The organism is Palleniella intestinalis (assembly GCF_013166595.1).
GTDB classification, from domain to species: Bacteria; Bacteroidota; Bacteroidia; order Bacteroidales; family Bacteroidaceae; genus Prevotella; species Prevotella intestinalis.
Map to the genome: position 1 here is coordinate 346,029 of NZ_JABKKG010000001.1, position 57,671 is coordinate 403,699.

At 44.6% G+C, this 57,671-nt stretch carries 47 protein-coding genes, 2 tRNA genes and 1 pseudogene (2 of these 50 cut by a window edge); 19 read left to right on the top strand and 31 right to left on the bottom strand.

Going from position 1 to position 57,671, the window contains the following annotated elements:
* From HPS57_RS01485 to HPS57_RS01515, 7 genes are all read left to right on the top strand, one after another.
* On the top strand, nt 1-89 hold the end of the coding sequence (locus HPS57_RS01485) for an RHS repeat domain-containing protein (RefSeq protein ID WP_172179479.1). It extends 5,320 nt beyond the left edge of the window; only the last 89 of its 5,409 coding nucleotides appear in the window; its start codon lies off the left edge, out of view; the stop codon is at nt 87-89.
* Nucleotides 86-673, top strand: a complete 588-nt coding sequence (locus tag HPS57_RS01490; RefSeq protein ID WP_172179481.1) for a hypothetical protein — start codon at nt 86-88, stop codon at nt 671-673. Before HPS57_RS01485 ends, HPS57_RS01490 begins: the two co-directional genes overlap by 4 nt.
* A 192-nt stretch (nt 674-865) precedes the next feature.
* Nucleotides 866-1,783 carry an RHS repeat-associated core domain-containing protein gene (locus HPS57_RS14285; protein ID WP_253946425.1) on the top strand — a complete coding sequence of 306 codons (918 nt, stop codon included), beginning with the start codon at nt 866-868 and terminating at the stop codon, nt 1,781-1,783.
* A 96-nt stretch (nt 1,784-1,879) separates the two neighbouring features.
* Entirely contained in the window at nt 1,880-2,419 is a 540-nt protein-coding gene (locus HPS57_RS01500; RefSeq protein ID WP_172179483.1) for a hypothetical protein, read from the top strand.
* A gap of 5 nt (nt 2,420-2,424) precedes the next feature.
* Entirely contained in the window at nt 2,425-3,747 is a 1,323-nt protein-coding gene (locus HPS57_RS01505; protein ID WP_172179485.1) for an RHS repeat-associated core domain-containing protein, read from the top strand.
* Between the two features lie 3 nt (nt 3,748-3,750).
* Entirely contained in the window at nt 3,751-4,383 is a 633-nt protein-coding gene (locus HPS57_RS01510) for a hypothetical protein (RefSeq protein ID WP_172179487.1), read from the top strand.
* 640 nt (nt 4,384-5,023) lie between these two features.
* Nucleotides 5,024-7,114, top strand: coding sequence for a TonB-dependent receptor (locus HPS57_RS01515; RefSeq protein ID WP_172179489.1), 2,091 nt, complete (start codon nt 5,024-5,026; stop codon nt 7,112-7,114).
* 351 nt (nt 7,115-7,465) lie between these two features.
* On the opposite strand, the gene HPS57_RS01520 is transcribed toward HPS57_RS01515, so the two are convergent.
* The 7 genes from HPS57_RS01520 to ileS all read right to left on the bottom strand — a co-directional run bounded on the left by HPS57_RS01520 (nt 7,466) and on the right by ileS (nt 16,230).
* Complete coding sequence (locus tag HPS57_RS01520) at nt 7,466-8,359, bottom strand: N-acetylmuramoyl-L-alanine amidase-like domain-containing protein (RefSeq protein ID WP_172179490.1); 894 nt, start codon at nt 8,357-8,359, stop codon at nt 7,466-7,468.
* Complete coding sequence (locus tag HPS57_RS01525; protein WP_172179492.1) at nt 8,356-9,480, bottom strand: DUF4421 domain-containing protein; 1,125 nt, start codon at nt 9,478-9,480, stop codon at nt 8,356-8,358. The genes HPS57_RS01520 and HPS57_RS01525 overlap by 4 nt, the downstream gene beginning before the upstream one ends.
* Nucleotides 9,481-9,549: 69 nt before the next feature.
* On the bottom strand, nt 9,550-10,530 hold the full coding sequence (locus HPS57_RS01530) for a Gfo/Idh/MocA family protein (protein WP_172179494.1): 981 nt from the start codon (nt 10,528-10,530) through the stop codon (nt 9,550-9,552).
* A gap of 4 nt (nt 10,531-10,534) precedes the next feature.
* Entirely contained in the window at nt 10,535-11,164 is a 630-nt protein-coding gene (locus HPS57_RS01535) for a TetR/AcrR family transcriptional regulator (protein ID WP_172179496.1), read from the bottom strand.
* Entirely contained in the window at nt 11,115-12,005 is an 891-nt protein-coding gene (locus HPS57_RS01540; RefSeq protein ID WP_172179498.1) for a DUF4296 domain-containing protein, read from the bottom strand. The genes HPS57_RS01535 and HPS57_RS01540 overlap by 50 nt, the downstream gene beginning before the upstream one ends.
* 53 nt (nt 12,006-12,058) lie before the next feature.
* The gene (locus HPS57_RS01545; RefSeq protein ID WP_172179500.1) at nt 12,059-12,715 is read right to left on the bottom strand and encodes a lipoprotein signal peptidase; all 657 of its coding nucleotides are present in this window, start codon (nt 12,713-12,715) and stop codon (nt 12,059-12,061) included.
* A gap of 53 nt (nt 12,716-12,768) precedes the next feature.
* Entirely contained in the window at nt 12,769-16,230 is a 3,462-nt protein-coding gene (gene ileS, locus HPS57_RS01550) for an isoleucine--tRNA ligase (protein ID WP_172179502.1), read from the bottom strand.
* A gap of 249 nt (nt 16,231-16,479) precedes the next feature.
* Between ileS and HPS57_RS01555 the strand changes: the two genes are divergently transcribed.
* On the top strand, nt 16,480-17,685 hold the full coding sequence (locus HPS57_RS01555; RefSeq protein WP_172179504.1) for a pyridoxal phosphate-dependent aminotransferase: 1,206 nt from the start codon (nt 16,480-16,482) through the stop codon (nt 17,683-17,685).
* Nucleotides 17,682-18,944, top strand: a complete 1,263-nt coding sequence (locus tag HPS57_RS01560; RefSeq protein WP_172179858.1) for an ABC transporter permease — start codon at nt 17,682-17,684, stop codon at nt 18,942-18,944. Before HPS57_RS01555 ends, HPS57_RS01560 begins: the two co-directional genes overlap by 4 nt.
* Nucleotides 18,945-19,127: 183 nt before the next feature.
* Here HPS57_RS01560 and HPS57_RS14290 read toward each other — a convergent pair whose 3' ends face one another.
* From HPS57_RS14290 to HPS57_RS01610, 11 genes and pseudogenes are all read right to left on the bottom strand, one after another.
* Nucleotides 19,128-19,442, bottom strand: a complete 315-nt coding sequence (locus tag HPS57_RS14290) for a hypothetical protein (protein ID WP_253946426.1) — start codon at nt 19,440-19,442, stop codon at nt 19,128-19,130.
* Between the two features lie 49 nt (nt 19,443-19,491).
* Entirely contained in the window at nt 19,492-19,629 is a 138-nt protein-coding gene (locus HPS57_RS14295) for a hypothetical protein (protein WP_253946427.1), read from the bottom strand.
* 266 nt (nt 19,630-19,895) lie between these two features.
* Nucleotides 19,896-20,258, bottom strand: coding sequence for a hypothetical protein (locus HPS57_RS01570; protein WP_172179506.1), 363 nt, complete (start codon nt 20,256-20,258; stop codon nt 19,896-19,898).
* A 3-nt stretch (nt 20,259-20,261) separates the two neighbouring features.
* Complete coding sequence (locus HPS57_RS01575) at nt 20,262-21,476, bottom strand: hypothetical protein (RefSeq protein WP_172179508.1); 1,215 nt, start codon at nt 21,474-21,476, stop codon at nt 20,262-20,264.
* 85 nt (nt 21,477-21,561) lie between these two features.
* Nucleotides 21,562-22,218, bottom strand: coding sequence for a hypothetical protein (locus HPS57_RS01580; RefSeq protein WP_172179510.1), 657 nt, complete (start codon nt 22,216-22,218; stop codon nt 21,562-21,564).
* 631 nt (nt 22,219-22,849) lie between these two features.
* Nucleotides 22,850-23,801 (bottom strand): annotated as a pseudogene (locus tag HPS57_RS01585) (IS30 family transposase).
* A 388-nt stretch (nt 23,802-24,189) separates the two neighbouring features.
* A complete protein-coding gene (locus tag HPS57_RS01590; RefSeq protein ID WP_172179512.1) occupies nt 24,190-26,079 on the bottom strand; it encodes a hypothetical protein in 1,890 nt (629 codons plus the stop codon).
* A gap of 677 nt (nt 26,080-26,756) precedes the next feature.
* Nucleotides 26,757-29,927 (bottom strand): beta-galactosidase, LacZ type, encoded by a 3,171-nt coding sequence (gene lacZ / locus HPS57_RS01595; RefSeq protein WP_172179514.1) that lies wholly within the window; start codon nt 29,925-29,927, stop codon nt 26,757-26,759.
* Nucleotides 29,928-30,265: 338 nt separating this feature from the next.
* Nucleotides 30,266-31,207 (bottom strand): polysaccharide deacetylase family protein, encoded by a 942-nt coding sequence (locus tag HPS57_RS01600; RefSeq protein WP_172179516.1) that lies wholly within the window; start codon nt 31,205-31,207, stop codon nt 30,266-30,268.
* Between the two features lie 93 nt (nt 31,208-31,300).
* Nucleotides 31,301-32,134 carry a sialate O-acetylesterase gene (locus HPS57_RS01605; RefSeq protein ID WP_369811421.1) on the bottom strand — a complete coding sequence of 278 codons (834 nt, stop codon included), beginning with the start codon at nt 32,132-32,134 and terminating at the stop codon, nt 31,301-31,303.
* 573 nt (nt 32,135-32,707) lie between these two features.
* A complete protein-coding gene (locus tag HPS57_RS01610) occupies nt 32,708-33,460 on the bottom strand; it encodes a helix-turn-helix transcriptional regulator (RefSeq protein ID WP_172179520.1) in 753 nt (250 codons plus the stop codon).
* Between the two features lie 180 nt (nt 33,461-33,640).
* On the opposite strand from HPS57_RS01610, the gene HPS57_RS01615 reads away from it, so the two are divergent.
* Nucleotides 33,641-34,297: a DUF1349 domain-containing protein gene (locus HPS57_RS01615; RefSeq protein ID WP_172179522.1), complete on the top strand. Its 657-nt coding sequence runs from the start codon at nt 33,641-33,643 to the stop codon at nt 34,295-34,297.
* 162 nt (nt 34,298-34,459) lie between these two features.
* Nucleotides 34,460-34,810: a hypothetical protein gene (locus HPS57_RS01620; RefSeq protein WP_172179524.1), complete on the top strand. Its 351-nt coding sequence runs from the start codon at nt 34,460-34,462 to the stop codon at nt 34,808-34,810.
* Between the two features lie 324 nt (nt 34,811-35,134).
* Here HPS57_RS01620 and HPS57_RS01625 read toward each other — a convergent pair whose 3' ends face one another.
* Together HPS57_RS01625 and uxaC are read right to left on the bottom strand one after the other, a co-directional pair.
* On the bottom strand, nt 35,135-37,021 hold the full coding sequence (locus HPS57_RS01625) for an ATP-dependent DNA helicase (protein WP_172179526.1): 1,887 nt from the start codon (nt 37,019-37,021) through the stop codon (nt 35,135-35,137).
* 267 nt (nt 37,022-37,288) lie between these two features.
* Nucleotides 37,289-38,704, bottom strand: a complete 1,416-nt coding sequence (gene uxaC / locus HPS57_RS01630; RefSeq protein WP_172179528.1) for a glucuronate isomerase — start codon at nt 38,702-38,704, stop codon at nt 37,289-37,291.
* Nucleotides 38,705-39,146: 442 nt separating this feature from the next.
* Between uxaC and HPS57_RS01635 the strand changes: the two genes are divergently transcribed.
* Entirely contained in the window at nt 39,147-40,514 is a 1,368-nt protein-coding gene (locus HPS57_RS01635) for a TrpB-like pyridoxal phosphate-dependent enzyme (RefSeq protein ID WP_172179860.1), read from the top strand.
* A 235-nt stretch (nt 40,515-40,749) separates the two neighbouring features.
* Here the strand turns inward: HPS57_RS01635 and HPS57_RS01640 are convergent, their stop codons facing one another.
* Complete coding sequence (locus tag HPS57_RS01640; RefSeq protein ID WP_172179530.1) at nt 40,750-40,968, bottom strand: hypothetical protein; 219 nt, start codon at nt 40,966-40,968, stop codon at nt 40,750-40,752.
* A gap of 244 nt (nt 40,969-41,212) precedes the next feature.
* Here HPS57_RS01640 and HPS57_RS01645 point away from each other — a divergent pair, with 244 nt between their 5' ends.
* The 3 genes from HPS57_RS01645 to HPS57_RS01655 are packed head-to-tail and all read left to right on the top strand — an operon-like array spanning nt 41,213 to nt 44,449.
* Nucleotides 41,213-42,022 carry an SGNH/GDSL hydrolase family protein gene (locus HPS57_RS01645; RefSeq protein ID WP_172179532.1) on the top strand — a complete coding sequence of 270 codons (810 nt, stop codon included), beginning with the start codon at nt 41,213-41,215 and terminating at the stop codon, nt 42,020-42,022.
* Between the two features lie 3 nt (nt 42,023-42,025).
* Entirely contained in the window at nt 42,026-43,450 is a 1,425-nt protein-coding gene (locus HPS57_RS01650) for an alpha-d-galacturonidase (protein WP_172179534.1), read from the top strand.
* A gap of 60 nt (nt 43,451-43,510) precedes the next feature.
* Nucleotides 43,511-44,449: an NAD(P)H-dependent flavin oxidoreductase gene (locus HPS57_RS01655; protein WP_172179536.1), complete on the top strand. Its 939-nt coding sequence runs from the start codon at nt 43,511-43,513 to the stop codon at nt 44,447-44,449.
* A gap of 137 nt (nt 44,450-44,586) precedes the next feature.
* Here the strand turns inward: HPS57_RS01655 and HPS57_RS01660 are convergent, their stop codons facing one another.
* From HPS57_RS01660 to HPS57_RS01700, 9 genes are all read right to left on the bottom strand, one after another.
* Nucleotides 44,587-45,543 (bottom strand): SPFH domain-containing protein, encoded by a 957-nt coding sequence (locus HPS57_RS01660; protein ID WP_172179538.1) that lies wholly within the window; start codon nt 45,541-45,543, stop codon nt 44,587-44,589.
* A 141-nt stretch (nt 45,544-45,684) separates the two neighbouring features.
* Nucleotides 45,685-47,868 (bottom strand): S9 family peptidase, encoded by a 2,184-nt coding sequence (locus HPS57_RS01665; protein WP_172179540.1) that lies wholly within the window; start codon nt 47,866-47,868, stop codon nt 45,685-45,687.
* Complete coding sequence (locus HPS57_RS01670; RefSeq protein WP_253946429.1) at nt 47,865-48,644, bottom strand: gliding motility protein GldB-related protein; 780 nt, start codon at nt 48,642-48,644, stop codon at nt 47,865-47,867. The genes HPS57_RS01665 and HPS57_RS01670 overlap by 4 nt, the downstream gene beginning before the upstream one ends.
* Before the next feature lie 93 nt (nt 48,645-48,737).
* Complete coding sequence (locus HPS57_RS01675) at nt 48,738-49,691, bottom strand: LuxR C-terminal-related transcriptional regulator (protein WP_172179542.1); 954 nt, start codon at nt 49,689-49,691, stop codon at nt 48,738-48,740.
* Nucleotides 49,692-49,743: 52 nt separating this feature from the next.
* The gene (locus HPS57_RS01680) at nt 49,744-50,274 is read right to left on the bottom strand and encodes a CinA family protein (RefSeq protein WP_172179544.1); all 531 of its coding nucleotides are present in this window, start codon (nt 50,272-50,274) and stop codon (nt 49,744-49,746) included.
* 159 nt (nt 50,275-50,433) lie between these two features.
* Nucleotides 50,434-51,465, bottom strand: coding sequence for a tRNA (adenosine(37)-N6)-threonylcarbamoyltransferase complex transferase subunit TsaD (gene tsaD / locus HPS57_RS01685; RefSeq protein ID WP_172179546.1), 1,032 nt, complete (start codon nt 51,463-51,465; stop codon nt 50,434-50,436).
* A gap of 29 nt (nt 51,466-51,494) precedes the next feature.
* Nucleotides 51,495-52,358, bottom strand: a complete 864-nt coding sequence (map, locus tag HPS57_RS01690; RefSeq protein WP_172179548.1) for a type I methionyl aminopeptidase — start codon at nt 52,356-52,358, stop codon at nt 51,495-51,497.
* Nucleotides 52,359-52,431: 73 nt separating this feature from the next.
* Nucleotides 52,432-52,506, bottom strand: a tRNA-Pro gene (locus HPS57_RS01695).
* 27 nt (nt 52,507-52,533) lie between these two features.
* Nucleotides 52,534-52,608: transfer RNA gene (locus tag HPS57_RS01700), tRNA-Pro, on the bottom strand.
* Between the two features lie 257 nt (nt 52,609-52,865).
* On the opposite strand from HPS57_RS01700, the gene HPS57_RS01705 reads away from it, so the two are divergent.
* Nucleotides 52,866-53,585 (top strand): DUF4893 domain-containing protein, encoded by a 720-nt coding sequence (locus HPS57_RS01705; protein ID WP_172179550.1) that lies wholly within the window; start codon nt 52,866-52,868, stop codon nt 53,583-53,585.
* Between the two features lie 219 nt (nt 53,586-53,804).
* Here HPS57_RS01705 and spt read toward each other — a convergent pair whose 3' ends face one another.
* On the bottom strand, nt 53,805-54,992 hold the full coding sequence (gene spt / locus HPS57_RS01710) for a serine palmitoyltransferase (RefSeq protein WP_172179552.1): 1,188 nt from the start codon (nt 54,990-54,992) through the stop codon (nt 53,805-53,807).
* 212 nt (nt 54,993-55,204) lie between these two features.
* Here spt and HPS57_RS01715 point away from each other — a divergent pair, with 212 nt between their 5' ends.
* From HPS57_RS01715 to dinB, 3 genes are all read left to right on the top strand, one after another.
* Nucleotides 55,205-56,281 (top strand): diacylglycerol/lipid kinase family protein, encoded by a 1,077-nt coding sequence (locus HPS57_RS01715; protein ID WP_172179554.1) that lies wholly within the window; start codon nt 55,205-55,207, stop codon nt 56,279-56,281.
* A 58-nt stretch (nt 56,282-56,339) separates the two neighbouring features.
* Nucleotides 56,340-56,981, top strand: a complete 642-nt coding sequence (locus HPS57_RS01720) for an HAD family hydrolase (RefSeq protein WP_172179556.1) — start codon at nt 56,340-56,342, stop codon at nt 56,979-56,981.
* Between the two features lie 78 nt (nt 56,982-57,059).
* On the top strand, nt 57,060-57,671 hold the 5' portion of the coding sequence (gene dinB, locus HPS57_RS01725; RefSeq protein WP_172179558.1) for a DNA polymerase IV. It continues 465 nt past the right edge of the window; 612 of the gene's 1,077 nt are visible here — the first part of the coding sequence; the start codon lies at nt 57,060-57,062; its stop codon lies off the right edge, out of view.

Below are 57,671 nucleotides of genomic sequence, written 5' to 3' on the forward strand. Positions count from 1 at the left end.
ATGATGGCATGGAAACAAACGCATTACTCCGTGAAGAAATACTAAAAGTAAGGAAAGAAACAATTTTAAATTTATTTTTTAACAAATGAAACAACTATTATTACTATTATGTCTCGCAAACGCATTGACCTTATTTGCGAAACAAGATTCTGAGACACAAGTATACGAGCTGCATGTAGATAGTACAGCGTATTGGTTAGGTGATAAAAAAATAATTAATTTTATTGTCACAATAGAGAATACCAGTGGAACTGACGTTTGCTGCTTCTTAGAACCTGACACAACAACTAAAGATACTCTTAATGTTATAAAAGATTATTTTAGGTTGCGAAAAGAAGAATGGTCATTATATGGGTTAATGATGGACGGTAATGTTATTCACACACCTGTAATTTGTAGTCTCTTTATTAAATACCTGTCACCAAAACAACAATTTAGCTTCATCATAATTGGAGAAGAAAAGGAATATGAAAGAATGAAACGAAATCTGCAAATATTGATTGAGCAAATCAAAGTATTCAAAAACTCCACAATAGAGAAAGTTGCTCCAGGGGCTTCGAGTCGTGTCGTTATATACCAGTTTGACTTTCATAGCAATTCATTGGTTCTTCCAATTGATTTATGGGAAATCACTCTAAGGAAAAAAATAGCTGTAAAAAAGCACTATTCTTAAAAGAAACGACATAAGCACAACAGTGACACTCTCAGAAAATCAGATACTGACGAGTGACACCACGGAGTATCGTGAGAACCTTCATCTATGAGAACGGCAGACTTGACAAAGTGCTGTTCTCAGGAGGTTATGCCTACTGCAACAACAATAATTCGGACAAATTTGCGTTTCAGTACTATGTAAAAAAAACATTTGGGAAACAACCGTGCGGTAGTGAGCAAAAACGGAGCGATAGAGCAGACTACCAACTACTACCCTTTCGGAAACAGTTTTGCGGACGCAAGCACAAATCCTTCCTTACAACCATACAAGTACAACGGCAAGGAGCTTGACCGTATGCATGGATTGGATTGGTATGACTATGGGGCACGCAGCTATGACCCGGTGCTGTGCCAATGGACGAGTGTTGACCCATTGTGCGAGAACTACTATCATGTCAGTCCGTATGCTTATTGCTTGAATAATCCGGTGAGCAATATAGATCCTGACGGTAGGAAGATTGTACTTACAGGCAATCGTGCTCAGAACTTAGCTGTATTGACAGAACTGCAAAAACTTACAAACGACCAATTGGCTGTAAAACGTCATAGTGGTGTCGTTTTCATACGTAAGCATGGAAACTATTATAATAAAGATTTGCAACTCACAAAAGGTACAGAACTTATTTCTGAATTGGTGAATCATAGAAAAACAATGGAAATTGAAGCAGGTGAATTTAATAAGGAAGCAGATAAATACCCTTTGGATGCAGTTAATGGGAAAGGTACGAATGTAAAAGTTTCTTACAATTCCGAAAACCTACCGATTATACTAACACAAGATCGCAAGTCTGGAAAAAGCTTATATGAAAAAATTTTACCACACATTGCCTTAGGACACGAACTTATTCATGGCCTAAGGGCAATGAATGGAGTTGCGAGTAGCAATAATAAAAACGAGAAATACCAATATAGAGATACAGATGGTGAAGTTTATCAAACAACTGCATCAACAGAAGAATTAGAGACTGTAGGCATTACAGGCAACTATCGATATACAGAGAATATGTTGCGTGAAGAAGAAAAGCTAAATGAGAGGTTAAGATATGATAGTGAATTTTATTTTTATTAAATATAATAAGCAATGAGACGATTTTTGAAGATTGCATTCTGTATTTCTGTTGTCTTGTTATTTTGCAAGAAATGCATATACCGCAAAATTACACACATGACAGAAGACGATTTAGAGTGGGTGACAAACAGATATATTGGTGAAGTTGCACGTTTCACTACCGTGAAAGGCGATAGTGCCACTTGCATTATCAAGAAAATTGTGATACACAATTCATTAAATCCTATCAACTTTTCCCATGATAGTTGTGAAGAATACATAGCTTACGCCAACATTGATTATGTTGTTTATCAAGCTCAAGATTCATTAACAGGTAGTTTAACAATACAGAAAGTGAGTAATGGACAACCAGTGATGCTTTCTGCACGCCTGGGGTCACGATACGCATGTGAACAAAAAATTGATTTTGGGTCTTATCACACTATAATAGGCAGTATATCAGATTGTATCTGGTTTGGCAAACATAACACAAAACTGGAAAAGAATGATGATAAGTCTTCTGCAGTTCATTTTTTTTATTGGAGTAAAAAATATGGTCTTTTTGTATATGGTTTTAAGGATGAACCATCATATTTAAGGGATTGGGGTGTAAAAAGAAGTATCGAATGTAAAAATAACCGTATAGTCACTAATTAACGGGTATGAAATTTTTAGGAACAACAGATTTCAATAATAGCGCAGACTTTGACGAAGAGTATACCTACGATGCCTGTGGCTCACTGACAAGTGATGCAAACAAAGGGATTGCAAAGATAAGATACAATTATTGGGGAACTCCCAAACTGATACAGTTCACCAACGGCAATCAGACAGAATACATCTACGATGCCAACGGCACAAAGCTGCGGAGAATCCACAGAACTGCTGTGGACAACATCGTTGTGCCTATAAACACAACAGTGAAACTTTCAGAAGACCAGATACTGACAAGTGACACTACAGAGTATCTTGGCGACTTGATATTCGAGAACGGGAAATTAGACAAAATTCTGTTCTCCGGCGGTTATGTCTCCTGTAAAGGCAATAATTCGGACAAATTTGCGTTTCATTATTATATAAAGGACCATTTGGGAAACAACCGTGCAGTCGTAAGCGAGAATGGAACAATAGAGCAGATGACGAACTACTACCCTTTCGGAAACAGTTTTGCGGACGCAAGCACAAATCCTTCCTTACAACCATACAAGTACAACGGCAAGGAGCTTGACCGTATGCATGGATTGGATTGGTATGACTATGGGGCACGCAACTATGACCCGGTGCTGTGCCAATGGACGAGTGTTGACCCATTGTGCGAGAACTACTATCATGTCAGTCCGTATGCTTATTGCTTGAATAATCCGGTGAGCAATATAGATCCTGACGGTAGGAAGATTGTACTTACAGGCAATCGTGCTCAGAATTTAGCTGTATTGACAGAACTGCAAAAACTTACAAACGATCAGTTGGCCGTAAAACGCCATAGTGGTGTAGTTTTTATTCGTAAACATGGAAACTATTATAATAAAGATTTGCAACTCACAAAAGGTACAGAACTTATTTCTGAATTGGTGAATCATAGAAGAACAATGGAGATTGAAGCAGGTGAATTTAATAAGGAATCTGACAAATATCGTATGGATGCCATAAATGGAAAAGGTACGGATGTGACAGTTTTCTATAATTTTTCCAAACTCGCCCCTGTGCTAACACGTGATAGCCAGACTGGCAAAAGTGTTTATGAAAAAATTCCAAGTCACATAGCACTTGGACACGAATTAATTCATGCCCATAGATCAATGAATGGAGTTGCAAAAAATGATAAGCAGAGCTCAAAATACCAATATCAAGGTTCTGATGGACTAATCTATGAAGCAACTCAAGAAACAGAAGAGCTGGAGACAGTTGGTATAAAAGGTAGCTATAAATATACAGAAGATATCTTGCGCAAAGAGCAAGGATTGAATATCCGAATAGATTATTAAGTTATGAAACAGTATATTATATGGGTCTTATTTGTCATTTGGTGTTTTATAGCGTGTACACCAAAGAAATATCCTGCAAACGGAAATATATGCAGGTATCTATTAATTGATGTAGGCTATAAACATAAAAATTACCTGATTGAGGTAAATGACAGTGGTCTAATGAAAGTTTCAACTGGTGAATTGTGTGGCAAATTCTATGACGAAATTTTACATGAAGACAGCGTGATGAATGGACTGTTGTCTGAATATGATTTTTTTTCAGAAGTACATAGCACACATCAGAGACAGCTTACGACAAAAGAGCAGGAAATAATAAAAAATTGTATTGCAAAAACCAAAGATTTAAAGGAATGCAATGTCTTTATTGAAATGGGGTTTAAAGATGCTTTAGAAATCGTAGCTATTATAGGAGAAAGAAAATATGCTTATGTGGATGTTCCATATGATGAACTCACAATATTGCTTAATGCCCTTTTGGATTTATCACCTGTAGATATAAGAAAAGAAAATGAAGGACCATTCAAGTTTACAACTGTAGAAGAAGCACTTAAACGTGGAGTTTTCTTTCATGAGTCTTATCTTAATAATGTGGGAAAAAAAATATTGGTGGGAAAGGACAAAAGAATGGTTTGAGTAGCCAAGTCCGAGATATGGCGAATCAATGTAACAGTATTATGAGCGGTCACGCTTGAAAGTATGATGCCTTAGTTTTGAATTATGCAGTCAAGAAATTGCACTTCTATCTTGAATGTATAAAAGTATTCAAAAACTCCACAATAGAGAAAGTTGCTCCAGGGGCTTCGAGTCGTGTCGTTATATACCAGTTTGACTTTCATAGCAATTCATTGGTTATTCCAATTGATTTATGGGAAATTACTCTAAGAAAAAAAATAGCTGTAAAAAGGCACTATTCTTAAAGGAAACGACATAAACACAACAGTGACACTCTCAGAAAATCAGATACTGACGAGTGACACGACGGAGTATCGTTGAAACTTCATTTATGATAACAGCTGGTCAGACAACCGTGACATTTCGCATGGAGGAAGGCAACATGCCGTCTTACAAAAAGTAATTTCTACAGCACAAAAGAAAACTTTCCGTCCACAAAACGAAACAAAATCCTCAAAAAGTGTTGCTTCTTCGTTTTTTATTAGTACCTTTGTGCTATGTTGTGAAAGATTTTCTTCTGAAAGTCAGCGACACTAAGCAGTAATAAAAGAGACACTACATATTGAAAAGAGACAGCAAGTACTAAATAGCCCGTATTATTATGGAAAGAATCATCACATCGGTTATGTTGGCAGCAAGCATACTGCAACTTTCCGCACAGGAACAAACAGACACCATCAAAGTGCAGCATCTGAATGAAGTCGTTGTAGAGGCCCGGATGCAAAAGACATCCGCCATGTCGACTTCCTATATCCCGACAGGGAGGCAGAAGAACGCTGCACAGAACGCGATAGACCTGCTGCAACACATGGCAATACCACAAATCAGAATTAATCCTAAAGATGAAAGCGTCACGGACAACATGGGCGGAAATGTCGCCATATACATCAATTTTCTGGAGGCATCGAAAGAGGAAATGGAAGGGCTGCGGACGGCAGACGTAAGGCGCGTGGAATACCTTGAGTTCCCCACTGATCCGCGTTTCCGTGGAGCGGAAAGGGTGATAAACATTATCGTACAGGAGTATGCCTATGGCGGCTATACGAAGCTGACTGCGAACGAGAATTTCCTCATCGGCTTGTCAAGCCGTGCCAATTTCTTCTCAAAGTTCACATACAAGAAGATGACTTATGACCTGTATGCCGGATTAAACAACTGGGACAGCCACCATATGGGAAAGTCAACGGAAGGCACGTACCTGCTGGCTGGCAATGACGGTACGCCTTATTCCATAACCAGAAAGGAAACGCTGCAAGACGCACATTACAAGAAAAACCAATATCCTGTGACTTTCCGCGCCACATACAACAGCAAGAAAGTACAAATCCGCAATCTTCTCGCCTTCAGCCATCTCGATATGCCTGCAAACGATTATTCCGGCGAACTCAGCTATTCCCCGAACACTGTCAACGGATACGTGTTTGAGCAGAAGAACCCGAACAGGTCTAATTCCCTATCCTATTCAGGCACATATTTCTTTGCATTGCCAAAAAACTTTTCCATCGACATATCCCCTATATTCAATTACACTCACAGCAACGACTATACCGAATACATGGCGACCGCACAGCCTGACATATACCGCCATGCAAAGGAAAACGCATACTATTGGCGCATAAACGCTTATCTCCGCAAGAAGTTCGGAAAGAAGCACTCCATAATGGTCGGAGGCAATGGCGGGGATGTCATCAACCGTCTGACTTACACAGGCAATGATGGCTTCACCAACAGGTTCCACAATGCCTTCGCCGCAGGAATGCTTGGCTACAACTTTGCGTCAAAGAACACCTCGGTGAACATTGATGCAGGATTCTTGTGGGAAGGCAGCGACATCAACGGACAGAAACATAACGACATTTATCCGTTCACACATATCAGCGCAAGATATTCCCTGAACCCCAAAAACATGCTCTCGGCATATTTCCAATATGCCACAAACAGTCCCGGCATTTCTGAGAAATCCTCCGACATCCTGAAGGACAACGAACTGATGTACATCTCAGGCAACCCGCTATTGGAAAACAGCCGCCACACCACCGTCTACCTTAATTACACATGGCTGCCGTCCAACGCCTTCAGCATGAATGCCTATGGCAAGTTCTTCGGCATGTATGACAGGATGCTGCTGACATACGCACCATATCAGGACGGAAAAACATTGCTGCGCACGTATATCAATGACGGAGACTATCTGAACGGAGAAATTGGCATCGCGGCAAACTGCAAGTTTTTCAACGGAAAGCTCCAACTCTATGCCAACCCGAAACAGGCTTTCTACAAATCAACCGGAATGTACAGCCGCACATACCACCCTTTCCAAATCACTGCACAAGCAACCTTGTATCTCGGCAGCTTTTATTTCCGGGGATATTATGACAGCCCGCAGAAATCCATGTTCACTGCTTCTCCGCGCATCAACCATGGAACAAACTTCCATAGCGTCACCGCCGGTTGGGCAAACTCAAACTGGAACTTGCGCATCATGGCTGCGAATTTCTTTAACAAAGGCTGGGAAAGCGCTGTCAATGAGACTGTTTCTCCATATTATTCAGAACACCAGACCCTTATAGGCACTACTTGTCATCCGCGCATAAACCTCACCGCCACCTACACATTCGGTTATGGAAAACACATAAAGCGAGGCAATGAAGTCGGAGAACAATCCGGCGCTTCATCAGCTATATTAAAATGATGTATCAAACGCCATTTGCCGATTTACCATATAGAGACTCTCTATATACCATATTGAGCTTCTCTATATAATACCCCTTAGCGAGCTTGTCTGTCGGATGTGGCAGGGAATATTCTCCGAGTTAGTTTTTCAAAATGGTCTTGTCTTGGAACCCGCATACGCAATTCTCCGCACAGAGATAAAGGTCCCGCAGATTACGCGGATTTTCACGGATATTCTCAACTATTTGCGTCGTTCGGTAAAAGAAAAATCAAAGGTGGCACTTCACTGTGCAAAGTGTCACCTTTCATCAAGTCAAGTATTACCTTTTGCACAGCAAAGTGTAACCTTTTGTTTTGCCAGATAAAATCATCACTTGCCGTTCATTCTGCAAAGGCGGATGCCAAGCTGGGAAGGGTGCTTCTGCATGTAGGCATAAAGCGTCATTGGCTCTTCCACTACTTTCTTATGGATTTGTGAAGCATTGAGCATGTGCAGACCGTCCGCATGCCATACGGCAATGCCGATATGGGAGGTGTCAAGCCCTTTCTTGGAGGTTATTATGGCAATTATGTCGCCATCCTTTACATAACGGCGCAAGAGACTTATGCCGGATTTTCCCAAAGCAGCCTTAGGGATGTAGCGGTAGCGCTTGCCTGCCATTGTCTTTTCCATGCGCTTTATGCCGGGAAGCCATTCAGGATGTGCGGAGAGCATCTTATAGGAAGAGACATGTGTGGACATGTAGTTCACGGGAGTTTTTGCGAAATCCTGCCATGCGGTGAAGGGATGTTTCCCTGACTTTATGTCCGACGATGAGGGTTCTGTGCACGAGACAATGCCCTGACGCTCATTCTGTTCCATCCAATAGGTGAAATAATGCTTGCGTGCGGTGTATTCTACCCTGCCGTCGGCATAGCGTATCTCTCTCAAACGGCGGAAATAGTCGTCGAATGATGTCTCGCCGCGCCGGGTGCAGGCAGTAAGAGCCATGACTGTCTCAACATAAGTTGTACAGTCGAGTTCGCGGAGGTTCACGACAAGTTGTTCTTCCTTGCCTTTATCCAGCGTGCCACCTACATAGGGAATTCCTTTCAGCAGTCGCGCAAAATGAATGACAGTTTCCGACATTGGCTTTGTGCGCCATGATGCGGAAGCCTTTAGGAGTTTCTCAACGTATGCTTTGTCTGATGGTTTATATACTACCTGGGCAGATGCATTGTGAAGCATTGTCAGGAGAAACAAAAGCAATAATATTTTTCTCATAATTCAAAAAACTTTCCCGGTGTGCGATAGCGTTTCTTCTTTCCGAAGTTAACTCCGAAATAGACATTGATGTTCCCGAAGGTGTTGCGGAGTGAGAAATGGGCTTTCTCGTATGCGAAGGAATGGACTTGTCCCGAGACACCGGCAAACCAGCGCGTGTTGTTCCATACGATTCCTATGCGTCCGACACCGTCAAAACTCACATTGGAGAATTTGAAATCTTCAAAGAATTTCTCCAAACGCATCTGCTCTCCGCTTGACTTGTTGTAGGTAATTGCTGCCGTCAGCGATGCTCCGAGAGTCCAATTGCGTGCAAACACCCAATTATAGGAATAACCGCCATACAGGGAGTAGCAGCTATAGTCGATGTTCTCGAAGAACTCCAGTCCGTCCATCTTGTCCTTATAGTCCGGGACATATTCGGAAGCTCTCTCCACAATTCGGTTCCAATTCAGCGAAAGGGAGTACTTGGAATAGCCAATGCCTGCCAATGGTGAGCCTGCGGAACGCCGCTGGCAAGTGGACTGGTTGTAGGCTGCCGGATAGCTGTGCTTGCGGTGATTGAAAATGTAGTAGACATTATACCCCCAACGCTTTACATCAAAACCGTCAAACGGCTTGTCGACAAGAGGTGAGACATCAACAGTGCTGCCATCCGCCGCCCTGACATCTGTCATGAGAAAATCAGAAATCTTACGGTAGTAGAAATCCACACCAAAGAGGGCTGTGTAAAGACTGAGGTTGAAAGTCTTTGCATTATCGGCAATATGCAAGTTGTTGAACTGCAACGTATAGCCGAGGAAGATGAGGGAATAGCCGGCATAAGGGCCAATCTTTGTTGTTGTCTTAGGTGAGAATGTTACGGATGCGCCGTCCTTATGCTTGATTTCAAAATCCTCAAGATTGCTTGTTGACTGGAGCATTGCCTGAAACTTGTAATGCTGAGGCTCGATATAGTTTGTGTCAACAGTGTCAAACTCCTTGATGAACATTGAGATGCCCTTGCCTATCTTACGGAAAAACGAAGGTTTCTTCTCCTTCCCGACAACAGTGGAATCGTCCTGCGCAAAACCGGCTCCGCACAGAAATAACATTAATAATATGTGGACGATTCGTATCATTTATGCGAGTGTTTTCTCTTACTGTTGCTCCCCTATCGCACCTTAACGGGAGATGTCTGTTGCTTATGTTTATATTTTCTTCAGTATGCGGTCAAGCACCCAGTTGACCGGTGTCACGGAAAGACTTGTGCAATCGCATGTGTTAGTGCCTTGTAGCGTTTCCACGATAGTCTGAATCAGCGGTTGCTGCACATGCTCCGGATTAGGAATATCAAACTCCATGAGGCCTTCCGGCGTGCGCAGATGTATCGGAGCGAAGGTGAACACAGAGAAACAAAGCGTGCCCTTGCTTCCAAGTATCTCTATGCGGTCCTCATTATGGGATTCATGTCCGACGAAACACCATGAGCCGGAGCCGACAAGGCCGCTTTCAAACTGAAAACATGCACTGACACTGTCCTCAGCCTCATACAGTCCACCTCGATTGGCAGAATAACCGCGGGCATGGGTTATCAGTCCGAACAATTCCTGAAGCAAATCCAATTGATGCGGAGCCATATCATAAAAATATCCTCCCCCTGCCACAGATGACTTGACACGCCATGGCAGATTCTCTGGATTCATGTCTTCTTTTCGTGGAGGGCAAGAATAGCGAATCTGCACGTTCTGTATCTCACCTATAACATTGGACTGCACAATTTCCTTCACTTTCAGGAAATAAGGAAGATAGCGACGATAATATGCAACAAAGCACGGTACTCCTGTTGTCAAAGAGACATGGTTTATACGGGCACAGTCATCATAACTTGCCGCAAGCGGTTTTTCGACATAGACAGGCTTGCCTGCATTCATTGCCATGATGCTGTATATAGGATGTGATGCCGGTGGAGTGGCAACATACACAGCGTTCACTTCCGGATCATTAATCAATTCTGCCGCATCAGTGTACCACCTCTTTATATTATGGCGCATGGCATAGCTTCTTGCACGCTCTATGGTACGGCTCATGACAGCAACGACTTCCGACCCTTCCACTTCCGTAAAGGCAGGTCCGCTCTTCTTTTCTGTCACTTCACCACATCCGATGAATCCCCATTTTATCTTCTTCATATTGCTAATCACCGTTTAATATTGTTTTGTCAAGACGCTCTATTCCCTTTATTGTGCAGATACTGCGGACACAGAATATCATCATTACCTGCAGGACATCTTTGAGCGGATAGGGCTTTTTCATATACTTGGTGAAGAACACATCTGTTATATTGTCGCTTATATCCATGATGATGTCAAATTTCAGCCCCCCCATAAAATATCCTTGCTCCTGTCCCTTTCTAAAGAACTCATACGTCTGCGCCTTATGCTCATTTCTGTTTTTCTCAAAAAAATCCAATACGCGAGGGTACATCCGAATATCATCAAAAAAGCAAGGGTTCGTTTCTTTAATCTCATTGAATCTTATTTTGAAAAATTCAGTAAGGATATCCATAGCGTCATCTGTATGACTTATCCTGTCATACAGGTGGCGCTTGGATGTCTCCACATGCAATTTCAGACTTTCAAGAACAACATCCTCTTTATTGGAATATATCTCATAAAGCGTACGCTTGGAAATACCAAGATTGTGCGCTATCTCATCCATTTTAACAGCGCGAATCCCATATTTCATGAACAATTTGTACGCCTCTGTAAGTATGTTATTCTGTAACTCGTTGCGGTAATGCGTTGAGGCGGGTTTTCGTGCCATGTTGCTTTATGTTTATAGGTTCTTTTATCGGCTTGCTTAAGGTGTCTGTCGTTATTGCCTGCATTGGCAGTTCTGCTTTGTCTTGCGACGGCTTCGGCAAACTCTTGGTTGCGGTTGCCTCATGGGTAAGGCGAATGTCATAAATTGAGAATATCTGATGCTGCGCAGTTTCCGGCAATGTGCTATTAGAGGAAGGAGTTGTCTTGTGCATCATGAACATTCCGTGAACAGACTTGATTCCCAAATGTCCTTCGTCAGAGGCAACAAGTGTGTTTGGACCTGACATTGAGCAAGTGGTGTTACGCACGATAACACTGTCGTTAGCCAACCGAAGCGCAAGAACAGCAGTCACGTAACGCCCTGCCTTTTCAGAAAGGAACAACCCAGAGAAACGCAATGTGACACGGTCACCGGGAGAAAGTATGGAGTCTGCTTCTATCTTCCATGTCTTTGTAGTATAAGGAGCATAGTCAAACAGCAGCATTTGCCGTTCCGCATTCCAAACATCGGTAGTGTCAACCAACTCACCAACACCGGCTCCCATCGCAGACGCCTCACTGTTCACGCGTTCAAAAAGCCGTTCATATATGCGCTCCAAATCATGGGCATTGCGTGTGTAGTAAACCATCGAAGAGTCCCATTCTTCTTGTGTCACATCATGCTTTTTCAGTACGTTCAAAAACAATGCGTACTGACGTGCACCGTCTCCACGGTCATTGTAGTCAGAATATGAGAAATGCGCTCTATGAACATCATAGAGCACATCTTCCATTTCGTCGGAATCAAGTACATACGAAGGACGTGACGACTCGCAAGCCACCAGCAATACCGATATCAGCAATATGTAAATAATATTTCTTTTCAATAGTATTCGCCTGATAATGTACATTTTTCTTATTTGTCTGTATTGGAGTTATCCTCACCTCTTGACATTGTCCCTATCTCAGACAACTCTTTTCTGCAGAACAGCAACAAGGCTGCAACAGAGCAACTTATACTTGCGTCTGCAAAGTTAAAAACCGGCTGGAAGAAGATGAAAGGCTGTCCGCCGAAATGTGGAACCCAATCAGGATAGGTACTGACAATAAGTGGAAAATAGAACATATCCACAACCTTGCCAGTAAGGAAATTCGAATACCCTTCCCCAAACGGCACGACATACGAAACATAATCCGGTGTTGACTGTGTGAAACACATGCCATAGAACATACAGTCAACAAGATTGCCTGTTGCTCCGGCAAGTACCATTGAAAGGAGGATTATGTACACCCAACGTGCGCCATTCATGATTTGGCGGCACAAGTACCATCCTATTACGCAGATTGCAATAAGACGGAATATGCTTAAGGCATACTTCGGTATGAAGGTCATGCCATAAGCCATTCCATTATTCTCAACGAAAGTGATATAGAACCATGATGTCACCTCATGACTTTCATAAAGTGACATAGAAGTCTTTACCTCTATCTTTATCAATTGGTCTATAATGAGAATTGACGCGAACAATAAGAACGCGACAATTCCCTGAGTTTTCTTCTTTTTATCCAGCATTTTTGTATTACGAGCGATAATGCCGCTTGATTAAACTATTCAACAGGAAGGCATCAAGCCTTGACAACAAGTATCTTGGCATTAAAATCTCCAAGCTCGGACTCTATTCCTTCTGTAGCGTCACCAAGAGTTATCTCATTTGCAAGAACCTGTGCCGAGATATGCTCTCCAAAGTGATTGATTACTCCGGCAAGCTCCGGCTTTTCCTCTATTGTAACAACAATGCGATCAGTAATCTCCAAACCACTGTCCTTACGGATAGCCTGAATGCGCTTTATGACAAGACGGGAGAGACCTTCCTCGCGAAGCTCCGGAGTGATGTTGATGTCCAGTGCCACAGTGATTGTACCCTCCTGTGCTATTGTCCATCCCGGAATATCCTCTGAGATAATCTCGACATCCTCACGCTCAATCAGGGCAACAGTGTCAGCAACATTCAGGTTGACAGAACCGTTCGCTTCAAGTTCCGCAATCTGTTCCTGAGTCATTGCCATAACAGCAGCATTGACATCCTTCATAAGTTTGCCAAACTTCTTGCCCATTGTGCGGAAATTGCACTTCACCTTTTTAACCAGAATGCCCGCACCGCTTTCTATGAATGTCAGCTCTTTGACATTTGTCTCAGCGAGAATCACGGAAGCCATACGCTCAACACACTTGCGCATCTCGGCGTTTGTTGCAGGTATAGATATCATCTGCAATGCCTGGATTACAGGAATCTTGACTTTCTTGCGCAATGACAGAACCATGGATGTCACCTGCATGGCAACTTGCATGGCGTGCTCAAGCTCTGTGTCAATCTTTGTCTCATCCGCCTTTGGGAACTCAGCAAGATGAACACTCTCTGCCAAATCCTTTCCTGTAACAGCATTCAAATCCAGGAACAATCTGTCCGCATAGAATGGTGAGATAGGAGCAACAAGGCGTGCAAGTGTATCAAGACATATATATAATGTCTGGTAAGCAGACAGTTTGTCCTGTGTCATACCACCACCCCAGAAACGCTTCTTGTTCAGGCGGATATACCAATTTGACAGTTTGTCCACAACAAACGATTGGATGAGTCGTCCTGCCGGAGTCACATCATAGTCAGAAAGATATTTGTCAACATCCTTGACAAGAGTGTTCAACTCTGAAAGCAGCCAACGGTCAAAATCAGGACGCTCCTCAAATGGTACATCTGCATCAGAATAGTCAAAGCCATCTACATTAGCATACAATGTGAAGAACGAATATGCCTGATGAAGCTTGATAAAGAATGAGCTTGTCACTTCTTTCACCCCATCCGGGTCAAAAGACAGGTTGTCCCATGGTGAAGAGTTTGTCACCATATACCAACGAACCGGGTCTGTACCATACTTGGCAATGCAATCAAAAGGATTGATGACATTACCCAAGCGCTTGGACATCTTCACGCCATTTTTGTCAAGCACGAGACCATTGGAAATGACATTCTTATATGCCACAGAGTCAAATACCATTGTTGCTATTGCATGGAGTGTGAAGAACCAACCGCGTGTCTGGTCAACACCTTCCGCAATGAAGTCTGCCGGATAGACACTGCGTGAGTCCAAAGCCTCCTTATTCTCAAACGGATAGTGTATCTGAGCATAAGGCATTGCACCGGAATCAAACCAAACATCAATCAGGTCAAGCTCACGGGTCAGCACAGAACCGTTCTTACCGACAAGTTTGATATAGTCCACATAAGGGCGATGAATATCAATCTTGTCGTAATTTTCCTGTGACATATCTCCCGGAACAAAACCTTTGTCTTTCAAAGGATTGCTCTCCATGACACCAGCAGCTACAGATTTCTCTATCTCATCATATAGTTCCTCAAGAGAACCGATGCATATTTCTTCCTTTGTATCACGGTTGCGCCAGATTGGAAGCGGTGTTCCCCAATAACGAGAACGCGAAAGGTTCCAGTCGTTAAGATTCTCAAGCCATTTGCCGAAACGTCCTGAGCCCGTTGACTCCGGATGCCAATTTATTGTCTGGTTCAGTTCAAACATACGCTCTTTCTTCGCTGTTGACCTTATGAACCAGGAATCAAGAGGATAGTAGAGCACAGGTTTGTCCGTACGCCAGCAATGAGGATAATTGTGCACATGTTTCTCTATCTTGAACGCACTGCCTTCTGCTTTCATTTCAAGGCAAATGACAACATTAAGATCCATGTCTTTCAGGGCTGCCTTCTCGTCATATTTGCCATCGACATTGTATTTAGGGTCGTATGCATTCTTGACATAGTCACCAGAATGCTTCCAGTAGCTTTCATTTACGCAGGTATTGACAAACTCCTCGTTCATATCGTCCTTAACGAAATACTTGCCCTGGAAATCAACCATCGGACGAGTGTCTCCTGCCTTATCGATTATGAACAGAGAAGGAATGCCTGCATCCTTTGCCACCTTTGCGTCGTCAGCACCAAATGTCGGTGCTATATGCACGATACCTGTACCATCCTCGGTTGTAACATAATCACCAAGAATTACACGGAATGCTTCCGATTCTTTTGCAACAATCTTTCCGTCCTCCAAAGCGCAAGGCTTCACCCACGGCATCAATTGGCGGTAGTGTATGCCGACAAGGTCTGTTCCCTTGCCTTTCCATACTGTCTCCACAGGAATCTCATTGCCTTCTTCGTCCTTTGTCGGCAGGAAATAAGAGTTCAAAAGACTTTCGGCAAGTATGTACACAGCCTCTTCACCACTATATGGATTATTGCCTTTCACCGCAACATAGTCAATCTTCGGACCTACACACAGTGCTGTGTTAGAAGGCAATGTCCACGGCGTTGTTGTCCATGCGAGGAAATAAAGCGGAAGTTCTGTCCCTATGCCAAGCGGATTTTCATCAGTCACTTCAAATTGCGCTGTCACGACAGTATCCTTTACATCGCGATAGCAACCGGGCTGGTTAAGCTCATGGGATGACAATCCTGTACCGGCTGCCGGAGAATATGGCTGTATGGTATATCCTTTGTACAACAAGCCTTTGTTATACAACTGTTTAAGAAGCCACCAAAGGGACTCTATGTATTTAATATCATAAGTGATGTAAGGATGTTCAAAGTCAACGAAATATCCCATCTTGTCGGTAAGCTGGGTCCATTCGTCTGTGTACATCATCACATTCTTGCGACAAGCATCGTTGTATTCGTCAACGCTGATTTTTTTGCCGATATCCTCTTTTGTTATGCCAAGGCTCTTTTCCACAGACAGCTCGACAGGCAAGCCATGTGTATCCCAACCCGCCTTACGCTTAACCTGATAGCCCTTCATTGCCTTATAGCGAAGGAATGTATCCTTGATTGTACGTCCCAGGACATGATGAATGCCGGGATGACCATTAGCTGACGGAGGTCCTTCAAAAAACACAAACTGCGGACAGCCTTCTTTCTCATCTATACTCTTGTGGAAGACATCTTTCTCCTTCCATAAAGCAAGAACCTCATTATTGACATCTGTCAGGTTAAGATTCTTGTGTTCAGCGAATTTCTTTGCCATTTTCTATGATTGTTTTTGTTTCTTCCTAAATCCATTCATGCGTACTTGTTTTATCGCACGCACATATTAGGATGCAAATTTAGCAATTTTCTCCGACTTGACAAAACGTTTATCCCTTTTTAATAACAAAGAAATTAAAATTCCCATAAATATTTGGTGACATCAGAAAAAAGCATTACCTTTGCCAATAATATAGACACCCTACGAAGGGAGTCACGCAATTATTCACAAATCAAAAAAAATCCCAATATGCCAAAGATTTCAATCCGAGGCCACGAGATGCCGGAATCGCCAATCAGAAAGCTGGCACCTCTGGCAGCCGCAGCAAAGAAACGCGGCACAAAGGTCTATCATCTGAACATCGGACAACCTGATCTCCCTACCCCACAGGAAGGTCTCAATGCCTTGAAAAACATAGACCGTACAATCCTCGAATACTCTCCATCACAAGGTTATCTTTCTTACAGAGAGAAACTTGTAGGCTATTATAAGAAGTTCAACATCAACGTTTCCGCTGACGACATCATCATCACTGCGGGCGGTTCTGAGGCGGTGCTGTTCTCATTCTTGGCATGCCTGAACCCGGGAGACGAGATCATCGTCCCTGAGCCGGCTTATGCCAATTACATGGCATTTGCGATTTCAGCCGGGGCAAAGATACGTACAATAGCCACAACAATAGAAGAAGGATTCTCCCTGCCTAAGGTTGAGAAGTTCGAGGAACTTATCAATGAGCGCACACGTGCAATCATGATTTGCAACCCCAACAACCCTACAGGCTATCTTTACACACGACGCGAGATGAACCAAATCCGCGACCTTGTAAAGAAATACGACTTGTACCTGTTCTCCGACGAAGTCTATCGCGAATACATCTATACCGGCTCGCCATACATTTCTGCCTGCCACTTGGAAGGCATTGAGGATAATGTCGTGCTTATCGACTCTGTTTCAAAACGTTACTCAGAATGCGGCATACGTATTGGAGCATTGATAACAAAGAATGCCGAGGTGCGTGCCGCTGTGATGAAATTCTGTCAGGCACGTCTTTCTCCTCCTCTTATCGGTCAGCTTGTTGCAGAAGCATCACTCGATGCTCCTGAGGAATACCACAGAGATGTTTATGACGAATATGTTGAGCGACGCAAATGCCTTGTTGACGGTCTCAACAGAATTCCGGGCGTATATTCCCCAATTCCAATGGGAGCTTTCTACACTGTGGCGAAGCTACCTGTCGATGATGCAGAGAAATTCTGCCGCTGGTGTCTTGAGTCATTTGAATATGAGGGTGCAACGGTCATGATGGCTCCCGCAGCCGGATTCTATACAACACCCGGTGCCGGAATAAACCAGGTCCGCATCGCTTACGTACTGAAAAAAGACGACCTTGAGAAAGCACTTATAGTATTAAGGAAAGCACTCGAGGCATACCCGGGACATATCATGGAGGACTGATGCTCAGCAAATTCCTTGCAAAACAGATATATAACAACTCAGGAGACACAAAAAAAGTGTCTCTTCCTGCAGTCCGTATCGCCACACTTGGTATGGCGATAGGGCTTGCTGTCATGATTGTTTCCGTAGCAGTTGTCTTTGGCTTCAAGCATACTATCCGCGACAAGGTCATTGGGTTCGGAAGCCATATTGTCGTGCAGAATTTCTCTAACATACAGAATGACAACATGATGCAGATTTGTGTGTCTGACTCAATGATTTCTGTACTGCAAAAAGCTCCCGACATTGACCACATACAAAGATATGCTATAAAACAGGGACTGCTGAAAACCGACACCGATTTCCTCGGTGTTGTGCTGAAAGGTGTCGGGAAAGACTGGGACTCAACATTCATTGCCGAGAACATTGTTGACGGCACAATCCCAAAATTCATTTATAGCAAAGACTCACAGCCTACTCAGCCGCAAATCCTCATTTCCAAGATCATGGCTGACAAACTGGGAGTAAAAGCCAATGACAAACTGTTTGCGTATTTCCTAAGCAATAATGATGTACGCATGCGACGTTTTGTCATATCCGGTGTTTATTGCACAAACCTTACAAAGTACGATGAATCCATCGTATTCTGCGACCTCAATACGGTTCAGAAACTGAATGGCTGGGATAGTGATGAAGTCAGCGGAGTGGAAATGACTGTCAAGGATTTCAGCAAAATAGACGAAACAGCAGAATGGATGATTCATAAAGTCAACCGTACCAAAGACAGCTATGGCAACACATTCGCATCATCGACAATACAAGAAATCAACCCGCAAATATTTTCGTGGCTTGACCTCCTTGACCTCAATGTGTGGATTATACTCGCATTAATGGTTTGTGTGGCTTCCGTTACAATGATAAGCGGACTGCTCATCATCATTCTTGAACGCGTGCCAATGATTGGTATCTTGAAAGCCCTTGGCTCACGCAACAGTGTCATACGCCACACTTTCCTTTGGTTCGGCATGTTCATTATGGCAAAAGGACTTATCATCGGTAACATCCTCGGCATTGGCGTTTGCCTGTTGCAGCAATGGACAGGCATTGTAAAACTTGACCCGACCACATACTATGTCTCAGAAGTCCCGGTAGAACTCAACATCCCAACCATCCTGCTACTGAACGCCGGAACATTCACCATCTGCACATTAGTGCTCGTCGTGCCAAGTTTCCTTGTGTCACACATCCACCCTGCAAAGACAATAAAGTTCGGAGAATGATGAGAAAACGGAAAGCCTCTCACTATTATTACCCTATTAGCAAAAAAATTGCCATATTATCAAAAAACAATATTGAAACCCAAGCATCATACAATGATAGAGGGGGCATCATTACGATGTCCCCTCTATCATTGTATGATGTAACGTTAAACTCCATTACGCTAAATTTCTCTTATCACAAACTTATCTCTTCTTTACAATGAACTCCAACTTTTGCAATCCTTGCTTGTGAATATTGACAAGAACAAGCGCATATTTAAGTTCCTCTTCCGGCTTCAGTGTCTCACATATATACTTGAATTCTTCTTCAGGGATAACCTCGTCAAACATAGGTCCATGCGAATTATTGCGAGCCAGACGAATATACTTACTTAGCGGAGATATGACATACGAATATATAGCCATATAGGATACACTGTTGAATTTATTGAAATTAGGGTCTGCCTTATCAAGTATATTCTCAAAATGAATACGGCACATTTCATATGACATTCCCATGGTTTGCTTATCATCTGTATAGATACGACATTTATCATCAACCATATATTCAGAAGGTATTGCATATCCCTGTTTCGTTTGAAACAGACATCCTTATCACTTGCACCTTGTCAAGCGGCTCATCATTTTCGCATGCAGTCATTAGCAGGCTGATTACGGCAAGAAAAGGAACGATTAAATTTTTCATGTTATTTTCTTATTGAATTGGTTGATAAACAATTCATTTAAGTTAGTCTGTATCTTATTGATACTATATACTAGATTTCATTACATTAGTCTCTAACCCAAGAACTTTCGCTTTATCAATAACCAAAGGTAAAAGATAGTCATCAGACGTTGGTGACACGACTATACTGAGTATCAATTTTTTTCAAATTAACATACAAAGGAATGCCCTTAATATGATTCTCAATATCGCAAACAGAATATAACAATCTCACTTCTCTTTCTTGTTCAAAAAAGGTTCTTTTGGTGAAAAACAAACGATAAATATTCAACACCATTGGTCTTGATGGCTATTCCATCTTTACCATAACTATTCCACATCAAATTAAGTTCATGATCCGATTTTATCCAGCAACTTGCATAATGTCTTTTTACTTCTCTTTCCCAATACTGGCGATTTTCATCTGTACAACGAAATAATCCCTTATCCAACAAAGAAAGGCTACCCTCAAATGGATCATCAAAACAATCCAGCCTACAAAAATATAGAGAATGTGTGTTGAGTAAATACAGAAATTTAGATAACGACATATATTTCCATAAAACAATATCGTTATCCAAATCCTTTATGTCTTTATGTTTTACAATCATAATCTAATAATTGTCAATGTTTATGTTATTGTCTATACTTATACTTGGCGAATTATCACGCACAAATTTAGCTCTTTTAGTCAGTTCGAACTCACGTTTATTTCCATGATTATCTTCCACTATAACAGGAATATAGTTGTCTCCATCTGCGAAATGTAATGTGTATGTAAATATATATGGACTAGACTTATCTGTTAAATCAACAACTTTGTTCTCTATTTTATGTGTCCAGCTATCATAACAAAGTTGCTTAGTTCTTTTTATAGTTACAGATTTTACATCCCCTGCAAATACAATCTGAAACGAGACATTACACTCTACCCCATTACCATCAGAATGAGCGATAGAAACATCACAAAATCCATTAATTTGCGGTTTGTCAGATGGCAAAATAACCTTTACCTTATTCTGAAAATTAATAGATAAAATATCATCCTCATATGACGTAATTGCCGTAATTGGTGGCAAATTATCGATCGCAACAAGTCCTAATGGTTGTATTTTGTAACTCCAATCTTTATTTATAGCAACCAGACATATACATTTATACCCATTACTTTTAGATTTTCTATAACAATTCATTCCTCCACCCAATTTTTTTACACATAAATCAAAATCATTGGATATCACATCTTCCACAAATTTGTGTATATCTTTTGTGGAATTACAAGCATATAGAACATAATAATCTGCCTGAATTGAAGAGTTTACTTTATATTTCAAACCTGAGAAACTATGAATAACTGGAATGGTTGAACTAGTTATATATTCTGTTTGGGTTGTTTTGGAAAGTTGATTAACCAGTCCGCACAACAAATGTATGTTTTCATTATCCAAATGTTCGCCCTTTCTAAATAACCACTTTTTCATATCAATTGCTTGTGTCTTATTTGAAAATTTTGATATTAACGGAGCACATTGCCCTGAGATTGAGAACGTAACATCATCTTCATAGTATGGCGATATCCTATAATTGTATGTTGTATCTATTTCATTTTCAACAATGACTTTAATTTGCAATACATTTTTATTTTTAAAAGCTTGTAAAGCGGTTTTATTCTTATCCTTGCATTTTCTCACCACATCAAGCAAAGAAATTGTGAGACTCTTTTCTTGGCTATTGGTGAACGACATAACATTCTCGCCCTGGACAAATATTAAAATGTCTTTATTAGACATATTGTCAATCGACAATGTGTCCTTGGCAAATCGAATCATAGAACTAAAATCGCTTGATATTGTACTATTGTTATTACATGATGAACAGCATACCAATAGTGCAATAAAGAAAATATAAAGAATATTATTGTACATATTTACCAGATTTAGATTGTTTTAAAATTGAATTCTTCTTTGGCCTTGAATTCTTTTTCATTCTTCTTGTTTGTATAGAAGATGTCTTTTTGTCAACATTATTTTTTTCAATTCGACGAACAACCAGCCAAGGCTCTTTTTCCATTCTTTTCCCTTGCTGCATCTGCTGAAACATAGCCAATGCCCGATTGGCTAATGGCTCTGTTCCAAAACTGAAGCATATATATTCCACCAGATTTTGCTTTGTGCCTTCATTGTAACTTTGTGCCCCTGTTTTATACAAATCAATTCCATTTTTGTCTTCTATAGTCAATACTGTTTTATCTCCACAATGCTCCCATCCCCCAAGCATATACCACCAATGTCCTGTGTATATTAACGCAGTAGATAAATCAACCACAACTTTATTGTGAGAAATATAATCGTTACTTTTCTGATCATATGAAAAACCATATTCTATTGTTAATTTATTACCATATATAGTTGTTCGTATATAATTCGTTTCATACAAACAATCTTTGGCATATGGTGTGTTGCAAACTTTAATATTACTGTTATATGTCCTCAAGAATGAATTTATATTTTGTTGCGCAAAAATATTGCCTACGGCAAGAAACAACAACCATAGTAAAAATAGCTTTTTCATAATTAGAGATTTAATTAAAAAAAAACATAAAATTTATTGATATTATCTTTATCCCTAACAAGTCTCAGAAATTCGGGCGATTAACAAATTGGTGATACCTATGTATAACAAGAAAGGCGCAAAGAGAGACTTACTCGCTTTACACCTGCTGATAGGTAACGCCAATCACCCTTGAAAGGTGAAAGCTGAGGAAAATACAACCTTTGCACCGTTTGCTATCAGAAATCATTCCGAATACATTACGGTACACTCCAATCACTCCGTTCAACACAGATAACAATCAATATGTCTCTATCACATTCTATTGTGATACAGCATATCAATCCTCTCTTGCCGAAAGGAGTAAAAGGAGCTTTGATTGCATATCCCTTCATGATTAATTTGGCGTTTTCATCAGCAGGATAAGCAACTTTTTGCCTGTCTTGTCAAAGATGCATTACATAAATGCTTCCTTGTAGGCGCAAAGGTACGAATATTTTTTCAATCTCCGCACATTATTTGAATATTTTTTCCGCTTTCAGCTAAAATTCAGTCTTCTTTGATTAGCATTTACTGCTAAGGAATGCTTTGGTGTGAAAACTAAAAATCGAAAATAAAGAGTCAACCCGCAATTGCAATTGTTTTTGCAAAGTTACATAAAGTATTTGAAAAACTCCCTTATTGGCGTGGAGAATTTTAGTTTTCCCTTGGTCTTCTGTTGATTTTCCTCTGTATCACGGCAATTTTCTTGTCCGATATTGTGCTTATGTCAGTTCCTTTTGGAATGTACTGCCTTATGAGCTTGTTCGTGTTCTCAACGCATCCCTTCTGCCATGATGCGTATGAGTCAGTGAAGTAGACTTGCGTCTTGAGCTGCCGTGAGATCCATTCATGCTCCGCAAACTCGCTTCCGTTGTCAGTGGTTATGCTCTTGAGGTTCTCACCTCTGTACGGCAGCAACAAACGTCTCACATCCTTGGCCGGCGGCATGGCTTTCCTGCCCTGCTTGAGCTTTGCCATGAGAAGGAAGTTTGTGCTCCTCTCGACAATGACAAGGATTGCGTTGCCGCCCTTGTCAACGATGAGGTCGTCTCATAGTCTCCAAAGCGTGTGCCGTCTGCTTCCGCAGGGCGTTCATGTATGCTTACCCTGTTCCTTATGTTCGTGGCCTTTGTCTCACGCCTGCGCTTCTTTTTCTTCTTGTAGCGCATCTTATGGCAGCAATGCCCGGCAAGCTCCCCGGTTGCGTCCTCGCGTATCATCTTGTAGATTGTCTCATGGGATATGCTTATGCCTTTCTCGCGCTTCAGATAGCCTGACACTTGCTTGGGCGACCGGTCCTCGGTAAGGATGAGGTCACGCGCGACCATCCTGGCAGCAGGGCTTATGGAGCGGTTGCCGGGAACACTGTTGCGGCGGCTTCGGGCAAGTTTCTCCGCTTTCTCATAGTAATACACTCCGTTAGCCATGGAATTGCGGTGCAATTCGCGGCTGACGGTTGAGGGATGGACATTTATGGCTTCAGCTATGGATTTATTTGTCCATTTCTTTTGCTTTAACACAAAAATTGTGTACCTTTGTGCCTGAGTCAGTTGAATTTGCATTGCAGGTCTGTCTTTAATGGGAGGGTTCCTCCTTCTGTGCATAAGAGAACCCTGTCGCTACGCTCCTGGAACCTCGTACGCACAGAAGGAGGGGACTCATATGCAGCCAAGAAATTGCATTTCTATCTTGAATGTATAGCGGAGATTGTTTGTAATTCTTTGTATTTTAGCACTATAAAGTTACAACAATTTCCGCTATTCACCAAATTTTCAGACGAGTAATTTCGCCGAACTCACGTTAAATACTACAAACTCACCCAAAACAAGAATATTATATTCAAGGAAAATCCATTTGTTCAAATGCAAAAGTAGCAAAAATGTATAGTACTTTGGGAGAAATATTTGTCATTCACATTTAAGTATATCTTTTATTTTAAGTACAAGTCTACTACTCTTCATACCCAATATGGTGAATCGTCGAATCATCCACCTTAACATAATATCCATCGTTTCCATATGGCACCATATAATATGCTTTTGTGAATATTCTCTCACAGCCAATCATTTTCTCCAAACTGCATTTTGTGAAGGGAGTACCTATTCTCTGTTTTGACATCAATGGCTCAACAGAGCGCAGTGATTCCTCGTATAAGAAATCTCGCAAATCGTAATGGAAAGCAAATGACTTAAGGGAGCCATCCTCTTCTGTTTCCATGTTAACGTAAGTCCAGAACGAAGGAATATCAAACACTGCATCATATGAATATTTAAAATAAGACAATTTATCAGTCGTGTCATTTGCATCAACCCATATTGCAACGCTAACTTGGAGATTTACGGGATCAACAACAAATTTCGGTCCTCCAATATGCAGTGTCAGATCTCTTAGGTCATCATCGGTTATAGCTCCGTTATACAAGGAATTGAACTCCACTTGAGTTGCCTTGTTGAATACAATTCCGTCTTTTGAGAAGGGCGGCATATCTATATCAGGGCGTTCCTTCTTCGCCTTAAAACATTCCTCGAATATTGGCTCTGTTTTAGATAATACATGGATGTTCGGAAGGGATAAGTCCACATTCCAATCCACCCACGGTGTTGATTGATGGTAGTTATTAGTGTCCTGAGGTTGCCAATGATGAATGCCCACCAAGTTAAACATGTGTCGCCAATGAAATACTAAATCTTTATCGTATTTATATTGGCCAGCATCCACATCAACAAATGGCATCACAAACATATATGCAATGTCATATATCCAGAGAATTGCAGTGCAATATGGGGAGTTGGGCATCATCCCTTTGTTATTCAGGAAAATATCCAAGACAGGTTGTGGATAGATTACTTTATCAGTAGGAAGAACCGTCAGTAATGTTGATGGTAATGAATCTGGCATCCAAGTGCCATTTGCCGAAATCCATTTTATGCAATTATCAAAATGGGGAAGCTCGGTGGATGGTAACATATCAATAACCATCTTACATAGAGCCTTATACATATCCTCATTGATTAGCGGATCTTTGAGTTCCAGATGCATCATAAATCGCTTTGTCCTATCTGTACCTTGTGGTATAGCTTCGTCCATTATGAATAATTCTGGTAGTCCATTGTCAGCAGGCTTGATGACAAAGGTTTTACCAACAACCTTTGGCGTTGCTGTAGTACCTTTTCGCGGAATATGAAACATCGCCCTGCGGAAGTCCATTATTCTTCTGAAGTTATCTTCTATAGGTGCTAAGTTATGGTTACAGGTATCACATTCTTCATAGCAGAACAACAGTTTGTTACCCAACGCATCCTGTACGGCATGAGCTACTTTATTAAAACTCACAGTAGGATTTGAACATCCACAAAACCTGCACACCCTTCTATTGAGATCTTCTTCCCCAATCCATTGTTCTATTCCATCATATCCGTATGATAGAAATTGGAAATAAATATCCAGCATACTATAATAATGGAAAATGCTATTGTGTATCGGAGTAAATGCTGTTTTAGGGAATTGTAGGCAATAACATGCTGTTCTTCTTTCAACAACAGAGGCCTTATCTTCATTGAAATAATAGAATACGTCTCCATCAGCAAGTTTAGAAATAAAGCCATGCAGCTTTCTTATATGCCTTCCTGTTGACCGATCATACTTTGTCTCCAAAATTTTCAAAGCGCCTCTTGTCTTGTCAGACACAAGAATTCTTGCCCATGCTGAATTTCTGTGTTCAACTTCACATCCTGTAAAGTATGCTTTCTCTATCTCTGAAGTCATAACACCATCTGCATCTTGATAGAGTATTCGCTGACTTTTCTGTGTAGAATATAGTATAATCCTCAATATTGCCATTTACAAACTTGTTTTATTCGGTTATTTAAGATTCTTATATATTTGTAATATTCAAAAGAAGAGGATGGATACCTGCATATCATCACCAAGCATTAAATTCCATCTGTCGCTCCTTAAACCAGCAGTTTAATACGTTCATATTCTTATACAAGTTTCCTAAAAACATCTTGTTGTCCCATCTTTCATGTAAACTTACCTTATGCAAAGATAATATTTTTTCTTGAAAGCGTCAAATATTTCTTGAAAACTCACACCTATATTGCATGTTTTATATAGTTCTGCATATAATTCATTCTTCATTAATCAGCATTTCCTATAAACAAAGAAGACATTTAGCCATCAAAGCAGCCTAAAGCAAAATAATGTCGTTTTAGTATAAATTATTTTAAACAGTTGCTTAAGATACGGATACGCAAATATGTCACAGCCTGCTGCTATTTTTTTCTCGGTCACCAATAGTTAAAGATATCAGTGAAAATCTGCGCAATCTGCGTGGCCTTTCTATTCGCGTGACTTGCGGTAATTCGCTGTTGAATATTATTGATGTCCAGCAAAATGCAGTGAGGCTTCATTGGAAAACTATAATCCAAAGGGCTGATATTCTCGTTTGAGAACATCAGCCCTTGTGTTAAAGACGTTTTATCACATTTATGCATTCCTCAAAGAGCAGCACTATTTCAGAGGTTTGGCGTGATAACCACTTTGAACGTTTTGTCATTGTAGTGCACACGATACTCGGGCAGAGCACGAGCATTGCCTGACCAGCTGTCTATTCCGCCCACGCCGGCATGCTCACTGTCCAAGTACAAGTTAGTGAATTTGCTCTTAGGAACATCCTGAACATGGCGCTGTTCTTTCCTTTCGCCATCGTCAAGGTCTTCAACGGCATAATGGAGTGCCGAACAATAGAACGGCTTATCCGATGTAACTCTGAAACCCATGCCGGCACCATTGGTCTGACTCCACCAACGAATGTCGCTCTTAGTGCCGGTCTCCTGTGAACGAACATACGGATAGAACTGCTCATCTGCTGTCTGTTTGTATAGTCCGATGTTTTGGGAAAGTTTGCGGTCTGCATAGTTTTCTATCGGTCCACGACCATAGTACTCACTGCGATCCATATCGTAAGGCAACTCCATCACCATGCCATAACGGAACATTTCGGAATCCTTGTCCTTATCGCCTGCCGTCATTTTCTCCTCTATCGTCATCTGACCATTATTATCTATATAATATGTCATGGACAACTGCGCACCAATAGCCGGCAACTCATATTTGGCAATGATGATTGCAGGAGCCTCGTTTTTCTTCCCTTTTATGGCATCCAATGACAGGAGTTTCATCTCAGGCGCGCACCATTTTGCGTATTTCTTATTGATTTGCGATCCCATATCATTGTCTGTGACTGCACGCCAGAAGTTTGGGCGTACAGTACCACCCTCACCAAGCATCTTTATGCCATTGACTGCATAACGGCGCATGAGCCCGGTTGACTTGTCAAAAGAGACTGTAAACGTGTTATTCCCAACGACAATAAGGTTCGCCTGCTTGTCCTCTGTGAGTTTCAGTTTCCTGTATTTGCCTGTCGCAATCACAGCATTGCCACATGCAGGGTTCTCAATGACAGCAATCTGCTTGTGCGCCACAGTATGCCCTGACGGGAGAAGCGGCTCTGCCTTCTTGGTCTTGAACTCAATATTGAGCATCACCTCGGCATTGTCGGCAGTAATCTTGCTCATCGAGAACGGCACAGTCAGCTCCTTGGTCGCTTTAGGAGCGATGTCAAGTTTGTCAATGACTCCTGTCTGCACAGCCTTTCCGTTTTCCATAAGCTGCCATTCAAGGCTGTAGTTTGACAAATCACGGAAGAAGTTCTCGTTCCTAACCTTTATCCTACCCTGTCGGATGTCAACAGGCTCTGCCCATATATTCTGATAAAAATATGAAACTTCCGGCACTTGAGGGCTTTCCTGACGGTCAGGACCGAAGATGCCATTGCAGTTGAAATTATTGTCACTGGCATCGTAGGTGTTGTAGTCGCCACCATATTTATATATAGCCTCACCATTGGAATTCTTTCCATGCAACGCCTGGTCGGCAAAGTCCCAGATAAAGCCACCCTGATACTGCGGATACTTGCGCACCAAATCCCAATACTCCTTAAAACCTCCCGAAGAGTTGCCCATGGCATGGCTGTACTCACACAGTATCAATGGTTTGGTGTTGGAAGCATCCTTCAGATAGTTCTCACACCAACTGTGTGAAGCGTACATCGGGCAACGAATGTCTGTATTTGCGCCATTCCATGCCGGTTCCCAATGGATTGGGCGTGACAAATCCTGCGACTTTATCCATTGATACGCAGCAGTAAAGTTTGGCCCGTCAACAGTTTCGTTGCCAAGACTCCACATTATGACACTCGGATGATTGAAATGTGCACTGACATTGTGCTGGTTGCGCTGCAAAATCTGCTTGGCAAACTTAGGGAGAGATGCCTGCGAATTCTTTGGATCATAGCACAATCCGTGGCTTTCCTGATTAGCCTCGGCACAAACATAAATGCCGTATTTGTCACACAGTTCATACCAAATCGGTGCATCAGGGTAGTGGCATGTGCGAACAGCATTGATGTTGTTTTTCTTCATCACCTTTATGTCTTCTATCATGCGGTCTACAGACACGACATATCCTGTGTACGGGTCCAACTCATGGCGGTTCACTCCCTTTATCAATATCGGTTCTCCATTGACAAGGAGCTGCTTGTCCTTAATCTCCACTTTGCGGAAACCTACTGTCACAGGCACAACATCGCACACCTTTCCGCCTGACTTCACAGTGGCGATGAGTGTGTACAGATGCGGTGTCTCTGCCGTCCATTTCCGGGGATTAGGGATTTCCATTGTTGTCTCGACAAGTCCTTTGCCTGCCGTCTCTGCAACTGCAACGATTTGATTGTCAGCAGTGTTCATAAGCGAATATTCCACTGTTGCATTGTCCGAAAGCGTTGTCTTTATCCGCAACGTTCCGTCCTTATACTTGCTGTCAAGGTCAGGTGTCACACGAATGTCATCGACATGCGCCACAAGTGAGCGTGAATAAATATAACTGTCACGCGCAACACCGCTCAAACGCCAAAAATCCTGGTCTTCACTGTACGTTCCGTCACACCAGCGGAACACTTGGAACGCTATGGTGTTCTCACCGGAATGCACATACTTTGTTATGTCAAACTCAGCTGCAATCTTGGAATCCTCGGCATAACCTACATACTGTCCGTTGACATACAGATAGATGTTGGAAGTGACACTGCCGAAATGGGCTACAATCTGACGTCCGTCCCAACCGGCAGGCAAAGTGAAAGTCTTCCTGTATGTACCGACATGATTGTCCTTCACCGGCACTTCGGGTGGATTGTCCTTGAAATGTCCACGCCAAGGAAAGCCAGTGTTGACATACACCGGGTCGCCATATCCATTCAACTCCCACATTCCGGGCACAGGCATCTCGCCCCATTTGCTGTCATCGTAGTCCAAACGATAAAAGTCTGTCGGCCGCTCGTCAGCGTTCGCCACCCAATGAAATTTCCAAATGCCTTCAAGCGAGAGATAATTGGTAGATTTCTTCATGTCCCTTTCCAAAGCCTTCTCACGGCTTTCGTAAGAGAAAAGGTTGGTGTGCACCGGCAGACGGTTTGTCTCATTGACCTTCAAATCATGCCATTCTGTCATCGTAGGCTTCAGGACTTCGACGACAGGTGACTTTTTCGCCGCCTTCTTCTTTGCGCCAACGGCTTGAAAACCTGTGGGCAAGCACAAAACAAGTGCTGCCAGGATAATACTATTCTTCATTGTATATGGTTTTAGTTATAATCTTTATTATACGCCCATGCCATGTCTTCACCTCAAAAGCAACCTTAATCACATGTACATAGCTTTTCCTTGGCAAAGTTAGTGCTAACCGAATGCAATAGAGCTTGCTATAATTGCTGAGATGCAGCCTAACTTATGCAAAGGTATATAAAAAAACTGAATTTGCGAAAGAAATTTGCTTTTTTCATTAATAGCATTGATTCTATTAGTCAATAAAATCAATTTTTATTTCAACTTTCACAAATGACCTATACACAATAGAACCAATCAATAGGGATATTCAATACCGAAACATCCGAATGCCACGCAAAAAACGACTAATAATCGATTACAACCTCACCACCAAACGGATTCACATCCACAAACTTTGTGTCACCATTGGCAGTCTTCACAATAAGTGTCAGCATTGTAGCATAGAGTTTCTCATTCAATGGACATGAGCACCTGATGTGCAGGCGTCCGCGTTTCCGTTTAACCAGCAGTGTAGTATTGTCGCGCACTTTGCTGTAAACCGCTACATCATGAAATGTAGCCGTCCAATAGAGTTGACGGTTATCGTTAAGGAAACGGAAGAAATTCCACAACTGTGCCGTATCTTCTGCACAATTATCGTAGCCATAACTGATGCCATGCGTCATTGTCACAAACCAATCATTGCTTTTCACAGCTTCCTTGAAATATCCTATCAAATCATTCTTTGCCGTGCTTATACGCTTGCCACCCCACGATGTCTGGAATGTACGCAATCCGACTCGTCCGACAGAAAGCAGACTGTCTGCAATTTCAGTCTTTTGATTGCCCGGAAAACAAAAAGTTGTGGGTCTGAGTCCGGTATATCGTTCTATCACATCGTCATTCAATCGCGCCTGTTCCACAACTTCTTCGGGTGTCAGTTTGCTGACAGAACGATGATTGAACCCATGGTTTGACATCTCCATTCCACTGTCAGCCATTTCCTTAGCCTGTTCCCAAGAAACTGTATTCCATTGCTTAAAGCTTCCGTTGTTTATGGCGGAACCTATCAGCCAGAATGTGCCTTGCAGATTCTGTTCACGCAATCGCGGGAAAACTTCGGTATAATGTTCTTGCAATCCGTCGTCGAATGTCAAGCTGACGGCATACTGACAGCCATGCCTCCATTTGGCAATCTCAACGGTTGCCGACAGTGCACTGCCACCCTCTTTTGGCAACAGCTTGGCTTTGGCAGAACTTCCGCCATCAACAACCAACAACAAAAGAAATAGAATTGCCTTCCGCATAAGTAACTGTTGAAAATTAGTTTATACTAAAAAACAACTGCGTTTTAGTACAAACATATCTTAAATATAAAGTAATTTACAATAGTTATTTAACTATCTCAGTTTCATCATCTTGGCAAGAATCTCATACATGCCATTGCCCAAACGCTCTGCCGCAGGTGCTGTGAAATGCAGCTGGTCTCTCTGCAGTTCAGCGTCTGACATGTTCACAACATAGAAATTCTTCATGTCCTTCATCAATTTGCGTTGCGCTTCCTCAACATCCTTGTTGTACTGCCTGTTGCTCCTTGCCACAGTGCCACAGATAAAAGGCAGTTTGGCATATTTCTTATTTCCCGTTTTCTGCACAAGATGCTGACGAACATACTCCACCACGCCTTTCAGATTGTCATAATAGCGCGTCCCTGCCCTACGGTCACTCTCGCCCTGATGCCAAAGGAAAGCCTTTATTTCATAACCTTCCGGCAACCGGCTCAACTGCCTGTCAATGCAGAGGTCTATCTCCTCCGTGAACGATTTCAGCAGCGATTTCCCGCCTGTAAGGGTCGATGTGTTCTCAGCCAGCCATTTCTCGTCCGCCGTCCAATATTTCTTGCTCGTGCTCGCACACTCCGGGTCGATGGCAGTACCACCAAGTGACCACTTGATTACATAAAAATCACGCTGCAAAGCCTGCTCCAAACGATAATACACCACTGCATCATACGCCCAACGCTCCGGATTCTTGTCATGCACCATCTTCGGCCAAAACAGCTCGAAACCATCAGTGCGCAACTGTCCTGCACTGCCATAGCACCAGTAACAGTGCTTGAAACCGTTGCTCTTTATGTACTCAGGCAACTCACTGTTCATCACTCTGCCGTCCGTGTTCGATTGTCCTGCCGTGATAATCACCGCAGCCGGTTCGTTCTTTTCCTTCTTTGCCATAGTCGTAACGGAACACAACATTGCAAAAAACATTAATATGTTTCTCATTGAAATAGATTTTAAAGTTATGCGGCAAAGGTACACATTCCGTTTGTCATCTCTATGTATTTCTGTACATTTTGCATGTAAATATTGCTATTTTCATATATGATGACATCCTATAATTAGAAAACTCGCCACATTTTTGCCATTAATATCTCGCATAAAAACGACCAAAGAAAATAATTTGCGGACTATCGCATGGTTTTTCAATTTTCAATAACTATCAGAATATCAAATCATTACATTTCAGAGCAAAACTAAACATACATAAAAAACACTGTTTTTCGTCACTTTTCGAGCATTTTTTTACCCAAATAGCAGTGGTTTTCCTATTGTTTTGTTATGGAAAAGGTTACCTTTCCTTATGGAAAAGGCCACCTTTCGCAGTGTAAAAGGTAACCTTCCCCACTGCTGAAGGTCAAAAAAGGCTATTCCAAGCCATATTTCCCACATTATGATAAATAGAGTATTAGAAAACTCATGCATTTTTTTCGCATGTTTTTTCACAGCATCCCGAGGCTCAAAGTGTGCCTAAAGCAAGCCCAAATCTTTTGCCACCTTGCATGCCTCGGTGGAGTTTGCCACACGAAGTTTCTCGATGATGTTCTGCCGATGACGGTTGACCGTGTGGACACTCCTATGCAGAAGCGAAGCGATTTGCTTGCTGCTTATGCCTTGTTCGACAAGGCGCAGCACCTCAATCTCCCTGTGCGAAAGAATGTCTGTGCAATTATGCTCCGTCAAATCAATCGTTTCGCCTGTGACAGAATTGATGATTTCCGTGGCGGAACGCATATCAGGAGCAACATTGTAAAGGCATAACGCCAGCCGGACACTGCCTTTTGAGGTATTGCAAAAATAGAATATGCGGTGTCTCACAGTCACATAAGCTCCTGATTTTGAGAGCATGCGCAAATGGCTTTGAAGATAATGTTCACCTCGGATGCCTATCGGCAGGGAACTTACGAAATCAAAAAACTTCAGTTCTTCAAGGTGCTTGCGGCGCAAATCGTCAGGATGGACGATTCTGAAAATCTCCTCTTCCCAGATTGTCGGTATCCGGTGCTGTGCCATTTCGGCATCGATGGCAAGCATATTCACCGCTTTGCCATAGTAGACATAGCTGCAGTTTGTCTTCAAATCGCTCAGCACCGCGATGACATTCTCCGTCTCCGCATACGCCCTCGCAATACCGCGATAATGGTCTGCGGCATTGTCAAGCGTAATGTCCGTGAACTCCTGAGCTGACAGTCTGCGTCCTAATTGTTTCGCTGTGTCTGACATAAAAATGGTTATTTTTCGCTATTGTACAGTGGCATTAAAATGGTTACCTTTGCAAAAGCTAATGCAAACCGAATGCAATGGAGCTTGCTCTTATTGCCGAGGTGCAGCTTATCTTTTGCAAAGGTAATAAAAATAAAACATTTATCCATGCACATAAAGAAAGAAAAATTGCAAACCATTATGAAAAAAATTGTTACTTCACTTGTCGCAGCAGCCTCCGTCATGCCTATGTCCGCACAGTCGTTGGAGAAACTGACATGGTTCAACGAGCCAAACCAATGGTCGGTAAAGGGAAACACACTAAGTATGTTCGTCACACCGCATACGGATTATTGGCGAATCTCCCACTATGGCTTCACTGTCGATGACGCCCCTTTCTGCTATGCAATGTATGGCGGTGAGTTTGAGGCGAAAGTGAAAGTCTCCGGTGACTACAAGGCGCGTTTTGACCAGGCAGGAATGATGCTCCGCATTGACCATGAGAACTACATAAAGGCTGGCATTGAGTATGTTGACGGGAAGTACAACCTTAGTGTTGTTGTCACTCACCGCACTTCCGACTGGAGCGTTATCACGCTGGAACGCCCTATAAGCCATATTTGGATTAAGGCTGTACGCCGTCTTGATGCGATAGAGATTTTCTATTCGTACGATGACAAGGAGTACATCATGATGCGCAACACGTGGATGCAGGACAACCACCCGATAATGGTAGGACTTATGGCTGCCTCCCCTGACGGTGAAGGCTTTAACGCGAAGTTTGAGAATTTCACTGTCAAGCACCTCCCCGATTTGCGCCGTATGCAATGGCTTGAGAGAAATAAACAGACGAAATAACAGCCAAAATATTGAAAGAGAAAAGTGAACAAACCAAAAGTTTGTGACTCATGAAGAAAGCACACATATAATTATTTACAGCCATTACAGCCAGACCGTCTATAACAATCACTCTTTAATTAACAACAGGCAACCCATTTCGGACAGACACATTCCGCTATTATGAGAACTACATTGACCACAAGATTCCTGATTCTGAGAATGTCAACACTAACCCGAATCCACTATATGTCTTGCTGCCGTATCTCCCGATCCATAATGTTCAACTTCGACGACGAAATATACAAACTTGACAAATATGACGAACGGGGAAATGAGACTATTGAAGGAATAAGCGCACTGACCCATAAAGAGAATTTTCTCTATATCGAAGTCATGGACGGAGACTCTGCACAAAACATTCTCACCTTTGACCCTACAAGCCAGTACATTAATCTTGACGAGTTGTCGCAATCACCTTATTTTCATAAGATTGATAGTGCTGCTGAGATTTTCTACCAAACAAATAGTTGAAAATATCCGTGGAAATCAGCGTAATCAGCGTGACTTTTATATTCGCGTGACTTGCGTTAATTCGTTGTTGAAAACTATCAGCGAGAATCTGCGTAATCTGCGGGAACTCTTCAACTCACCGGTAAAAGAATCTGCAAGTCAGGTTTGCTAACAAATCAGGCGATTTATAGGGTCACGCAGATTCCGCAGATATTCACAGTTTTTTTTTCTTCCGGCTTCTTCCATTCGCATGGCTTGCATCAGTCGCTATTGGGAATTATTGTGTACGGTAAAAACGCAATGACGCTTTAACGCTAAGTTTTTCAGCTGAGACCAGATTAGCTGCTATTTCTTTTTCTTCTTTCCACCGGCATCCTCTATCGATGACTTGGCTTTACTCTCTATGTAACGCCGTACATCGAAGCCGTGTTCAAAAGTACTCCTAAGTGTCCCTGCCTTTATGTTGTAGGACAGGAGCAGCGCATCAAGCGCATTGCCATATTGCTTCTTGACGGCTTTGTTATTTATGATTATGCCCGAGGCTTTGACTACAGGAGAAAGGATGTCAAGAACCTTGTCAAGGAAATACTTTGAGGCGGAATTTATACGTTGCTTCAGCTGCTCATCCTTGGCATAACCGACACCGGCATGAGTAATCAGCATGTCGTACTGCACCTTGAACTTATCAGCCACTGCCACCAGCTCATTGAGGATGCGTGGCTGGGCTTCCCGGATTATGTCAACAAGTCCGGGATGCGAGTTTTGAAGATTGGTGCATACGACACGCATCAGATACTCAAAGTCATACGCAAGTTTGCCAAAGGAAAACTGCTCCTGCAGCAACTGATAATAGTATTCATATCGCAGGCGTGGCAGACGCTTCTCGCTGTCGGCAGATTCCAACAAGGATTCCGACACATAGTCGTTGACCGTCTGGTCGGTTATGACACTCGCAGCGTCAAGCGGAGCAGACAAGACCAAACCTTCAAGCGTGCGGCAACGTGAAAGTGCGACATACACCTGTCCATGCGTGAAAGCCTGATTTGCATCTATGACCGCATGGTCAAAGGTCAGTCCCTGTGACTTATGCACGGTAATCGCCCATGCAAGGCGCAACGGATACTGCCGGAATGTGCCATCCACTTCCTCGCGTATCTCTTTGGTCTCGTCGTCAATGATGTATTTCTTGTTTTCCCACTCCTCCTGTTCCACATCTATCCTATAGCGTCCGCCGGCTTCATTGGCGCAAGAGACGATAAGCCCGCGTGGGGAAATCTCTTCCACACGCCCTATCTTGCCATTGTAATAGCGCTTCTCTGCCGAATTGTCATTTTTAAGAAACATGACCTGTGCGCCTGCTTTCAGCACCAGACGCTCATCAGTCGGGAAGGACAATTCCGGAAAATTGCCGGTTATCTTTGCCTTGAATGTCACTGCCGGAGACGGCAAAGCATCAAGACGGCGGTCATTGTAGCGTTGTGCCATGGCATTGTGCGTCGTCAGCCGTATCCAATTCTCGCTTTCCCTGAAATCCGGGACATAGCGCGCGTTCAATGCTGCCAAGACATCTGCCGTCACACGGTTCTCACGGATGGCGGACAGGATGGAGACAAATCGTTCGTCCTGCTGACGATAGATGTGGCGTAACTCTATCGTGACATACGGCAAGGACTGCAAGGATTGTGCACTGAAGAAATACGGGGTGGCGTAATGCTGTGTCAACAGTTTCCATTCTTCCTCCTTAATGACAGGCGGCAACTGCTGCAAATCCCCAATAAGCAGCAACTGCACTCCGCCGAAAGGCAGCAACGGATTACGGTACTTGCGGAGGACATCATCGACAGCGTCAAGCAAATCGCAGCGCACCATAGAGACTTCGTCAATGACAAGGAGGTCCATCGTGCGGATAAGATTCTTCTTTTGCTTTGACATGCTGAAATACTTCTTATCCTTCGGAGGTCGTCCCCTTCGCTTTGCGTCCGGATTGTTTGTCACACCTGGAACGAATGGTTTGAAGTCAAGCTGAAAGAAGGAATGTATGGTCTGTCCGTCAGCATTCAGAGCCGCAACACCGGTAGGCGCGAGCACAACCATGCGCTTTGGCGACAGTTCGCGCAAACGTCGTAGAAATGTCGTCTTGCCTGTACCCGCCTTGCCTGTCAGGAACACACTTGTCTGCGTTCCGGCAATATACTGCCATGCAAGGTTCATCTCATCATTGTGCTGTGCCATAATAATCATATAAGGTGTGAGTAACTTTCTTTGCGACTATATCCCTCAAAGCAATGGTATCGCTCCAAGAAGCAAAAGAAAACCAAAGAATTTTCCGTTAAGCGAAAAGCCGCACAAAGGCGAAGCCGATTCTTAGGATCCTTTGTGTTCTTAGAGAAATATGTCTTAAAGAAATAATATTCGAAGTCGTGATTACTTATAAAACAGTTACTTAAAGAAAAAGGACTCCCTCTGAACGAGAGAGTCCTTCGTGTTATGTTCAGTTGATCAGAACTGGAAATACTTCTTTGCGTTGTTGTAGCAGATGTCCTCAACCATCTGACGCACACGCTTCTCCTCGTAGCCAGTAAAAGGAATGATGCCTGCCTCGATGTCATTGCCGAGGAGGTTACAGAGAGTACGGCGGAAATACTCATGGCGTGGGTAAGAAAGGAATGAGCGAGAGTCGGTCAGCATACCCACGAAGCGTGAGAGCAGACCGAGAACAGACAGAGCGTTCATCTGCTTCTCCATGCCGTCCTTCTGGTCAAGGAACCACCAGCCTGAACCGAACTGGATCTTTCCTGCCACAGAACCATCCTGGAAGTTGCCGAGCATTGTTGCGATAACCTCGTTTGCACATGGGTTGAGGTTGTAAAGGATTGTCTTAGCCAGCTTTCCTTCTGTGTTAAGTTCATCAAGGAAGTGTGACATAGCCTTTGCAGTCGTGAACTCACCGATAGAGTCGAAACCTGTATCAGCACCAAGCTGTGCGAACATCTTAGAGTTGTTGTTGCGGATAGCACCGTAGTGATACTGCTGTGTCCAGCCTGAAGCATAGTCCATCTCGCCCTGAGCCTTCAGGTAAGCATGCTTGTACTTGCGCTGCTCCTCAACAGTAGGAGTAGTTCCGGCAAGTGCCTTCTCCATGATAGCGTTAATCTCAGCATCTGTGTATGGCTCATCGTAGAACTCCTCGATGCCGTGGTCAGAGAGACGGCAGCCCATAGAGTCAAAGAAATCGTGGCGCTTCTGGAGAGCCTCGTTGAGTGATGCGAAATCCTTAATCTCCACTTCCGCAACCTCAGCAAGTTTCTCAATGTAAGCCTTCCATGTGGCAGCCTCAATGTTCATGCCCGCATCAGGACGCCACGTAGGAAGCATGCGTGTCTTTGCTGTCGGGTCTTCCTTCACAACCTTGTGCCACTCAAGAGAATCAGCAGGGTCATCGGTTGTGCAGACAATCTCAACATTGTAGTGCTCCATCATTCCGCGTGGGCAGAACTTAGGGTCATTCTTAATCATGTCGTTGCACTTGTCGTAGATTTCCTTAGCATTCTCAGGATTCAGAGTCTCCTCGATGCCGAAAGCTGTCTTCAGCTCAAGGTGTGTCCAGTGGTAGAGAGGGTTACGGAATGTATAAGGCACTGTCTCAGCCCACTTCTCAAACTTCTCCCAGTCGGTAGTGTCCTTGCCTGTGCAGAAGCGCTCATTTATACCATTGGAACGCATAGCACGCCACTTGTAGTGGTCGCCCATGAGCCAAATCTGCGCGATAGAGTCAAACTTCTTGTTCTCAGCCACCATCTGTGGGATAAGGTGGCAGTGATAGTCGATAATCGGCATCTTAGCCGCATGGTTGTGATAAAGGTCTTTCGCTGTCTCGGTTTCGAGCAGGAAATCCGGATCGTTGAATTTTTTCATGATTGGTTAAGGTGATTTATTTTAAGTTTTTCAATTGTTTTACAATAATCTATGCAAATATACTCAATTTATTCTTATCACAGGTCAATACCGCAAAAGAATTAACAAGAATTAATGTGAAGCAATTATAATCGCCTTATTCGAATATGAAATGTACCATGATGCATGATAACAAAGGAAAAGCATCTTTCCGGATAAATATCTGAAAGAAAAACAGCAAAACCATTGGCAGTCTGAAAGAAAATTTATAATTTTGCAGTCAAAGTGAAAAATGACACAGAAAAAGCGGCAGGCATCGGGCGATAATGGACAGTCAGTCTGCATGAACAGCCGGCATGAGCTGCCTCTCATAAGGACAGGGGCAGAGTGAAAACACATATTATTAAGGTGAAAAGACAACTTATTTAAGGTAAAAAGACAACGAACAAGTATAAACATTGAAATCATGAAAAAACAGAAACGATACTTCCTCACCGAGGAACAGATCCCGACACAATGGTACAACATTCAGGCGGACATGGTCAACAAGCCGTTGCCGCCGCTCAATCCTGCGACAAAGGAGCCGCTGAAACCTGAGGACCTTTACCCTGTCTTCTGCGAGGAATGCAGCCGCCAGGAGCTTGACCAGGAGAATGCGTGGATTGACATACCTGAAGAGGTGCGCGACCTTTATGCTTACTACCGCTCGACTCCTCTTGTGCGTGCCTACGGACTGGAGAAGGCTCTCGGCACTCCGGCACACATTTATTTCAAGAACGAGTCCGTAAGCCCTGTGGGCAGCCACAAGCTGAACTCTGCCATAGCACAGGCTTACTACTGCAAGAAGGAGGGTGTGACAAACGTGACAACAGAGACCGGCGCCGGACAATGGGGCACGGCACTGTCCTACGCTGCCAAGGTGTTCGGGCTGGAGGCTGCTGTCTATCAGGTGAAGATTTCCTACGAACAGAAGCCTTACCGCCGCTCGATCATGCAGACCTACGGCGCTCAGGTGACTCCGTCGCCTTCGATGTCGACACGCGCCGGAAAGGACATCCTCACGCGTGAGCCTAACAATCAGGGCTCTTTGGGCACTGCCATATCTGAGGCTGTGGAACTGGCGAAGACAACACCTAACTGCAAATACACTCTTGGTTCTGTCATGAGCCATGTCACACTGCACCAGACCATCATCGGTCTGGAGGCTGAGAAGCAGATGGAAATGGCGGGCGAATATCCGGACATTGTCATAGGCTGTTTCGGCGGCGGCTCAAATTTCGGCGGCATAGCGTTCCCTTTCATGCGCCATAACATAAAGGACGGAAAGACGACTCGCTTCATAGCTGCCGAACCTGCGTCATGCCCGAAACTGACACGCGGAAAGTTCCATTACGATTTCGGAGATGTCGCCGGCTACACTCCGCTACTCCCGATGTACACACTCGGCCACGACTTCATGCCTGCCAACATACATGCCGGAGGGCTGCGCTACCATGGTGCCGGTGTGATTGTCTCACAGCTGCTTAAGGACAAGCTCATGGAGGCTGTGGACATCAAGCAGTTAGAGACCTTCGAAGCCGGCGTGCTCTTCGCGAAGGCCGAGGGCATCATCCCTGCGCCGGAGTCAAGCCACGCCATTGCGGCGGCGATAAGGGAGGCGAAGAAATGCACGGAGACCGGCGAGGCGAAAGTCATCCTCTTCAACCTTTCCGGGCATGGCCTCATCGACATGACGGCTTACGACAACTATCTTGCAGGCAACCTTCAGAACTACGAAGTTCCGGAGGAACTGATAGAGCAGAACATAGACAAAGTGAAAGGGTTGGTATAGAAGCATACCACTGAGGTACAAAAGCATACCACTGATATGAAAAAACGCCCCATTGACAAGTAAGCATTGCAAATCATTTTTCAACAGCAGCTTACAATAACAAGGCAAGGCGAGTCAAGTCATTACTCAAAGCAGAGTTAGGCATGGCTCGCCTTCTTCTTTTTTCTGCAAAGGCCTCAGACGATTTAACGTGATGCAACAGAATATGCACAAAGCGTCTGAATCTGCGTAAAAATTATTTGTGCAATTGTTCCACGCCGTGCAATTTTTTTTCCACGCTGCCGAAATGTCTGTTCCACGCCGCCGAAATTTTGTAGCGCGCCGCCGAAATTTTGCAGCACGCCGCCGAAATTTTGCAGCACGCCGCCGAAATTCTGTAGCGCGCCGCCGAAAATATATCATGTCGCACCAAAACATTGTCCGACACAGCCCATATAACTAATTGTCCTTTCATTTTTATGCCGGCATTTCCTTGCTCTGACAACACAAAACCGTCAGAACTGTTGCAGAAGACACCCTAAAAAGACATGTAGAGACGAAGCGATTCTTGCAAAAATACTTTCACATAATTTGAGCATTCGAGATAAATTTACTATCTTTGCAGACGATAAGCTGCACACGGCAATAAGAGCAAGCTCTTGCTGCATCCGCCTTGCACTATCTTTTCAAAAATAAATCCTAAAGCCAACTAAAAAACAATGAAACAGAAAACATTATCCATCCTACTTTGCGTGCTTCTTGCCATGCCTGTCTGCGCGCAAATGACAATCACCCACCCATGGGCAGGAAAGAAGGTTGCATATCTTGGCGACTCTGTCACCGACCCGCGCAACAGCGGCAGCAACAACAAATACTGGAACCTGCTCGACGAGTGGCTTGGCATAACCCCATACGTCTATGCCGTCAGCGGCAGACAGTGGAATGACATTCCACGGCAGGCGGACAAACTGCGTTCGGAGCATGGCGACGACTTTGACGCAATAATCATCTTCATGGGTACCAACGACTACAACAACGCCGTGCCATTGGGAAGATGGTACGACGAGGTGGCGGCGACCGTCGAGTACGGTCACGGTTATGTGAAACGCCCGGAGACACGTATGAGGCGCATCCCTGTCATGGACACAAACACATTCCGCGGACGCATGAACATCGCAATGGACTCGCTGAAGCGCACATTCCCTGACAAGCAGATTGTCCTGCTGACTCCTATCCACAGGGCAGGATTCTATGCCAACGACAAGAACTGGCAGGTGACGGAGGATTATGCCAACCGATGCGGCGAATATCTTGACGCATACGTCGATGCCGTAAAGGAATGCGGACAGGTTTGGGCGGTGCCTGTCATCGACCTTTCGGCATTGTGCGGGCTTTACCCTATGCTTGACGCACATGCGAAATACTTTGCCAAGCCTGACAAAGACCGCCTGCATCCGAACAACCAAGGCCACCGTCGAATGGCCGCGACACTGATGTACCAGTTGCTTACCATTCCTTGCTCATTTTAATACATGGAAAACAACATGCTACGCGTCATTCTATTTACAGTGCTGTCAATCTGCGGCATCGGCAATCTTGCCGCCGAGGGAGTGTACTACAAGACAATCAAGGTTGACGCGCCGTTCGAGATGCCTGACATCAAAGAGTGTGTGTTCCCTGACAAAGAATTCAAAATCACCTCCTACGGCGCAAAGGCAAAGGACGGTTTCATAAACACAAAGGCGATAAACAAAGCGATTCGCGCATGCAGCAAAGCAGGTGGCGGCAAAGTCATTGTACCTGCAGGAGAATGGCTGACGGGACCGGTGCACCTGATGAGCAATGTCAATCTTGTGCTTGCCGAAGGCTCAGTCCTGAAGTTCATCGACCGTCCCGATGCTTATCTGCCTGCCGTCATGACCTCATGGGAAGGCATGGAATGCTACAACTATTCGCCGCTTGTCTACGCCTACGACTGTGAGAATGTGGCGATTACCGGAAAAGGCACGCTTGCCCCGATAATGGGAGAATGGCGGAAATGGTTCGGCCGTCCGCAGCCTCACCTTGATGCGCTGAAAGAGCTTTACACAAAGGCTTCTACGGATGTCGCCGTCGAGGAAAGGCAGATGGCTCATGGCGAGAAGCACCTGCGCCCTCACCTCATACACCTCAACCGATGCAAGAATGTGCTTTTGGACGGTTTCAGGATTCGCCAAAGTCCTTTCTGGACAGTGCACATCTATCTTTGCGAGGGAGGCATCGCACGGAATCTTGATGTCAACGCACATGGGCACAACAATGACGGCATCGACATTGAGATGACGCGAAACTTCCTTGTCGAGAACTGTGTGTTCGACCAGGGCGACGATGCCGTGGTGATTAAGGCCGGTCGCAACCGTGATGCGTGGCGGCTTGCCACTCCGAGCGAGAACATTGTGATACGCAACTGCACCGTCAATGCCGGTCACACGCTGCTTGGCATAGGCAGCGAGATTTCAGGCGGCATCCGCAATGTGTACATGCACGACTGTGTGGCTTCGGGTCTGTTGCACAGGCTCTTTTTCATAAAGACCAACCACAGGCGCGGTGCTTTCGTGGAGAACATTTACATGGATGGCATAAAGGCAATTGGAGCGATAAACGTGCTTGAGATTGACACCGAGGTGCTTTACCAGTGGCGCAAACTTGTGCCGACATACGAGGAGCGGCTCACGAAGATTGACGGAATCCATGTCAGCAATGTCGAGTGTGGCGATGTGAAGCGTGTGTATGAGATTAAGGGCGACTTCCGCAAGCCTGTCCGGAACGTGTCAATCGACAATGTCCGCGTCGGCTGTGTCGCAAATCCGCAGAACATTTGTGCCAATGTCAACAACCTCACTGTCGGCACTGTCGTGTGCGACTCTGTCGACCCGAAGACGCTGCCGCAACTTGACAAGTATGTTTCCAACAAATAGCACAGTCTTTTAGCAGTTATTTACAAACACAAGAAATATAATTCAAAACACATTTACAACATGAACAGAATAACAGAACTTTTCGGCATAAAGTACCCTATCGTACAGGGTGGCATGGTGTGGTGCAGCGGCTGGCGTCTTGCGGCCGCAGTGAGCAACGCCGGCGGACTCGGACTGCTTGGTGCGGGTTCGATGCACCCGGATACTTTGCAAGAGCACATCGACAAGATGAAAGCAGCCACCGACCGTCCGTGGGGCATCAACATACCGCTGATGTATCCGGAGATTGACCGCCTTATGAAGATTATCATCGACAGCGGTGTGCGCATCGTCTTCACCTCTGCCGGCAGCCCGAAGAAATTCACGCCTATGCTCCACGAAGCAGGAATCACCGTGGCACACGTGGTGTCAAGCAGTCTCTTCGCACGCAAATGTGAGGAGGCCGGCGTGGATGCCATTGTGGCGGAAGGCTTTGAGGCCGGAGGGCATAACGGGCGTGAGGAGACAACGACCATGGCTCTCATCCCTCAGGTGCGCAAAGCGACAAGCCTCCCTCTGATAGCTGCCGGTGGCATAGGCTGCGGACAGTCGATTTTGGCAGCACAGGCTCTTGGTGCCGAGGGTGTGCAGATTGGCACGCTGTTTGCCTTGGCGGAGGAAAGTTCCGCTGCGGAAGCATTCAAGCAAAGGTGTGTGGCAATGTCAGAGGGCGACACTATGCTTTGTCTGAAGAAGCTCGCTCCTACCCGACTTGTGAAGAACGATTTGTACGGCCGTATCGCAGAGGCAGAAGCACGCGGTGCCGATGCCGAGGAGCTTCGCGGAATACTTGGGCATGCGGCTTCAAAGCGCGGAATATTTGAGGGTGACACAAACGAGGGTGAGCTTGAAATCGGTCAGGTGGCTTCTGCCGTGAACAGGATCATGCCGGTGGCGGAGATTATGGACAATCTTGTCACAGAGTATCGCAGCGCAATGAATTTTGAGCCGTTACTCTGATATTTCTGCATTACGCTCATGTATAAATGAAAGCATCCATAAGTTTGAGGGATTGACTCTAACTTATGGATGCTTGATTATTACACCTTATTATATATATACCTTATTATATATAGCTATTTCCCGGTTATATATAGCTATTTCCCGGCGTTGACAACAGGCTGTGCCGGCTCGTCGGCGCAAAGTACGACAAGCAGGTTGCTTACCATGTCGGCTTTCTTCGCATTGTCAAGCTCGACAACGCCCTCATCGGAAAGTTTGTCTATCGCCATTTTCACCATACTCACAGCACCGTCGACAATCTTCTCGCGCGCCGTGATGATTGCGGCGGCTTGCTGGCGGCGGAGCATGACTGCCGCTATCTCCGGAGCGTAGGCAAGGTAATTGATGCGGGCTTCCGTCACTTCAAGTCCTGCCATTTCAAGGCGTTCGTTGAGCTTGCTTGTAAGCACTTCGTTGATTTCCGCACTGCCGTCGCGCAATGTCACCTCATTGCTGCCGCAACCCTCATTGTCATAAGCATACATTCCTGCCACTTCACGGAGTGCTGAGTCGCTCTGTATGGCGACGAAACGCTCGAACTTGTTCATGCGGGCGGATGCGCTGTTCAAAGTCTGGGCGTTGGCGGACACGTCCGTGTCAATGTCAAATATCGCCTTGTATGTATCCTTCAGCCTCCACACGACGACAAGTCCTATCAGGACAGGGTTGCCGGCTTTGTCGTTGACCTTTATCGGCTCGGCATTAAGGTTGCGGGCACGCAGGCTGACATTCTTGACGCTCATGAAAGGGTTAAGCCAATAGTATCCGTTTTTGCGGAACGTGCCCACGTATCGTCCGAAGAATGTCATCACCTTTGCTTCATTAGGTTCAAGCAATGAGAAGCCGCACGAACATATCACGGCAATAAGAAACAGCAGTCCTCCGAGGACAAACCACCATGTGCACGGCTCTCCGGCGTCAGCTTTGACAATGCCTTGCACAATGGAGAACACTGTGGCACACCATAGCAGAATGGCAATGGCTATCATGAGAAAGCCGTTGAGCGAGCCACCCTTGAATTCAAACTCTCCTGAATGTGTTGTCTTTTCCATAATTCTTTATTTTAAATATTGTTTGTACGATAATGGCGCACCAACGGAGAAGGTTCTCTGTCAGCATGCCAACTGTATGTTAGACTGTCGTGCCTCTAAAAAACTACACGACAGCGTGATAATTTCACATTATTTTGCACATTATTTCTTCAACGCATCAACAAAATGCTGCGCCACCTGACGGAGGAGGTGCTTGCGCGTGTTCCCTCCGAAGATACTGTGGTTGCGGTTTGTGTAAAGCAGCTCACGGAAATCCTTGTCTGCTTGCACAAGGGCTTCGGTGTACTCGTAAGAGTTCTGAGGATGCACATTGTCGTCTGCCGTGCCATGGCAGAGAAGCAGCTCCCCATGGAGCTTTGCCGCCCTTACTATCGGATTCTCGGCATATCCGTCAGGGTTTTCCTGTGGCGTGCGCATGAAACGCTCCGTATAGACCGTGTCGTAGAACTTCCAGTTTGTAGGAGGAGCTATGGCAACACCGGCATAGAACACGTCCCTCCCCTCACTCATGGACATCAGTGTGTTGAAACCTCCGTAGGACCAGCCCCATATACCAATGTGGTCGGCATCGACATAGTCCTGCTTTGCCAGCCACAGTGCCGCCTCCACCTGGTCCTTTGACTCAAGGACACCAAGGTTGAGATATGTGCATTTCTCAAATTCCGCACCACGACAACCAGTGCCACGGCCGTCGACTGTCACAACGATAAAGCCCAAAGAGCAAAGATACGCATCGTAGATTGCCCCCTCGCCCATAGAGCCAAGCCGCCAAGAGTCGAGAACCTGCTGTGACGACGGCCCGGAATACTGGTGCATGATGACAGGACATTTGCGTGAAGCGCTGCAAGACGGGCGCATCATCCATCCGTTCAGCACAACACCTTCCGAGGTCGTAAACGAGAAGAACTCTTTCTTTGGCATGTCGTACTGTGCGAGCTTGTCACAAAGGGCCTTATTGTCAACAATGGTTGAAAGAATCTTGCCCTTATTGGTGTTTGATGTGCAGACATACGGTGTGTTACGGTCGCTCCAAGTGTTGAAATAGTATTTCATTGTGGCAGAGAATGTAGCACTGTTAGTTCCTTCCTTAACAGAAAGCCTTTCTATCTTGCCATTGCGGTGAGCAACATAAATGTGGCGTGTCATCGGAGTCGGAGCTGCCTGATAATATATGTCACCTGTCTTGCTGTCAACACCATAGACAGCTGTGACATCCATATTCTCAGGACACACCTTCTGCAACAGTTTGCCATCCATGGAGTAACGGTAGATGTGGCGGAAATTGTCCCTGTCGGAAATCATGATGAAGCCTTTGTCTGTCATGACAAAATCGTAAGCCACCTCAGGGATGTACTTGTCCACCTCCTCTTTCATAACCAGCTTGGCAGCTGCCGTGACAGGGTTTGTCGCATAGACACACATCTTGTCCTGATGACGGTTGAGAGTCACGAACAACACATTCGATGCGTCTGAAGTTTGGAACAAACGGCATATATATCCGTCGGCTTCCAACGGAACCTGCAACTCCCTTGCTGTTCCGGTCTTCACATCATAACTCCATGCCGTAACCTTGGCGTTGTCGTAACCTGCTTTCGGATATTTATAAGAATAATATCCCGGATAATCCGCATAAGCTGCATTTGACGGTTTGAGACCTTTGTACAACTGCAGGTCGTATGTCCTGACATTTGACTCATCGTACTTTATCCAGCATAACTGTGTGCCGTCAGCATTGAAACAGAGTGAACAAGAGAACCCGAATTCCTCTTCATTCACCCAATCAGGAATACCATTGATTATTTCGTTGCGCTTGCCGTCAAATGTCACCTGTGTCTCCTTTGCTGCCATCAGGTCATAAAGGAAAATATTATTGTCACGGACATAAGCCACCTTGCTTCCGTCATTACTCCACACCGGTGACTGGCAAGGCTCAGCTGACAATTTTGTCAGCATGTTGGTGTTGCAATCGTAAACATACCACACTGCCGTGAAAGAGCGGCGGTATATGTACTTTATTTCCGTTGCAACCAGCATCTTATTGCCACTTGGGGACATGACAAACGACTCTGCCTTATCGACCTTGCCACCTTTTGCCGCAGCCGGGTCAAACAACACTCCCGCTTGCTTGCCATTCTTGAAATTATATGACAGCACCTTTCCCTTCACCAGACAAGCATAATGCTCTCCGTCAGGCAATGGAGTGACAGACATTTGACGCTCAGCACGGAATTTCCCGCTGACAGCATCTTCCAGTGTAAATGGCGTACCGGCAAATGCCGACACGCCAATCATAATAAATATTAATGAAATAAGTGATTTTCTCATTGTTCAAGTATTTTTCTCAAAGTATAATCCGGATGTTTCTTGTGGAACTCCTCAACCTTGTGAGTGTCAGGAGTGTCGTAGAAAGGTTTGTCAAGAGCCTTATTGACAACATACATTATTTTCCCTATATAGTTGTCGCGTACTTTCTGCGGAGCTGTCTCAAAATTCTTCAACGGATAAACCGATACAAGATAAAACAACAAGCAATCCGGCACAATATTCTCCCGTGTCATTGATTTTGTCTGTGATGCCGCATAGTATTTCTTGTAAACAGAATAGTCCGACCCAAGATATTTATCCAGACATATACCAACATTCCCATCTCCGATGATTATGCTTGAGCCAAGCGCTCCTATCTGAGTGTACACTTTTGGTATCTCAAAACCAGAGATCTCATCCTTAAGGAATGCAAATGCCGATGCCATTTCATCTTTAATGTCATCCATGGCAGCGTACTGCTTCCCTACTTCCAAGATGATGTTTTGAAGGATAGTGTCCTGGTAAAACTTGAAAAGGCGTTCGTTTATGTCCTCCTGGTCCACATTACCTATCGACAACACGTTCTCAATCAAAGTGCGAGTCTCCATGGGATATTGCGTGTTCATCTGCTGAAGCGCAGAGAAATCACCTGTTGTCAAAAACCGGCTCTGTATACGGTCATAACGCTCAATCATCACGTCATCAACAACATCCGCTTTCGGCCAAAAACTCATCTGACATCCAACAATGGACATCAGGCAAAAAACGGCTATTACTATGTATGATGCTATTCTCAAACCTATTTGTTTTTAACTTTTGTACAAAATTATATATTTTTATCAATATATCCAAATATTTAGGTAAATATTTCCAAAAATAGTACAAATATCCTATAATTTCACACTTGAAATATCCACCAAGTTGTTAACGATAGCATAAATCGTCAATCCTGCCGGCGAATGAATCTGCAACTTCTTCGCAATGTTCCTGCGATGCGTTATCACCGTGTTGGTGGATATGCACAGATGGTCTGCTATTTCCTTGTTTGACATTCCCTGCACAAGTGCCACAATCACATCACGCTCACGTGAAGACAGGCTTTCCTGCACTTTATTACGGTGAATCATTCTGGATATCTTCACAGACACATCATCCTGCCTCAGCCTGTTCTCAAGATGGCGGATAGCAGGGATGAAGATATGCTCCTCCACCTCTGCATGTTGCACAAGCCATTCCTCATTGTTGAAAATATCATGCAATGCAGCCATCAAAAGATTATTCCGAAGACCGTCAGAAGGAAGATACTTGATGATGATATTCTTCAACTCACGCAATTTCCGGTCCGTATTACCATGGTTGCGCAGATATGTGTCAATGGAATACAACGATGAGGTTTTCCCTTCCAGCAGATTCTCTACATAAGGGAACACTTCCGTCTCCTCATACCGCATGTGCTGATGAATAGAATGGGCATACTCATCATAAATCTTCAGTATCAAGTTTGCGAGACTGTCATTCTCATCCAAAGCCTGCAGCAACTCCCGACGGATGAAAGGCAACTGGAAATCAAGGTAGTACCTATGGCATGAACGGAGATAATTCAAAAGAGTTTCAATGGATAGTTTATCAACATCATCAATTTCCTTAAACCCGTTTATGGAGAAATTCACAAGGGCAAGGAAAGTGTATGTGTCAACCCCTTGCTCCTCGCAAACCTCTTCCACTGTCTTGTCGCCAAAACCAAGGTTTATGCCGAAACGACCAAGTGACTGAAGGAGATTGTAATTATCACCTATCAGCGTAATCATCCGGTCGTATGCCTCATATATCTTCTGAGTCTTCATAATGCCCTTCTCACAATAATCCCCTAAGGGATGAAATGCAGAGATTAGATTTTCACTCTGCAATCAGTTCCACGACTTCATCCCCAACGCGAGCCGGCTCATGCGCACTGACAAAATCCAAAAGCAGCTTCAGCGCCTTCAGCACAGCATTGCCGATGTTCTCGTCACGTCCCTCGTCATCCGTGAGTTTCAGAGTAACTTGCTCATCCTTGTTTCCACAAGCCACCCATATCGTACCGACAGGGATGTCGCCTTCAGAACCGGGACCTGCAAAACCTGTTGATGCCACAGCATAATCCACACCAAGAGTGTTGATTGCTCCGAGCACCATCTGCTTCGCAACTTCCTCACACACAGCAGTGTTCTCTGCGATGACTTCCGCATCGACACCAAGCACATTGGTCTTCACGTCATCCCAATAGCTGATGATGCCGCCCTTGAAATAGTTTGATGCGCCAGGAACCATTGTTATGGCACTTGCTATGCCACCTGCCGTGCAACTTTCCGCTGTACCAACGGTTTTATCTGACTCATAAAGCAATGAAAGTAGTTCCTTACTTAGTACCTTGTTTCCAAATTCCATAATGTTTGGCATCCGCATCTTTCACTGTCCACTACCACAGAAACAGACTTTAACCTCAGGATGCTATGAGTTTTTTTGTATTTGTTTGTCATTATAAGTTTAACCATTGTGCTTCTTCCATAATCGTAGTGGCTTCCGGAAGAAACATTATAGCTTATATCACTTGAATGTCACTTTCGAGAATGCAGGAGCATCGATATCACAAAAGTCCTTGTCACGGTATTTATACGTGCCAACAATGCCTATCATGGCTGCATTGTCGGTAGTATAACCGAACTTTGGGATATATATTGTCCAGCCGAAACGTTTTGCGTAGTCATGGAACGCGTTGCGCAATCCATTGTTTGCAGACACGCCACCAGCCACGGCAATATGCTTTATTCCTGTCTCCTTTGCAGCCAATTTCAGCTTTTTCATCAGGATGTCGACAATCGTCCATTCCAAGGAAGCTGCAAGGTCCTCCTTGTGATTCTCTATGAAATTCTCGTCTTCCGCCACCCATTTGCGCAGATTGTACAAGAAGGATGTCTTCAATCCTGAGAAACTGTAGTCCAATCCCGGTATATGCGGCTCTGAGAACTGAAATGCCTTAGGGTTGCCCTGGCGTGCGAGACGGTCGATGATAGGACCTCCCGGATAGCCGAGTCCCATAACCTTAGAGCATTTGTCTATCGCCTCTCCGGCAGCATCGTCAATGGTCTGCCCAAGTATCTCCATGTCATCGTAGGCATTGACCTTCACTATCTGGGAATTTCCGCCACTGACAAGCAGGCACAGGAACGGGAATGGAGGCTGATTCTCGTCATCATCGCTCTCCTTGATGAAGTGTGCCATTACATGTCCCTGCAGATGATTGACATCAATGAGCGGTATGCCTAACGCCCGTGCCATTCCTTTTGCAAAATTCACGCCGACAAGCAGTGAACCCATCAGTCCCGGACCACGCGTGAAAGCTATGGCGGAAAGCTCTTCTTTCGCCACATTGGCACGCTTCAATGCCGCATCGACAACAGGCACAACATTCTGCTGATGCGCGCGTGACGCAAGCTCCGGCACCACTCCGCCGTACTCTTCATGGACAGCCTGCGAAGCTGTCACGTTGCTGAGAAGCACACCGTCACGCAGCACCGCTGCCGAAGTATCATCACATGATGACTCTATAGCCAAGATGAATATATGTTTTTCTTCCATGCAAGCATTCATTTTCTCACACCAACAACCTAATAGGACAACACCTCTACACCGGTCTCTGTCATCAGAAGCGTATGCTCCCACTGAGCAGAAGGCTGCTCATCCTCAGAAATAACCTCCCAGCCGAACGGGTCGTCAGCGTCAATAAACACTTTGTAAGTGCCCATGTTTATCATCGGCTCAATGGTGAAGACCATGCCGGGCACAAGGAGCATGCCACTGCCTTTCTTTCCGAAATGGGCGATGTCCGGCTCTTCATGGAATTTCAGACCCACACCATGACCGCAAAGGTCACGGACCACACCATAATGGTATCTGTGGGCATGCTTCTGTATTGCGTTTCCGATGTCGCCTACAAAGCAATAAGGCTTGGCAGCTTCCATTCCTATCTCAAGGCATTCCTTTGCCACACGCACAAGCTGCTCACACTCCGGGGTGGTCTTGCCACCAACAATGAACATGCGGGATGCGTCGGCATAGTAGCCGTCAAGAATTGTTGTGAAGTCAACGTTGACGATGTCTCCCTCGCGAAGTATCTGGTTGGGCTTCGGAATGCCGTGGCATACACATTCATTGACACTGACACACACCGATTTCGGGAACCCTTCATACCCGAGACATGCAGGGACAGCGTTGTGCTCCTTGCAGTATGCCATGCATATATCGTCAATCTCCTGAGTGGACATGCCCGGACGAATAACTGCAGCGACAGCATCGAGCACTCCCGTATTAACCACGCCTGCACGGCGTATGCCTTCTATCTGCTCCGGAGTCTTCACCAAGTCACGACTTGGCACACTCTTCGAACGGTTCTGCCAATATAGTATCTGTTTGTCCATCTCCGTAAGTTCCTGACCGGGAAGGATAGACCATTTGTGTTTTTTGTTTCCCATAAACATGTATCTCCATTAAAGTAGGATAAAAACAAAAGAGACTTAAGCAGTGTGCCTAAGTCTCTTTGTTTTGTCGGGGTACCAGGATTCGAACCTGGGACCCCCTGCTCCCAAAGCAGGTGCGCTAACCGGACTGCGCTACACCCCGAATAATCATTTTCCTTTCCAAAACTCGTCGGGGTACCAGGATTCGAACCTGGGACCCCCTGCTCCCAAAGCAGGTGCGCTAACCGGACTGCGCTACACCCCGAAAGGTTTTGTTTTCGCATCATTCAGAAATCATTTCCGAATTGCGAATGCAAAGGTACTGCTTTTTTATCAATTACGCAAATTATCAAGCGTTTTTTTTACAACCACCTTAATGATTAGACATAAATCAAGCCTTATGCATGCTATACACATTATATTATATAATGTTTTGCCAATATTGTCTGAACATTTAGTTGAAAATGTTTTCGCCATTCAGATATAATCAGTACCTTTGCATTGGAAATTCCCATAACAACCATGACATCAAAGATAATTACAAAAGCAATATTAGCCATCGCCACCTTATCGTTGTCACAAAGCACAAGTCTGCACGCCCAAGACAAAAGTGGCGCACAAAAAGAAATGCCGGCAAAGGCATTGGAGGAGTCTTATGTCAACCCGTCACTAAGAGGTACAATCTTACATGACGACTACGATGCATTGGTAATGTGCAAGGAAAAGGCACTGGACATATTGTCCACACTTGGCGACAGCGACTATGGCATCAAGAACCGCAAGGCTGTCAAGAAACTTCTAAGCCAAAAAGAGCAGGAAATTTCACTTGAGGATTTACATGGACATCATCGTGTGCGCTCCATACAAGTAAACAACAGCGGAATATTCATCTACCCTTTCTTCGCTTGCCGCTTTACAGAGAAAGACGGCAAACCATTCTTTGAAAAGACTGCCGGCAGCCAACGCAAATCCGGATTCATATATGCCAACAAGCCAACATACATGATATTCCTTGGCGGATGGTCAGTGAACGATGAGCCACAAACAGAATACGGAAGCCTGAACTCTGTTGCCGGCACGCTTTACAAGATAAACGAGAACAAACTGATAATGCTGTTTGTCAGGCCATACCGGGATTTTGAAATATACGAATTCACAAAACAGCAGGCAGACCAACCATCTCATTTTCACCGACTTGCAAACAGCAGAGCAAAAGGTGTCACTTTACCCCACAAAAGGTAACGATTCACTATGCGAAAGGTAACGATTTAAACTATAAAGTGATACCTTTTGCACTGCCGGTCAAACGTGTATCAAAAGTGACATTCTACACCCTACAACCAACAAAAACAAAAAAAAACATCTCCTGACACAATGCTCGTTGCAATGTATCAGGAGATGTCACACTATAAACCATGTCCGCTTTCACGAACATATTAAAATATATTATGTACTCAAGGACTATTTGATAACACCCTGCTCCACAAATATCTGCTTCAGGATTTCCACCGAGCGGTCAACCTGCTCTTTTGTATGAGTAGCCATGAGGGCATATCTCACAAGCGTGTCTGTCGGAGCGCAAGCCGGCGGAACGACAGGGTTGATGAACACACCGCGCTCGAAAGCTATTGCAGTGATAAGGAATGTCTTCTCCACATCACGCACATAAAGCGGGATGATAGGTGACTCTGTGTCGCCAATCTCGAAGCCCTCTTCCTTGAAACGCTTGAGGGCGTAGTTTGTCACGTCCCACAATTTCTCTATAATCTCCGGCTCTTCCTTCAGGATGTCAAGAGCTTTCTGCGCTGCCGCTGTTGCCGCAGGAGTGTTTGACGCTGAGAAGATGTATGTGCGCGCACTATGACGCAGGAAATTGATTGTGTCCCAGTCGCCGGCAATGAAACCGCCGATGGAAGCAAGAGACTTGGAGAATGTGCCCATGATGAGGTCCACCTCGTCCGTGAGTCCGAAATGGTCGCACACGCCTCGTCCGTTCTTGCCGAACACACCGAGACCGTGAGCCTCGTCAACCATGATTGAGCAGTTGTACTTATGCTTCAGCTCCACTATCGCAGGAAGGTTGGCAAGGTCGCCCTCCATGGAGAACACACCGTCGACAACGATAAGTTTCACAGCCTCATGAGGAAGTTTCTTGAGGATGTTCTCAAGGTCTTCCATGTCGTTATGCTTGTATTTCAACTGCTTTGCGAAACTGAGCCTGCGTCCGTCCACGATGGAAGCATGGTCACGGTCGTCACAAATGATGTAGTCCTCACGACCACAAACCATGGCAATGACGCCTGCGTTCACGGAGAATCCTGTCGAGAAGCACAAAGCCTCATCCTTGTGCACGAACTCCGCGAGGTCCTTCTCAAGTTTCACGTGTATGTCAAGCGTGCCATTAAGGAAACGGCTGCCGGCACAACCTGTGCCATACTTGTCTATCGCAGCCTTGGCTGCCTCGCAAATGCGGTTGTCGCCGACAAGACCTGTATATGCGTTTGAGCCGAACATAAGCACCTTATGGCCTCCCATCTCCACTTCTGTACCCTGTCTGCCGAGTATCTCACGGAAATAAGGATACACACCTGCCTCCATGAATTTCTGTGGAAGGCGATAACTCTTGAATTTTTCTGCTAACTGTCCCATTTTATTATAGGTATACTTTCGTATAATATTATTTTTCTGTATGCAAAGGTACAAAAAAACTTTAATAAAGTACACAAAGGAGTGAAAAAAGTGCATTTCATGTAAAAATATTTTATATTCCATTGCATAATTCTCTGATTTTTTCGTAATTTTGCAACGAAATGCCACAGTGGGTGACAATATTTTTGCCACCTGCTGCACATACTTCAATTATGGATAAAAAGAAAATTGTTTTCATACTCAATCCTATTTCCGGGACAACCAGCAAGGCCGGTATCCCCCAACTTATCGACACTATTCTTGACAAGGACAAGTTTTGCTACACCATAGCGGAAACAAAATATGCGGGACATGCCTCGGAACTGGCACGCGAAGCTGTCAGGGAGAACTACGACATTGCTGTCGCTGTCGGCGGAGACGGCACCGTCAACGAGGTGGCGCGTGCCATTGTCAACACGCCCACGGCTCTCGGCATAATACCTTGCGGCTCCGGCAACGGTCTTGCACGCCACCTGATGCTGCCACTGAACGCAAAAGGAGCAATTGAGATAATCAACAAATGCGAAATCCATGACCTTGACTATGGCGTGATAAACTCCATGCCTTTCTTCTGCACGTGCGGCATGGGATTCGACGCTTTCATATCAATGAAATTCGCGAACGCCGGCAAGCGCGGCCCAATCACTTATGTCGAGAACGTGCTGAAAGAAGGGCTGAAGTACAAGCCTGAGACATATATCATAGAGGACGAGAGCGGCACAAAGAAGCATAAGGCGTTCCTCATCTCCATAGCCAACGCCTCGCAATACGGCAATGATGCTTACATCGCGCCACAGGCTTCCATGCGTGACGGACTGATGGACATCATCATCATGGAACCGTTTGACATGCTTGAGGCTGCACAGGTGTCGATAGACATGTTCAACAAGACACTTGACAAGAACTCCAAGATAAAGACTTTCCGCTCCAAGCATGTGCGCATCCACCGCACAGAACCGGGAGTCATACATTATGACGGCGACCCGATAATGGCTGACTCTGACCTTGACATCTCCATACGCGAGAAAGGAATAAAAATCGTGACAAACCCTGACGCAGACAGAAAGAAGCGCCAACCATCGAAGGTGCAGACGGCGTTCAGCGAATTCCTTTCCTCTATCCATTCTGCACGGATGGAAGTGACAGACGCTGTGAAAGAGGTCAGCGAGGAAGTTGCCTCGGACATCTCGAAACAGGGGAAAAAAATGCAGCAAATAAGCAAAACGATACAAAACAAGCTTAACCTTTGACGGTTGGGCTTGTTTTTTGAATCATACAGACAAGAAAAAAACATAACATAAACGAACCATGGTAAAAGCTATTCTTTTTGATTTTGACGGAACTCTGGCAGACACAGCGCCCGGGATTGTGAAGACTATGGAGTGCACTTTCCAAGAAATGGGACTACCTATACCTTCGGAACAGGACATGCGCGCCACTATCGGACTTCCATTGTCAAAGGCATTGCAAATGCTGAACGGGCTGGATGACAAGGCTACCGACAGAGCCACAGAGATCTACCGCCGCCTGTTTGTCACAGTGGAGGCTTCGCTCATCACCATATTCCCCGAAGTGAAGGAGACATTGCAAAGCCTGCACGACAAAGGCATACGGCTTGCGATATGCACGTCAAGGAACGTTGAGTCCTTGGACATGATTCTCCAACACCACGATATAGGGAAATTCTTTGAAACGAGGATAACCAACTCCGACAATCTTGCACCCAAACCGGCGCCGGACATGGTGCTGGCACTTTTGGAACGGATGCACATCACTGCCGGCGAGGCTCTTGTCGTGGGTGACACAACGTTTGACATCGAAATGGGGAACAGTGCCGGATGCCGCACCATAGCCGTCACTTACGGCAACCATCCGGCAGAACGCATCGCATCCTCCCACCCCTCTGCCATGATTGACTCTTTCAGCAAATTGCTTGACGAGATAAGGTAAGTAACTTTTGGAAATTAGTTTAGTACAAACATAACTTAAATATAAAGTAATTTACAATAGTTACTTAACACAACTGAATTGACACGCAAAATCATTCATATCGACATGGACAGCTACTATGCCTCCGTGGAGCAAAGGGACAATCCTGAGCTCAGAGGCAAGCCATGCGCCGTTGGCGGGCTCTCCGACCGTGGAGTGCTGTCAACGGCAAGCTATGAAGCAAGGAAATTCGGCGTGCACTCCGCAATGTCCACAAAGCGTGCCTTGGAACTCTGCCCCGAGCTCATTGTCATCAAGGGAGACCATGACAAATACAAGCGCGTGTCAAAACAGATACACGAGATATTCCATGAATACACCGACCTCATCGAGCCTATATCACTTGACGAGGCATTTCTCGACGTCACAAGCAACAAGCAGGGAGATGTCTATGCCACACAGACGGCACGCGAGATAAAGCAGAAGATTAAAGAACGCCTGGCACTCACCGCGTCGGCAGGAGTGTCCTACTGCAAGTTCCTCGCAAAGATAGCGTCCGACTACAACAAACCGGACGGACTGTGCGTAATCCAACCCGAAAAAGCGCTTGACTTCATAGCTTCCTTGCCGATTGAGAAATTCTGGGGAGTCGGCAACATCACGGCAAGGCGCATGCACCAATTAGGGATAAACTGCGGATTCCAGCTGCAC

Bases quoted from the DNA above. Each gene is read 5' to 3' on its own strand.
- HPS57_RS01490 (WP_172179481.1), top strand. From the start codon at position 86: ATGAAACAACTATTATTACTATTATGTCTCGCAAACGCATTGACCTTA.
- HPS57_RS01500 (WP_172179483.1), top strand. From the start codon at position 1,880: ATGACAGAAGACGATTTAGAGTGGGTGACAAACAGATATATTGGTGAA.
- HPS57_RS01505 (WP_172179485.1), top strand. From the start codon at position 2,425: ATGAAATTTTTAGGAACAACAGATTTCAATAATAGCGCAGACTTTGAC.
- HPS57_RS01510 (WP_172179487.1), top strand. From the start codon at position 3,751: ATGAAACAGTATATTATATGGGTCTTATTTGTCATTTGGTGTTTTATA.
- HPS57_RS01515 (WP_172179489.1), top strand. From the start codon at position 5,024: ATGGAAAGAATCATCACATCGGTTATGTTGGCAGCAAGCATACTGCAA.
- HPS57_RS01520 (WP_172179490.1), bottom strand. From the start codon at position 8,359: ATGAGAAAAATATTATTGCTTTTGTTTCTCCTGACAATGCTTCACAAT.
- HPS57_RS01525 (WP_172179492.1), bottom strand. From the start codon at position 9,480: ATGATACGAATCGTCCACATATTATTAATGTTATTTCTGTGCGGAGCC.
- HPS57_RS01530 (WP_172179494.1), bottom strand. From the start codon at position 10,530: ATGAAGAAGATAAAATGGGGATTCATCGGATGTGGTGAAGTGACAGAA.
- HPS57_RS01535 (WP_172179496.1), bottom strand. From the start codon at position 11,164: ATGGCACGAAAACCCGCCTCAACGCATTACCGCAACGAGTTACAGAAT.
- HPS57_RS01545 (WP_172179500.1), bottom strand. From the start codon at position 12,715: ATGCTGGATAAAAAGAAGAAAACTCAGGGAATTGTCGCGTTCTTATTG.
- ileS (WP_172179502.1), bottom strand. From the start codon at position 16,230: ATGGCAAAGAAATTCGCTGAACACAAGAATCTTAACCTGACAGATGTC.
- HPS57_RS01555 (WP_172179504.1), top strand. From the start codon at position 16,480: ATGCCAAAGATTTCAATCCGAGGCCACGAGATGCCGGAATCGCCAATC.
- HPS57_RS14290 (WP_253946426.1), bottom strand. From the start codon at position 19,442: ATGGGAATGTCATATGAAATGTGCCGTATTCATTTTGAGAATATACTT.
- HPS57_RS14295 (WP_253946427.1), bottom strand. From the start codon at position 19,629: ATGAAAAATTTAATCGTTCCTTTTCTTGCCGTAATCAGCCTGCTAATG.
- HPS57_RS01570 (WP_172179506.1), bottom strand. From the start codon at position 20,258: ATGATTGTAAAACATAAAGACATAAAGGATTTGGATAACGATATTGTT.
- HPS57_RS01575 (WP_172179508.1), bottom strand. From the start codon at position 21,476: ATGATTCGATTTGCCAAGGACACATTGTCGATTGACAATATGTCTAAT.
- HPS57_RS01580 (WP_172179510.1), bottom strand. From the start codon at position 22,218: ATGAAAAAGCTATTTTTACTATGGTTGTTGTTTCTTGCCGTAGGCAAT.
- HPS57_RS01590 (WP_172179512.1), bottom strand. From the start codon at position 26,079: ATGGCAATATTGAGGATTATACTATATTCTACACAGAAAAGTCAGCGA.
- lacZ (WP_172179514.1), bottom strand. From the start codon at position 29,927: ATGAAGAATAGTATTATCCTGGCAGCACTTGTTTTGTGCTTGCCCACA.
- HPS57_RS01600 (WP_172179516.1), bottom strand. From the start codon at position 31,207: ATGCGGAAGGCAATTCTATTTCTTTTGTTGTTGGTTGTTGATGGCGGA.
- HPS57_RS01605 (WP_369811421.1), bottom strand. From the start codon at position 32,134: ATGGCAAAGAAGGAAAAGAACGAACCGGCTGCGGTGATTATCACGGCA.
- HPS57_RS01610 (WP_172179520.1), bottom strand. From the start codon at position 33,460: ATGTCAGACACAGCGAAACAATTAGGACGCAGACTGTCAGCTCAGGAG.
- HPS57_RS01615 (WP_172179522.1), top strand. From the start codon at position 33,641: ATGAAAAAAATTGTTACTTCACTTGTCGCAGCAGCCTCCGTCATGCCT.
- HPS57_RS01620 (WP_172179524.1), top strand. From the start codon at position 34,460: ATGAGAACTACATTGACCACAAGATTCCTGATTCTGAGAATGTCAACA.
- HPS57_RS01625 (WP_172179526.1), bottom strand. From the start codon at position 37,021: ATGGCACAGCACAATGATGAGATGAACCTTGCATGGCAGTATATTGCC.
- uxaC (WP_172179528.1), bottom strand. From the start codon at position 38,704: ATGAAAAAATTCAACGATCCGGATTTCCTGCTCGAAACCGAGACAGCG.
- HPS57_RS01640 (WP_172179530.1), bottom strand. From the start codon at position 40,968: ATGAAAGGACAATTAGTTATATGGGCTGTGTCGGACAATGTTTTGGTG.
- HPS57_RS01645 (WP_172179532.1), top strand. From the start codon at position 41,213: ATGAAACAGAAAACATTATCCATCCTACTTTGCGTGCTTCTTGCCATG.
- HPS57_RS01650 (WP_172179534.1), top strand. From the start codon at position 42,026: ATGGAAAACAACATGCTACGCGTCATTCTATTTACAGTGCTGTCAATC.
- HPS57_RS01655 (WP_172179536.1), top strand. From the start codon at position 43,511: ATGAACAGAATAACAGAACTTTTCGGCATAAAGTACCCTATCGTACAG.
- HPS57_RS01660 (WP_172179538.1), bottom strand. From the start codon at position 45,543: ATGGAAAAGACAACACATTCAGGAGAGTTTGAATTCAAGGGTGGCTCG.
- HPS57_RS01665 (WP_172179540.1), bottom strand. From the start codon at position 47,868: ATGAGAAAATCACTTATTTCATTAATATTTATTATGATTGGCGTGTCG.
- HPS57_RS01675 (WP_172179542.1), bottom strand. From the start codon at position 49,691: ATGAAGACTCAGAAGATATATGAGGCATACGACCGGATGATTACGCTG.
- HPS57_RS01680 (WP_172179544.1), bottom strand. From the start codon at position 50,274: ATGGAATTTGGAAACAAGGTACTAAGTAAGGAACTACTTTCATTGCTT.
- tsaD (WP_172179546.1), bottom strand. From the start codon at position 51,465: ATGGAAGAAAAACATATATTCATCTTGGCTATAGAGTCATCATGTGAT.
- map (WP_172179548.1), bottom strand. From the start codon at position 52,358: ATGGGAAACAAAAAACACAAATGGTCTATCCTTCCCGGTCAGGAACTT.
- HPS57_RS01705 (WP_172179550.1), top strand. From the start codon at position 52,866: ATGACATCAAAGATAATTACAAAAGCAATATTAGCCATCGCCACCTTA.
- spt (WP_172179552.1), bottom strand. From the start codon at position 54,992: ATGGGACAGTTAGCAGAAAAATTCAAGAGTTATCGCCTTCCACAGAAA.
- HPS57_RS01715 (WP_172179554.1), top strand. From the start codon at position 55,205: ATGGATAAAAAGAAAATTGTTTTCATACTCAATCCTATTTCCGGGACA.
- HPS57_RS01720 (WP_172179556.1), top strand. From the start codon at position 56,340: ATGGTAAAAGCTATTCTTTTTGATTTTGACGGAACTCTGGCAGACACA.